This window comes from Pseudomonas sp. zjy_15 (genome assembly GCF_043101865.1).
Lineage (GTDB): Bacteria > Pseudomonadota > Gammaproteobacteria > Pseudomonadales > Pseudomonadaceae > Aquipseudomonas > Aquipseudomonas putida_Y.
On record NZ_JBICII010000113.1, the window covers coordinates 1 to 54438 of the forward strand.

At 61.6% G+C, this 54438-nt stretch carries 53 protein-coding genes, 1 tRNA gene, 4 pseudogenes and 1 riboswitch (1 of these 59 only partly in view); of the genes and pseudogenes, 28 read left to right on the forward strand and 30 right to left on the reverse strand.

From position 1 onward, the window contains the following. Positions 1-150: 150 nt before the first annotated feature. The 3 genes from ACF8EF_RS22300 to ACF8EF_RS22310 form a co-directional block, all read right to left on the reverse strand. Positions 151-1581, reverse strand: coding sequence for an aldehyde dehydrogenase family protein (locus tag ACF8EF_RS22300; RefSeq protein ID WP_176684948.1), 1431 nt, complete (start codon positions 1579-1581; stop codon positions 151-153). Positions 1582-1594: 13 nt separating this feature from the next. After that, positions 1595-3094 (reverse strand): cytosine permease, encoded by a 1500-nt coding sequence (locus ACF8EF_RS22305; protein WP_010951957.1) that lies wholly within the window; start codon positions 3092-3094, stop codon positions 1595-1597. A gap of 92 nt (positions 3095-3186) precedes the next feature. After that, positions 3187-3576 (reverse strand): nuclear transport factor 2 family protein, encoded by a 390-nt coding sequence (locus tag ACF8EF_RS22310; protein WP_176684949.1) that lies wholly within the window; start codon positions 3574-3576, stop codon positions 3187-3189. Positions 3577-3771: 195 nt separating this feature from the next. Here ACF8EF_RS22310 and ppk2 point away from each other — a divergent pair, with 195 nt between their 5' ends. The 6 genes from ppk2 to ACF8EF_RS22340 are packed head-to-tail and all read left to right on the forward strand — an operon-like array spanning position 3772 to position 10585. Continuing rightward, positions 3772-4590: a polyphosphate kinase 2 gene (ppk2, locus tag ACF8EF_RS22315; protein WP_392460921.1), complete on the forward strand. Its 819-nt coding sequence runs from the start codon at positions 3772-3774 to the stop codon at positions 4588-4590. 36 nt (positions 4591-4626) lie between these two features. Continuing rightward, positions 4627-5823: a monovalent cation:proton antiporter-2 (CPA2) family protein gene (locus ACF8EF_RS22320; RefSeq protein WP_209968054.1), complete on the forward strand. Its 1197-nt coding sequence runs from the start codon at positions 4627-4629 to the stop codon at positions 5821-5823. Positions 5824-5863: 40 nt separating this feature from the next. Beyond that, positions 5864-6961: an AI-2E family transporter gene (locus tag ACF8EF_RS22325; protein WP_392460923.1), complete on the forward strand. Its 1098-nt coding sequence runs from the start codon at positions 5864-5866 to the stop codon at positions 6959-6961. Between the two features lie 3 nt (positions 6962-6964). Continuing rightward, on the forward strand, positions 6965-8479 hold the full coding sequence (locus tag ACF8EF_RS22330; RefSeq protein WP_392460925.1) for an efflux transporter outer membrane subunit: 1515 nt from the start codon (positions 6965-6967) through the stop codon (positions 8477-8479). Further along, positions 8476-9573: an HlyD family secretion protein gene (locus ACF8EF_RS22335; RefSeq protein ID WP_392460927.1), complete on the forward strand. Its 1098-nt coding sequence runs from the start codon at positions 8476-8478 to the stop codon at positions 9571-9573. The genes ACF8EF_RS22330 and ACF8EF_RS22335 overlap by 4 nt, the downstream gene beginning before the upstream one ends. Continuing rightward, positions 9563-10585 (forward strand): DUF2955 domain-containing protein, encoded by a 1023-nt coding sequence (locus ACF8EF_RS22340; protein ID WP_176684955.1) that lies wholly within the window; start codon positions 9563-9565, stop codon positions 10583-10585. Before ACF8EF_RS22335 ends, ACF8EF_RS22340 begins: the two co-directional genes overlap by 11 nt. Before the next feature lie 18 nt (positions 10586-10603). On the opposite strand, the gene ACF8EF_RS22345 is transcribed toward ACF8EF_RS22340, so the two are convergent. The 10 genes and pseudogenes from ACF8EF_RS22345 to ACF8EF_RS22390 form a co-directional block, all read right to left on the reverse strand. Next, positions 10604-12316 (reverse strand): SulP family inorganic anion transporter, encoded by a 1713-nt coding sequence (locus ACF8EF_RS22345; RefSeq protein ID WP_176684956.1) that lies wholly within the window; start codon positions 12314-12316, stop codon positions 10604-10606. A 176-nt stretch (positions 12317-12492) separates the two neighbouring features. Further along, complete coding sequence (gene ychF / locus ACF8EF_RS22350; protein WP_021784760.1) at positions 12493-13593, reverse strand: redox-regulated ATPase YchF; 1101 nt, start codon at positions 13591-13593, stop codon at positions 12493-12495. A gap of 24 nt (positions 13594-13617) precedes the next feature. Continuing rightward, on the reverse strand, positions 13618-14202 hold the full coding sequence (pth, locus tag ACF8EF_RS22355; protein ID WP_012270476.1) for an aminoacyl-tRNA hydrolase: 585 nt from the start codon (positions 14200-14202) through the stop codon (positions 13618-13620). A gap of 79 nt (positions 14203-14281) precedes the next feature. Continuing rightward, entirely contained in the window at positions 14282-14875 is a 594-nt protein-coding gene (locus ACF8EF_RS22360; protein WP_176684957.1) for a 50S ribosomal protein L25/general stress protein Ctc, read from the reverse strand. Positions 14876-14996: 121 nt separating this feature from the next. Continuing rightward, entirely contained in the window at positions 14997-15938 is a 942-nt protein-coding gene (locus ACF8EF_RS22365) for a ribose-phosphate pyrophosphokinase (RefSeq protein ID WP_003247410.1), read from the reverse strand. A gap of 48 nt (positions 15939-15986) precedes the next feature. Further along, positions 15987-16061, reverse strand: a tRNA-Gln gene (locus tag ACF8EF_RS22370). A gap of 20 nt (positions 16062-16081) precedes the next feature. Further along, positions 16082-16942, reverse strand: a complete 861-nt coding sequence (gene ispE, locus ACF8EF_RS22375) for a 4-(cytidine 5'-diphospho)-2-C-methyl-D-erythritol kinase (protein ID WP_176684958.1) — start codon at positions 16940-16942, stop codon at positions 16082-16084. Positions 16943-16946: 4 nt separating this feature from the next. Further along, complete coding sequence (lolB, locus tag ACF8EF_RS22380; RefSeq protein ID WP_176684959.1) at positions 16947-17564, reverse strand: lipoprotein insertase outer membrane protein LolB; 618 nt, start codon at positions 17562-17564, stop codon at positions 16947-16949. 4 nt (positions 17565-17568) lie between these two features. Continuing rightward, a complete protein-coding gene (locus ACF8EF_RS22385; protein WP_176684960.1) occupies positions 17569-19290 on the reverse strand; it encodes a tetratricopeptide repeat protein in 1722 nt (573 codons plus the stop codon). Positions 19291-19546: 256 nt separating this feature from the next. Further along, positions 19547-19636: pseudogene (locus ACF8EF_RS22390) on the reverse strand (IS5/IS1182 family transposase); the annotation flags it as partial. 90 nt (positions 19637-19726) lie between these two features. Here ACF8EF_RS22390 and ACF8EF_RS22395 point away from each other — a divergent pair. The 3 pseudogenes from ACF8EF_RS22395 to ACF8EF_RS22405 all read left to right on the forward strand — a co-directional run. Continuing rightward, positions 19727-20242 (forward strand): annotated as a pseudogene (locus ACF8EF_RS22395) (IS5-like element IS2000 family transposase); the annotation flags it as partial. 521 nt (positions 20243-20763) lie between these two features. Continuing rightward, a pseudogene (gene ltrA, locus ACF8EF_RS22400) lies at positions 20764-22031 on the forward strand (group II intron reverse transcriptase/maturase). 59 nt (positions 22032-22090) lie between these two features. Next, positions 22091-22561 (forward strand): annotated as a pseudogene (locus ACF8EF_RS22405) (IS5-like element IS2000 family transposase); the annotation flags it as partial. A gap of 311 nt (positions 22562-22872) precedes the next feature. On the opposite strand, the gene ACF8EF_RS22410 reads toward ACF8EF_RS22405, so the two are convergent. Genes ACF8EF_RS22410 through ACF8EF_RS22420 form a run of 3 tightly spaced genes read right to left on the reverse strand, consistent with a single transcriptional unit; the run spans position 22873 to position 24689 of the window. Continuing rightward, positions 22873-23232, reverse strand: a complete 360-nt coding sequence (locus tag ACF8EF_RS22410; RefSeq protein WP_103463252.1) for a hypothetical protein — start codon at positions 23230-23232, stop codon at positions 22873-22875. Then, positions 23229-24206 (reverse strand): hypothetical protein, encoded by a 978-nt coding sequence (locus ACF8EF_RS22415; RefSeq protein WP_176684962.1) that lies wholly within the window; start codon positions 24204-24206, stop codon positions 23229-23231. The genes ACF8EF_RS22410 and ACF8EF_RS22415 overlap by 4 nt, the downstream gene beginning before the upstream one ends. Before the next feature lie 9 nt (positions 24207-24215). Continuing rightward, positions 24216-24689 carry a type VI secretion system tube protein Hcp gene (locus ACF8EF_RS22420; protein WP_176684963.1) on the reverse strand — a complete coding sequence of 158 codons (474 nt, stop codon included), beginning with the start codon at positions 24687-24689 and terminating at the stop codon, positions 24216-24218. Positions 24690-25792: 1103 nt separating this feature from the next. Between ACF8EF_RS22420 and hemA the strand changes: the two genes are divergently transcribed. From hemA to ACF8EF_RS22450, 6 genes are all read left to right on the forward strand, one after another. Next, entirely contained in the window at positions 25793-27070 is a 1278-nt protein-coding gene (gene hemA / locus ACF8EF_RS22425; RefSeq protein ID WP_176684964.1) for a glutamyl-tRNA reductase, read from the forward strand. After that, positions 27067-28149: a peptide chain release factor 1 gene (gene prfA, locus ACF8EF_RS22430; RefSeq protein WP_003247392.1), complete on the forward strand. Its 1083-nt coding sequence runs from the start codon at positions 27067-27069 to the stop codon at positions 28147-28149. The genes hemA and prfA overlap by 4 nt, the downstream gene beginning before the upstream one ends. Continuing rightward, on the forward strand, positions 28149-28979 hold the full coding sequence (gene prmC, locus ACF8EF_RS22435; protein WP_176684965.1) for a peptide chain release factor N(5)-glutamine methyltransferase: 831 nt from the start codon (positions 28149-28151) through the stop codon (positions 28977-28979). The genes prfA and prmC overlap by 1 nt, the downstream gene beginning before the upstream one ends. Then, positions 28973-29728: a molybdopterin-synthase adenylyltransferase MoeB gene (locus tag ACF8EF_RS22440; protein ID WP_176684966.1), complete on the forward strand. Its 756-nt coding sequence runs from the start codon at positions 28973-28975 to the stop codon at positions 29726-29728. The genes prmC and ACF8EF_RS22440 overlap by 7 nt, the downstream gene beginning before the upstream one ends. Next, positions 29721-30518 carry a glutamate racemase gene (gene murI / locus ACF8EF_RS22445; protein WP_176684967.1) on the forward strand — a complete coding sequence of 266 codons (798 nt, stop codon included), beginning with the start codon at positions 29721-29723 and terminating at the stop codon, positions 30516-30518. The genes ACF8EF_RS22440 and murI overlap by 8 nt, the downstream gene beginning before the upstream one ends. A gap of 103 nt (positions 30519-30621) precedes the next feature. Then, positions 30622-31140, forward strand: coding sequence for an acyloxyacyl hydrolase (locus tag ACF8EF_RS22450; RefSeq protein ID WP_176684968.1), 519 nt, complete (start codon positions 30622-30624; stop codon positions 31138-31140). 63 nt (positions 31141-31203) lie between these two features. Here ACF8EF_RS22450 and ACF8EF_RS22455 read toward each other — a convergent pair whose 3' ends face one another. The 5 genes from ACF8EF_RS22455 to ACF8EF_RS22475 all read right to left on the reverse strand — a co-directional run bounded on the left by ACF8EF_RS22455 (position 31204) and on the right by ACF8EF_RS22475 (position 36279). After that, positions 31204-31902: an SDR family NAD(P)-dependent oxidoreductase gene (locus ACF8EF_RS22455; protein ID WP_392461370.1), complete on the reverse strand. Its 699-nt coding sequence runs from the start codon at positions 31900-31902 to the stop codon at positions 31204-31206. After that, positions 31899-33341 carry a deoxyribodipyrimidine photo-lyase gene (gene phrB, locus ACF8EF_RS22460; RefSeq protein WP_176684970.1) on the reverse strand — a complete coding sequence of 481 codons (1443 nt, stop codon included), beginning with the start codon at positions 33339-33341 and terminating at the stop codon, positions 31899-31901. The genes ACF8EF_RS22455 and phrB overlap by 4 nt, the downstream gene beginning before the upstream one ends. After that, on the reverse strand, positions 33332-34231 hold the full coding sequence (locus tag ACF8EF_RS22465) for a MerR family transcriptional regulator (RefSeq protein ID WP_392461372.1): 900 nt from the start codon (positions 34229-34231) through the stop codon (positions 33332-33334). The genes phrB and ACF8EF_RS22465 overlap by 10 nt, the downstream gene beginning before the upstream one ends. Continuing rightward, a complete protein-coding gene (locus ACF8EF_RS22470; RefSeq protein ID WP_392461374.1) occupies positions 34221-35189 on the reverse strand; it encodes a YbgA family protein in 969 nt (322 codons plus the stop codon). The genes ACF8EF_RS22465 and ACF8EF_RS22470 overlap by 11 nt, the downstream gene beginning before the upstream one ends. 103 nt (positions 35190-35292) lie before the next feature. Continuing rightward, entirely contained in the window at positions 35293-36279 is a 987-nt protein-coding gene (locus tag ACF8EF_RS22475) for an NAD(P)/FAD-dependent oxidoreductase (RefSeq protein WP_176684973.1), read from the reverse strand. A gap of 187 nt (positions 36280-36466) precedes the next feature. Here ACF8EF_RS22475 and ACF8EF_RS22480 point away from each other — a divergent pair, with 187 nt between their 5' ends. After that, positions 36467-37372: a TIGR01777 family oxidoreductase gene (locus ACF8EF_RS22480; protein WP_176684974.1), complete on the forward strand. Its 906-nt coding sequence runs from the start codon at positions 36467-36469 to the stop codon at positions 37370-37372. 13 nt (positions 37373-37385) lie between these two features. Next, positions 37386-38402 carry a ferrochelatase gene (hemH, locus tag ACF8EF_RS22485; protein WP_392461377.1) on the forward strand — a complete coding sequence of 339 codons (1017 nt, stop codon included), beginning with the start codon at positions 37386-37388 and terminating at the stop codon, positions 38400-38402. Between the two features lie 35 nt (positions 38403-38437). On the opposite strand, the gene ACF8EF_RS22490 is transcribed toward hemH, so the two are convergent. Then, entirely contained in the window at positions 38438-39703 is a 1266-nt protein-coding gene (locus ACF8EF_RS22490; protein ID WP_103443485.1) for a uracil-xanthine permease family protein, read from the reverse strand. Positions 39704-39705: 2 nt separating this feature from the next. Continuing rightward, positions 39706-40344, reverse strand: coding sequence for a uracil phosphoribosyltransferase (upp, locus tag ACF8EF_RS22495; RefSeq protein ID WP_003247366.1), 639 nt, complete (start codon positions 40342-40344; stop codon positions 39706-39708). Between the two features lie 161 nt (positions 40345-40505). Between upp and ACF8EF_RS22500 the strand changes: the two genes are divergently transcribed. The 4 genes from ACF8EF_RS22500 (at position 40506) to ACF8EF_RS22515 (ending at position 42420) form a co-directional block, all read left to right on the forward strand. Then, entirely contained in the window at positions 40506-41063 is a 558-nt protein-coding gene (locus ACF8EF_RS22500) for a hypoxanthine-guanine phosphoribosyltransferase (RefSeq protein ID WP_003247364.1), read from the forward strand. Positions 41064-41065: 2 nt separating this feature from the next. Beyond that, positions 41066-41539 (forward strand): WbuC family cupin fold metalloprotein, encoded by a 474-nt coding sequence (locus tag ACF8EF_RS22505; RefSeq protein ID WP_176684976.1) that lies wholly within the window; start codon positions 41066-41068, stop codon positions 41537-41539. A 51-nt stretch (positions 41540-41590) separates the two neighbouring features. Continuing rightward, positions 41591-42061, forward strand: a complete 471-nt coding sequence (locus tag ACF8EF_RS22510) for a hypothetical protein (protein WP_176684977.1) — start codon at positions 41591-41593, stop codon at positions 42059-42061. A gap of 68 nt (positions 42062-42129) precedes the next feature. Beyond that, positions 42130-42420 carry a PA4642 family protein gene (locus tag ACF8EF_RS22515; protein WP_003247360.1) on the forward strand — a complete coding sequence of 97 codons (291 nt, stop codon included), beginning with the start codon at positions 42130-42132 and terminating at the stop codon, positions 42418-42420. A 159-nt stretch (positions 42421-42579) separates the two neighbouring features. Here ACF8EF_RS22515 and mqo read toward each other — a convergent pair whose 3' ends face one another. Together mqo and ACF8EF_RS22525 are read right to left on the reverse strand one after the other, a co-directional pair. Further along, entirely contained in the window at positions 42580-44088 is a 1509-nt protein-coding gene (mqo, locus tag ACF8EF_RS22520) for a malate dehydrogenase (quinone) (RefSeq protein ID WP_003247357.1), read from the reverse strand. A gap of 600 nt (positions 44089-44688) precedes the next feature. Beyond that, on the reverse strand, positions 44689-44922 hold the full coding sequence (locus tag ACF8EF_RS22525; RefSeq protein ID WP_176684978.1) for a hypothetical protein: 234 nt from the start codon (positions 44920-44922) through the stop codon (positions 44689-44691). Between the two features lie 145 nt (positions 44923-45067). Here ACF8EF_RS22525 and ACF8EF_RS22530 point away from each other — a divergent pair, with 145 nt between their 5' ends. Next, entirely contained in the window at positions 45068-45652 is a 585-nt protein-coding gene (locus ACF8EF_RS22530) for a YajG family lipoprotein (protein WP_021783486.1), read from the forward strand. 72 nt (positions 45653-45724) lie between these two features. On the opposite strand, the gene ACF8EF_RS22535 is transcribed toward ACF8EF_RS22530, so the two are convergent. Next, positions 45725-45931, reverse strand: coding sequence for a hypothetical protein (locus ACF8EF_RS22535; protein ID WP_392461379.1), 207 nt, complete (start codon positions 45929-45931; stop codon positions 45725-45727). A 160-nt stretch (positions 45932-46091) separates the two neighbouring features. Here ACF8EF_RS22535 and ACF8EF_RS22540 point away from each other — a divergent pair, with 160 nt between their 5' ends. Beyond that, complete coding sequence (locus tag ACF8EF_RS22540; RefSeq protein WP_176684980.1) at positions 46092-46352, forward strand: hypothetical protein; 261 nt, start codon at positions 46092-46094, stop codon at positions 46350-46352. 35 nt (positions 46353-46387) lie between these two features. Here ACF8EF_RS22540 and ACF8EF_RS22545 read toward each other — a convergent pair whose 3' ends face one another. After that, positions 46388-47557 carry a 1-acyl-sn-glycerol-3-phosphate acyltransferase gene (locus tag ACF8EF_RS22545; RefSeq protein ID WP_176684981.1) on the reverse strand — a complete coding sequence of 390 codons (1170 nt, stop codon included), beginning with the start codon at positions 47555-47557 and terminating at the stop codon, positions 46388-46390. Between the two features lie 122 nt (positions 47558-47679). Here ACF8EF_RS22545 and ACF8EF_RS22550 point away from each other — a divergent pair, with 122 nt between their 5' ends. The 4 genes from ACF8EF_RS22550 to ACF8EF_RS22565 all read left to right on the forward strand — a co-directional run bounded on the left by ACF8EF_RS22550 (position 47680) and on the right by ACF8EF_RS22565 (position 49920). Next, entirely contained in the window at positions 47680-47865 is a 186-nt protein-coding gene (locus ACF8EF_RS22550; protein ID WP_010951999.1) for a CPXCG motif-containing cysteine-rich protein, read from the forward strand. Beyond that, positions 47865-48125 carry a putative signal transducing protein gene (locus tag ACF8EF_RS22555; protein ID WP_176684982.1) on the forward strand — a complete coding sequence of 87 codons (261 nt, stop codon included), beginning with the start codon at positions 47865-47867 and terminating at the stop codon, positions 48123-48125. The genes ACF8EF_RS22550 and ACF8EF_RS22555 overlap by 1 nt, the downstream gene beginning before the upstream one ends. 15 nt (positions 48126-48140) lie before the next feature. Continuing rightward, complete coding sequence (locus tag ACF8EF_RS22560) at positions 48141-48761, forward strand: SOS response-associated peptidase (RefSeq protein WP_176684983.1); 621 nt, start codon at positions 48141-48143, stop codon at positions 48759-48761. 340 nt (positions 48762-49101) lie between these two features. Next, positions 49102-49920, forward strand: coding sequence for a M48 family metallopeptidase (locus tag ACF8EF_RS22565; RefSeq protein ID WP_176684984.1), 819 nt, complete (start codon positions 49102-49104; stop codon positions 49918-49920). A gap of 42 nt (positions 49921-49962) precedes the next feature. On the opposite strand, the gene ACF8EF_RS22570 is transcribed toward ACF8EF_RS22565, so the two are convergent. From ACF8EF_RS22570 to ACF8EF_RS22580, 3 genes are all read right to left on the reverse strand, one after another. Beyond that, positions 49963-50547, reverse strand: coding sequence for a TMEM165/GDT1 family protein (locus tag ACF8EF_RS22570; RefSeq protein ID WP_003247342.1), 585 nt, complete (start codon positions 50545-50547; stop codon positions 49963-49965). A gap of 88 nt (positions 50548-50635) precedes the next feature. Next, positions 50636-50775: riboswitch (yybP-ykoY riboswitch) on the reverse strand. A gap of 40 nt (positions 50776-50815) precedes the next feature. Beyond that, positions 50816-51814 carry a class I SAM-dependent methyltransferase gene (locus ACF8EF_RS22575; protein ID WP_176684985.1) on the reverse strand — a complete coding sequence of 333 codons (999 nt, stop codon included), beginning with the start codon at positions 51812-51814 and terminating at the stop codon, positions 50816-50818. 54 nt (positions 51815-51868) lie between these two features. Beyond that, entirely contained in the window at positions 51869-52834 is a 966-nt protein-coding gene (locus tag ACF8EF_RS22580) for a 2-hydroxyacid dehydrogenase (protein ID WP_176684986.1), read from the reverse strand. A 293-nt stretch (positions 52835-53127) separates the two neighbouring features. On the opposite strand from ACF8EF_RS22580, the gene ACF8EF_RS22585 reads away from it, so the two are divergent. Then, positions 53128-54438, forward strand: partial view of a fatty acid--CoA ligase gene (locus ACF8EF_RS22585; protein ID WP_176684987.1) — the 5' portion only. The gene runs 372 nt beyond the window's last position; only the first 1311 of its 1683 coding nucleotides appear in the window; the start codon lies at positions 53128-53130; the stop codon falls past the right edge of the window.

A 54438-nucleotide genomic window follows, 5' to 3' on the forward strand; every position in this document is an offset into this window, starting at 1 on the left:
GTTGCCGCCGCCACCGTATTCGCGGGTAAACCCGCTCCTACCATCGATTGGTGGTGGACACACACCGGGGGTTGGACACAGGCCGCTGTAGGAGCGGGTTTACCCGCGAACACCGGCAGAGCCGGTGCCATAACGCGGTCCCTTGCGATATCAGCCCAGGCAGCGCGTCACATGCTTGACCGACTGATAGGCTGACAACCCCCAAGGCCCCAGCTCACGGCCGATCCCGCTGCCCTTGGTGCCACCCCATGACGTTTCGACGAACACCGCCTGCACCGAGTTGATCCACACATGGCCAACCTCCAGCGCATCGGCCACGCGCTCGGCGCGCTCCAGGTCGGCGGAGCACACCGTGGCGACCAGCCCAAAGCGGCTGTCATTGGCTTCGGCAATGGCCTGCTCCTCGGTGGTAAAGCGCCGTGCGCAGAGCACTGGGCCAAAGATTTCCTCGGTCCACAGGCGGCTGTCTTTCGGCACATCGGTATACAGCGTCGGGCTGACGAACCAGCCTTCACGGTCCAGTGCATGGCCGCCAGCCAGGCACTGCAAACCTTCTTCGCGCGCCGTGGCAAAGTAACTGGCCACCTTCAGCCACTGCGCCTGGCTGGTCAGCGGGCCCATGTCGACCTCTTCGGTCAAAGGATTACCCACCCGCAAGTTTTCCAGTGCCGCCTGCAAGCGCGGCAGCAGAGCATCGGCAATGCCGTCCTGTACCAGCAGCCGCGATGTGGCCGAACACATCTGGCCGGCGTTCCAGCTGATGCCGGCAACAATCCATTCCACCGCTTGGTCGACATCGCAATCCTCGAACACAACGATGGCCGACTTGCCGCCCAGTTCCAGCGTCACTGGTCGGCACTGCGCCGAAGCACTGCGCATCACCTGGCTGCCGACGCTGTTGCTACCTGTGAACGACAGCTTGTCCAGGCCGTTGTGGTTGCTTAGCGCGGCGCCGGTCTCGGCCTTGCCGTTGATGATGTTCAGTACCCCGGCCGGCAGGCCCAAGGCGTCGGCGATCTGGCCGTAGGCCTGCTCGATCAGCGGCGTGACCTCTGAAGGCTTGAGCACCACGGTGCACCCGGCGGCCAGGGCCGGGGCAAGCTTCCAGGCGCTGGTCACCAACGGGAAGTTCCACGGCACGATCAGGCCGACCACGCCCACCGGTTCAAGGCGGGTGCGGGCGGTGAAACCCGGCGCAGCCAGCGGCACGGAGCGGTTTTTCGATGGCAGCTGCTCGGCCAGCTCGGCGTAATAGCCAAAGGTGGCGATGGCGTCATCCAGGTCGATTTCCGCTTCGTGACGCGGTTTGCCGTTATTGCGCATCTGCACGCTGACAAGCGCTTCACGGCGCTGCCCGAGCTGCTCGGCAAAACCACGCAGGAAGGCGGCACGTTCGCTGGCGCTGGTGCTTTTCCAGGCGGGCAGGGCGTTGCGGGCAGCGGCCACGGCCTGGTCGACCTGGCTCACGCTGGCGGCCATCAGCTCGGCGAACGGTTGCCCCAGCGCAGGGTCGTTGACGCTGATGCAGTCGCTGCCTTGGCCTTCGACCCAATGGCCGGCGATATAGTGGGAAGTGGTCATGGTCGGTTTCCAGTCAGGCCATTTCGGCAGTGGTCACAGGCGTATGCGCGGTGCTTTTGCAACGCACCCATCGCGGGCCCAGGGGGCCATACACGCCAGCAGGTTCAGGGAACAGGTTGAGCAACAGCAGGTACAGCACGCCAGCCAGCCCCAGCGTGACCGGCAGGCTCAGGTCGATGCCGCCAGCCAGGTCACCCAGTGGGCCGACGAACTGCCCCGGCAGGTTGACGAAGCACAGGCCAACCGCCGCGCTGGGGATCCACGCCCCCATGCCGCGCCAGTTCCAGCCGTGCAGGAACCAGTAGTGGCCACCACGCTGGCCACGGGTGAATACCTGCAGGTCGTCAGCGTGGTAGAAGCCGCGGCGGGTAATCAGGCCAAGGATCATGATCACCATCCACGGGCTGGTGCAGGTAATGATCAGTACGGCAAAGGTCGATACGCTCTGCACGAGGTTGAAGGTGAAGCGGCCAATGAAGATGAAGCCGATCGCCAGCACGCCAATCAGCAGCGTGGCGCCGGCACGGCTGAGCAAGCGGGGGAACACGCTGGACATGTCCAGGCCGGTGCCATACAGCGCAGTGGTGCCGGTGGACATGCCGCCAATCACCGCAATCAGGCACACCGGCAGGAAGAACCAGCTAGGTGCAACTGCCAGCAGGCCGCCGACATAGTTGTTGGCGGCAATGTAGTCCGGTGCCTGGGTGGCTACCAGGGTGGCCGTACACAGACCGAACAGGAACGGAATCAGCGTCGCCCCCTGTGCCGCGATCACGGCCAGCATGATGCGCGCCTTGGGTGTTTCACGCGGGATATAGCGTGACCAGTCACCCAAAAACGCACCGAACGACACAGGGTTGCTCATGGCCAGGATCGCCGCGCCCACGAACGCAGCCCAGAAACCCGCCTGGCCAAGGTTGACGCTGCCTGCGTAGCCCGCATCGAAGGGCCCGGCAAACGCGACGATGCCCAGCAGGAACAGCAGGCTCGAGGCCCAAACGGCAATCTTGTTGACCCACAGCATGAAGCGGAAGCCAAAGATGCATACCACCAATACCAGCACCGCGAACAAGCCGTAGGCCAGGCCCAGGGTCAGGTCGGTCTCTGGCAGGCCGGCCAGGCGCTTGGCACCACCGACCAATGCATCGCCCGAGCTCCACACCGAGAGCGAGAAAAACGCCACCGCCGTGAGCAGCGACAGGAACGAGCCGACGATGCGCCCGTGTACACCAAAGTGCGCACCCGATGAAACGGCGTTGTTGGTGCCGTTAAGCGCGCCGAACAGCCCCATCGGTGCAAGGATCAGCGCGCCGATGCCAACGCCGAGCAGAATCGCCCACACACCGGCCTGGAATGACAACCCGAAAAGCACCGGGAAGCTGCCCAGTACGGCGGTAGCGAAGGTATTGGCACCGCCGAAGATCAGGCGGAACAGGTCTAGCGGGGAGGCGTCGCGTTGATCGGCGGGGATCTGTTCGACGCCGTTGGTCTCGATACCGGTCGAATGGCTCATGGTGATGCTCCAGCGCGGTTGTTGTAGCCAGCGCAGTGCGCGGGCCTTTTTGTGGGTGCGATGGCAGGGCGGCAGCGCCGCGTAAAGTGTGATCAGGCCGGTGTTACGACCGACAGGTGCTCGTGGCAGGCCAGCCACTGGTCACCATGGCGACGGAAGACAATGGTCTCGCGCTCGCTCAACGGATGCTCTTCACCGCTGATGCGGATACGCGTGGCCACATCGTGCATGAAAATAGCCACGTCGCCGTGCAGGCTTACGTGGGCGTTCCCCGACTCGCAGGCAAGCACGGCAAAGTCCTCGGCCTGCCACTGGGCCCAGAGCTCTTCATAGGCGCGACGCGACAGCAGCGGATGCGCCAAGGTGTGGAATAGAAAGGTGGCGTCTTCGCTGAAGCAGGCGAAATAGCGGGCGGTGTCGTTGCTGGCGAACGCCGCGACGAGGTCGGCGGCGGCTTGCCGCACTTGAAGTGTCTGGTCCACGGGAGTGGCCTCACGGTTTATTGTGATTGTGGTGAAGCGATTCTGGTGGCGGTTGGCGAGGGGAAAAATCGCTGGCGGCAAATAATCAGTTCAGAAATTTGTGAAGTGATGGCAGCCCCCATCAATCTGCAAGCGAAGCGGCAAACTGGCATTAATCGACCATACTGACTCTTCATTCGCCTTCAGGAGAGTGTCATGTCGAAGCCGTCCAGGAAGAAGCGCTCCCAGGAGCAACCAGAAAAGTTGGGCGGCAAGGCCTACGAAAAAGCGCTCAAGAACCTGCATGTAGAGCTGGTGAAGCTGCAGGAGTGGGTGGTGGCCAAGGGCCTGAAGGTATGCATTGTCTTCGAAGGCCGCGATGGCGCCGGCAAGGGCGGTACCATCAAGGCCATTACCGATCGTGTCAGCCCGCGGGTGTTTCGTGTAGTGGCGCTGCCCGCACCGACCGAGCGGGAAAAGACCCAAATGTACTTGCAGCGCTACCTGGGCCATCTGCCAGCGGCAGGTGAAGTGGTGATCTTCGACCGCAGTTGGTACAACCGTGCGGGCGTTGAGCGGGTAATGGGCTTCTGCTCTGGCGAGCAAGTGGACAAGTTTCTGACCGGTGTACCTGTGTTCGAGAGGGTCATGGTCGATTCGGGGATCATCCTCATCAAGTACTGGCTTGAAGTCAGCGCCGATGAGCAGACCCGGCGCCTGCAGGATCGCATCAACGACGGCCGCAAGCTGTGGAAGTTATCGCCGATGGACCTCAAGTCGTATACCCGCTGGGATGACTACACCCAAGCGCGTGACGATATGTTCCAGGCCTCGGATACCGCTTGGGCACCATGGTTCGTGGCCAATTCCAACGACAAGCGTCGCGCCCGGTTGAATATCATCAGCCATCTGCTCAGCCGTATTCCCTACAAGGACATAACCCGCGACCAGCACGTGAAGCTGCCCAAACGCGGCAAGATCGGCAAGTACAAGGCTGTCGCCTACCCGTTCAAGTTCGTCGAAGAACGCTTCTGAACCCCTCCCTGCCGGGAGCTGCGAAGGTACGAGTTCATGCCACATGACGGCAGCCTGCTGCAGGCGACGGTGGTATTCCTTTTGGCTGTGGTGCTTCTGGTACCGCTGGCGCAGCGTCTGAAAATGGGCGCAGTACCGGGATACCTGTTGGCGGGTATCCTGATTGGTCCGTCGGTGTTTGGCCTGCTTGGCAATCCGGACAACGTGGCGCGGCTGTCGGAAATGGGCGTGGTCATGCTGTTGTTCGTGATTGGCCTGGAGCTGTCCCCAAAGCGTCTGTGGACCATGCGCCGGGCGCTATTTGGCGTCGGCAGTCTGCAAGTGGGGCTGACCGCCGTACTGCTTGGGCTACTGGCATTCTGGCTGTTCGACCAATCGAAACCTGCCGCCATCGTCCTGGGCCTGGGCCTGGCGCTGTCGTCCACCGCCTTTGGCTTGCAGGTACTGGCCGAGCGCAAGGACCTGGGCAAACCTCATGGCCGCCTGGCCGTGGCCATCCTGCTGTTCCAGGACATTGCCGCCATTCCCTTGATTGCAGTGGTGCCGTTGCTCGGTGGCGATGTCAGCACCGCTGACGAAGGTGCCTGGCCCTTGTTGGCTGTGGTTGTCGGCATTGGTGTGCTGATTGTTTTTGGCCGCTATCTGCTGACCCCGATATTCAAGTGGACGGTGGGTTCGGGCCTGCCTGAACTGTCGACCGCCACGGCCTTGCTGGTCGTGCTCGGCACCGCTTGGTTGATGGAGCATGTGGGTGTGTCAATGGCGCTGGGGGCCTTCCTGGCCGGCGTACTGATGGCTGAGTCGCCGTTTCGCCACGAACTGGAAACCCAGATCGAGCCTATCAAAGGCCTGCTGCTGGGATTGTTCTTCGTTGGCGTAGGTATGAGTGCCGACCTGCGCTTGCTGTTCGGCATGCCGCTGATGGTGTTGGGCCTGACGTTGCTGCTGGTCGCTATCAAGCTGCCCTTGTTGTATGGCCTGGGGCGCACGATGGGTGGGCTCAACAAGGCCCAGGCGCTCTGCCTGGGCGTGGTGCTGGCTTCGGGGGGCGAGTTCGCCTTCGTGGTGTTCAAGCTGGCGCTGGAGCACCAGGTACTCACCCCGCAGGTACACGACCTGCTGGTGCTGGCCATCACCCTGTCGATGGCGGTGGTGCCCTTGGTCATGATGGCCCTGGCGCGGCAGATGCGCGATGACAGCCCTGCTCAGGCATCCCCTGAAACGGGCCAGTGAATTGCGCCTTGCTGGCGCATTGAATATCGGGAGGTGAATCATGCAGTCGAGTTCCAGGCTGGACAGCGCCCTTTCGCGGGGCTTGCTCGATGTGCTCATCAAGGCAGGCCTGGTGGCAGTCTTGGTGACCTTCGCCTTTCAGGTGTTCCAGCCGTTCCTGGAGTTGATGCTGTGGGCGGTGATTCTGGCGGTCACCTTGTACCCATTGCATTGCCGCATCCAACGCCGCACCGGGTTCAGGCAAGGTTATGCGGCGACGCTGTTGGTGCTATTGGTTCTGGTAGTGCTGCTGGTGCCTATCTACCTGGTGGTGATGTCCATCGGCGAATCGGTGGACAGCCTGGTGACGCTACTCAAGAGCGGCGCCTGGAGCGTGCCGGTCCCGCCTGATCCGGTGGCGACCTGGCCACTGATCGGGCCGAAGGTGCATGCGCTGTGGTTGGCGGCCTCCGAAAACATGGCCAGTGTGCTGAACCAGTGGATGCCCCAGATCAAGGGGGCCGGGCTAACGGTGCTGGGCGCTGCTGCCAGCGCCGGTGGGGCCTTCCTGCTGTTCATCGGCGCAATCATTATTTCCGGGGTCATCATGGCCTTCGGTGATCGCGGTGAAATCGCTGCGCAGCGTATCGCCATGCGGGTATCAGGCGAAGAGCGCGGTAAACCCTTGGCCAAGCTGTGCACCGCCACCATTCGCGCGGTGGCGCAAGGGGTGATCGGCATTGCCTTCATCCAGATGTTGCTGATCGGTGTCGGTTTTGTCGTCAAAGGAGTTCCCGGTGCCGGGATGCTGGCCATCGCCATCCTCATGCTGGGCATTGCACAGGCCCCGGCGACGCTGGTTACCGTGCCGGTGATCATCTATATGTTCAACGTCGAAGGTTTTACCGTGGCGACCATCATTTTTGCCATCTACACCTTCGTCGCCGGCCTTGCCGACAATGTGCTCAAGCCGCTGCTGCTGGGGCGCGGGGTTGATGTACCGATGCCGGTGGTACTGATCGGGGCATTGGGCGGCATGGTGGTCAAAGGCATCATCGGCTTGTTCATAGGCCCGGTAATCCTCGGCGTGGCGTACGTGCTGTTCTGGCAATGGGTTGCGCTGCAGGTGCCGGAGCAACCGGCACCACCCGCCGCTTGAGCCATGCCCAACCGCTGCTATGGCCTGGGGCTGCTGATGGTGCTGGCTGGTTGCACTCAGGTTGGTCCGGATTTCGAGAAGCCCCAAGCGCCGTGGCTGGACGGCTGGAGCACGCCAATGCTGGAGCAGGCAGGGCACAGCGCGGCGGCCCCCGACCTGCGCCAGTGGTGGGCGGTGTTTGCCGACCCGACGCTGGATGCGCTGATAGCCGAAGCCGATACCAACAACACCAACCTGCGCGTGGCTGGCCTGCGTATCGCTGAAGCCCGTGCCCAGTTGGCCATCGTGCAGACCGGGCGTTATCCGCAGCTGCAGCAACTGAGTGCGCAGAGCCTGTACCTGAAGCAGAATCAGTCTGGTACGCCTTCGGCCCGTGATTCAGTGTTCTGGCAATCCAGCGTGGGCTTCGACATCGGCTGGGAAATTGACTTCTGGGGCCGCTTCAGTCGCGCCATCGAAAGCGCCGACGCCGCCTACTTCGCCTCCCAGGCCAACTACGCCGACGCCATGCTGCTGCTGCGTGCGCAAGTGGCCGACACCTACTTTGCCCTGCGTACCGCCGAAGCGCGGCTGGCTATCGCGCAAGAGAACGCCAAGCGTCAGGCGCGTAGCCTGGAGATCACTGAGCGGTTGTTCCGCCACGGCGAAAATGACGAGCTCGACTGGCAGCAGGCGCGTACTCAATATCTGGCGACCCTGGCCACCATTCCCGAGTTCGAGAACCAGCTCAATGCCCTGCGCAATGTGCTGTGCTCGCTGCTCGGCCGCCCGCCCGGGCCGCTGCCGCAGCTGGCGGTCGGCCATGGCCAGCTGCCCTTGCCTGACCGGGCAGTGTTGCAGGATGTACCTGCCAGCCTGCTGCAGCGCCGCCCGGACATCCGCGCCGCCGAGCAGGCAGTGGCAGCGCAGTCGGCACTGGTCGGGGTGGCCGAGGCCGATCTTTATCCACAGCTGAGCTTGCTCGGCAGTATCGGCTGGACCTTTTTATCGGCCAATCATCTGCCCGACACCTTCGACCTGGCTGCTGGCCCAAGCCTGATCTGGAACCCGTTCGACTATGGCCGGCGCAAGAACACCGTACGCGTGGAGGATGCCCGCTTGCAGCAACTGATCGAGCTGTACCAGCAGGGCGTGCGCGAAGCCGCCCGTGAGGCCGACGATGCTGCCAGCGGGCTGGTGCGCTCGCTGCAGAGTGCAACCATTCGCGACCAGGCCTCTCAGGCTGCGCAACGCTCGCTGAATCTGGCCAGCTCGCAATACCGCGAAGGCTTCGCCGATTTTCAGCGGGTGCTCGATGCTCAGCAACTGCTGTTGCAGCAACAGGACGGTTACCTGGTCAGCCGTGGCAACGCGGTCAGCAGCCTGGTGACCTTGTACAAGGCTCTGGGTGGTGGTTGGGATGCCAGCCGCGCGCCGATCGACCCAGCCACCCGCCAACAAATGCAACAACGCACCGACTGGGGCGAGTTGCTCGACGAGCCAGCCCCCACCGCGCATGCACAAGGTGAAACCGAATGAGCGACGCCACGCCAACGCCGCCCCCGTCAGCCCCGGATCGCGGCATGCGCTGGGTGCTGCTGCTGATTGCCGTCAGCCTGCTCTGGTACTTGCTGGCTGACCGATTTACGCCATACACCCAGCAAGCCCGCCTGCAGGCTTACGTGGTCCCGGTGGCCGCCGAAGTGGCCGGGCAGATCAAGCGTGTGGCCGTGGGCAACAACCAGGAGGTGCGCCAGGGCGATGTGCTGTTCGAACTCGATCAGGAGCAATACCGCATTGCCCTGGCCCGCGCCGAAGCCGACCTCGATACCGTGCGCCGGCAGATTGGGGCCAGTACCGCCGGCATCGATTCGGCGCAGGCAGCGCTGGTGGCTGCCCAGGCCAACGCGCGCAAGGCGCGGCAGGACGCCGAGCGCCTCAAACGGCTGATTGACGAAGACCCCGGTACGGTGTCGGTGCGCCGCCTGGAAGGCGCCCAGGCCAACCGCGACCAGGCCATCAGCCAAGTGGCGGCGGCCCGTGCTGAGGTGGAGCGCGCCCGTGAGCAGCAGGGCGGGGCACAGGATGACAACGCCCAACTGCGCAGCGCTGCGGCCAATGTGGAAAAGGCTCGCCTGGATCTTGCCCGTACCGTGGTGCGTGCCGACGCGAACGGGCTGATCACCGACCTGCGCACAGACGTTGGCCATTATGTCGGGGCGGGCAGCCCGATGATGACCCTGATCAGTATCCATGACGTGTGGATAAGTGCCGACATGACCGAGAACAACCTCGGGCGCTTGCGCCCTGATACCCCGGTGCTGGTAGTGCTCGATGCGCTACCTGGCACCGTGTTGAAGGGGCGCATACGCAGCATTGGCTACGGCGTTAGCGTGGGCCAGAGCACGCCGCCGGGTACGCTGCCGACCGTGAAGAACAGCCGCGAGTGGCTGCGTTCGGCGCAGCGTTTCCCGGTTATTGTGGAGCTGGAGCGCGACCAGCTTCAGGACAAGACCGTGCTGCGGGTCGGTGGTCAGGCCGAGGTCATGGCCCTGCCTAGCGAAGGTAACCCAATGAACCTGCTGGGCCGGTTGTTCATGTGGCTGATGAGCTGGCTGTCGTATGCCTATTGAATTGCGCCGCCTGCGCGCACTGCGCCTGGCCTGGGGCGTGGCGCTGTGCCTGGCGGTGAGCTTTGGTATCGGCTTGCCGGTGCCGATCCTGGCGCCGGTGTTTGCGGTGCTGTTGCTGGCCATGCGCAGTCAGCCATTGCCCCTGCGTGCAGCACCGGCCCTGGCGTTACTGGTGCTGCTCGCATGCGGCAGCGGTTTGCTGCTGATTCCGCTGTTGCGCCATGCTCCGTTGGCCGGGGTGTTACTGGTCGGGGTGGGTGTTTTCCTGACCTTGCGCTATGCGCTGAAGGGCGGCAACGGCTTGCTGGCCAACCTGCTGGTGATCGGCCTGACCATGATCGCCGCTGCCGGTACCAGTGACTTCACCCTGGCACTGTCGGTGGTCGAAGCGCTGGCCAAAGGCATGCTGCTGGCAGTGCTGGGCACGTCAGTGGCGCATTCGTTGTTCCCCGAACCTGCCAATGCGCCAGCACAGCCGGTGCCGCCGCTGCTGGGCAGCGAGCATGTCAGTTGGGTGGCGCTGCGTGCCACGTTGATCGTGATGCCAGCCTTTCTGCTGGCATTGATCGCCCCTGACCAGTACATGCCGTTGATCATGAAGGCCGTGAGTGTGGGGCAACAAGCAGGCGAAACCCGCGCGCGGCACGCGAGCCGAGAGCTGATCGGTTCAACCTTGCTTGCCGGGGTGTTGGCAATAGCGCTATGGGTAGCGCTGAGCCTGTTCGTTCACCTGTGGATGTTCTTCTTGTGGGTACTGCTGTTCGCCCTCTGGCAGGCGCGGCGCCTGTACCAGGCGGTGCTGAGCCGGCAGAGCCCGGCATACTGGGTCAGTTGCCTGACGACCATGCTGATCTTGCTGGGGCAGTCGGTGCAGGACAGTGCTGCTGGGCAGGATGTGTACAAGGCGTTTGCGGTGCGTATGGCGCTGTTTCTGGCGGTATCGGTGTACGCCAGCGGCATGTTGATCTGGATTGACCGGCTTCGGAGTCGGCGCGGGCTTCTTAGCGGTTAAGCCCGGCTCCCAGGAAACTCAGGGTTGCCAATCAACCCCACTCTCTTCCAGATAGGCATCCACCGCTGCGCCCACCGTCGGATGAAAGGCCTTCTCCCCTATAGGCTCGAACAACTCGAACTGCCGCATCTTGTCCTTCACCGGGTCCTTCATTTCGGCAAACTGCAGCTCCACCCCTCGCGCTTCCAGTGCCCGGTCCAGCTCGGCCAGCATGTCCGCTGAAGTGATATCGATGCTGGTCACGGGCTCAGCGGCAATCACTACCCGCTGCACAGGCGTTGGCGACGCGTCCACCGCCGCCATCACCGTGTTCTGGAATTGTTCGGCGTTGGCAAAGAACAACGGCGCGTCCCAGCGCAGCAGCACCAGCCCTGGAATACGCCGGGCTTGTGGATAACGCTGTATGTCATGGTATCCGCGCAGCCCATCGGCCCGGCCGAGCACCGCGTAGTGCGGCCGCCAGCCGTCCCACAGGAACTCGATTACCGACACCGCCACAGCAATGCCGATACCGGGAATGGCGCCGAACACCGCCACGCCGACAAAGCAGGTGAACGACAGCCAGAACTCCCACTGCTGCATGCGGAAGATACGCTTGAGGTCAGCAAACTCGAACAGCCCCAGTGCTGCGGCAATGACCACCGCAGCCAAAGCACTGTTGGGCAGGTGTTGCATCAGATCGGGGGCTACCAGCAGCAACAGGGTCACCGCCAGCGCGCCGATGATGCCGGTGAGCTGGGTTTGCGAGCCGGCGGCTTCAGCCACGGGGGTGCGCGATGAACTGCTGCTGATCGGGATTCCCTGAAACAGCCCCGAGGCCAGGTTGGCGACGCCCAGGCCGAACATTTCCTGGTTGGGGTTTACCCGCATCTTGAGGCGTGCAGCATAGGAGCGTGACAGCACACTGGTGTCGGCGAACGACACCAGCGCTACTGCAATCCCGCCCAGTAACACTTCTATCAGGTCGATGTCGCTTACCCAGGGGAAGACGAAGCTGGGCAGGCCCTGGGGCAATTGCCCGAGTACCTTGACGCCCACCTGATCAAGGTTGAACAGGCTCACTGCCAGCGTCGCCAGTACCACGGCGATCAGGATGCCCGGCAGGCGCTTGAACGGTTTGAGCAGCAGAATCAGCCCCAGGCTACCGGCACCCACGATGAAGCTTGGCCAGTGCCCTTGGCCGGCGAACAGCGCCTGGCCCAAGTACCAAAGGTCGCGCAAGGGCCCTTCGCTGTCGACTTTGATGCCGAACAGCTTGGGCAACTGGCTGATCAATACGGTCAGGGCGATGCCGTTCATGTATCCATAGCGGATGGGCTTGGACAGCAACTCGGTGATAAAGCCCAGGCGCAGCAGCCCGGCAATCACACAGAACGCCCCGGCGACCAGGGCCATCATGCTGGCGATGGCGATCGCCTGCTGCGGGTCGCTGGCCGCGTATTGCACCACCACAGCCAGGATAGGCGCGGCCAGCGCCGAGTCCGGGCCCAGCACCAGGATGCGGCTGGGGCCGAACAGGGCATAGGCCAACAGGGGGATGATGGTGGCGTACAGGCCATAGATGCCGGGGACGCCGGAAGCCTCGGCGTAGGCGATGCCCACAGGTACCAGCATGGTGGTGAGCACCAGGCCGGCGGCGATGTCCTTGGGTAGCCAGGCTGCCTTGTAGTGGAGCAGGGTGGCCAGGCCGGGTAACCAGCGTTGCCAGTCGAAACGAGTGGGTTGGGGCATGGTGTCGGCTCTGGGCGAGAAGGGCGCTGAACCTCAGCTTAGATGCTGGGGGCGGGGGCCGCTTTGCGGCACAGCGCGACACAAGGCCGCCCCTGCAAGGGGCGCGCATGCCTGGGCAAAACAAAACCCCTTGAAGCGCAAGCCTCAAGGGGTTTGTGTGTGCTGCAGGTTACCGCTTAGACGTTGAAGCGGAAGTGCATCACGTCGCCATCTTTGACGATGTAATCCTTGCCTTCCAGACGCCACTTACCGGCTTCCTTGGCACCGGCTTCACCCTTGAACTGGATGAAGTCGTCATAGGCCACCACTTCAGCGCGGATGAAGCCTTTTTCGAAGTCGGTGTGGATAACGCCGGCTGCCTGCGGGGCAGTGGCACCGACGCGTACGGTCCAGGCGCGTACTTCCTGCACGCCGGCAGTGAAGTAGGTCTGCAGGTTCAGCAGCTCGTAACCGGCGCGGATCACGCGGTTCAGGCCAGGCTCTTCCAGGCCCAGGGCCTCGAGGAACATGTCTTTCTCTTCACCGTCTTCCAGCTCGGCGATTTCCGCTTCGATCTTGTTGCACACCGGCACCACTACCGCGCCTTCTTCCTCGGCAATGGCCTTGACCACGTCCAGGTGCGGGTTGTTGTCGAAGCCGTCTTCGGCCACGTTGGCGATGTACATCACTGGCTTGCTGGTCAGTAGGTGGAAGCCACGGATGACGGCCTTTTCGTCGTCAGCCATGTGCTTCATCAGGCTGCGCGCAGGCTTGCCTTCGGTGAAGTGCGGGATCAGCTTTTCCAGAATGGCCTTTTGCGCCAAGGCTTCCTTGTCGCCGCCCTTGGCGTTGCGGGCTACCTTCTGCAGTTGCTTTTCGCAGCTGTCGAGGTCGGCGAAGATCAGTTCGAGGTCGATGATCTCGATGTCACGCTTGGGGTCGACGCTGTTGGAAACGTGGATCACGTTCTCGTCTTCGAAGCAGCGCACCACATGGGCAATGGCATCGGTCTCGCGGATGTTGGCGAGGAACTTGTTGCCAAGGCCTTCGCCTTTCGAGGCACCGGCAACCAGGCCGGCGATGTCGACGAATTCCATGGTGGTCGGCAGGATGCGGTTTGGCTTGACGATTTCAGCCAGTGCAGCCAGGCGCGCGTCGGGCATAGGCACGATGCCGCTGTTTGGCTCGATGGTGCAGAAGGGGAAATTCTCCGCCGCGATGCCAGACTTGGTCAGGGCGTTGAACAGGGTGGACTTGCCGACGTTGGGCAGGCCGACGATGCCGCAATTGAAACCCATGGGTATTCCCCTCTCTAAAGGAAATCAGGCCTTCTGGCTGTGCAGCTCGCGCATCGCCTTGGCGAAATCGCCGGCAAGCACGTCCGGCAGCACGCCGAGGGCAAAATCGATGCTGGCGTCGAGCTTCTCCTGCTCGGCGCGCGGCGCGCGGCCCAGGACGAAGTTGGAGACCAGTTTGGCGTCACCCGGGTGGCCGATGCCAAGCCGCAGGCGGTGGAAATCGTTCTGGTTGCCGAGCTGCGCGATGATGTCGCGCAGGCCGTTGTGCCCACCATGGCCGCCGCCGCGCTTGAGCTTGGCAACGCCCGGGGGCAGATCGAGTTCGTCGTGTGCCACCAGTATCGCTTCCGGCTTGATGCGGAAGAAATTGGCCAAGGCCGCTACGGACTGGCCGCTGCGGTTCATGTAGGTGGTGGGGATCAACAAACGAACGTCGTTGCCCTGATGGCTGAATTTAGCCGTCAGGCCGAAATATTTTTTGTCAGCGGTCAGCGAAACACGCTGGGCGCTGGCAATGCGTTCAACGAAAAGAGCCCCTGCGTTATGCCGGGTCTGTTCGTATTCGGGGCCGGGGTTACCCAGGCCGACGATCAACTGGATGGCGGTCACGTCAGGGGCTCTTCCTTGGAGTTGGTGGGTTACAGTGCGCGCGGCACTGTAACCCGATCAACGCCGGCGTGCGAGTGGATTACTCGGCAGCGCCTTCTGCTTCTGGAGCAACGCGTGGAGCGTGAACGTTGGCAACAGCTTTGTCATCACCGTGGGCCAGAGCGACGAACTCTACGCCTTTCGGAGCTTTCAGGTCCGACAGGTGGATGATGGTGCCGACTTCGGCGTTGGCCAGGTCAACTTCGATGAACTCAGGCAGGTCTTTGGCTTCGCAGGAAACTTCGATCTCGGACTCAACGTGGGAGATCTCGCCGCCTTTCTTGGCCGGGGCTTCTTCGTTGATGAAGTGAACCGGAACCTTGGCGGTCAGTTTCTGGCCAGCAACGACGCGAACGAAGTCGGCGTGCATGATGAAGCCTTTGGCCGGGTGGCGCTGCAGGGCCTTGACGATGACGTTTTGCTTGGCGCCGTCGACGTTCAGTTCCAGAACGTGGCTGAAGGCAGCCTCGTTGTCGAACAGCTTGGTGATTTCCTTGGCCAGGATGGTCAGGGACTGAGCGTCCTTGTTACCACCGTAGACAACGGCTGGGATGTTGGCGGAGTGACGCAGGCGGCGGCTCGCACCTTTCCCCAGGTCAGTACGCGCTTGAGCGTTCAGGGTGAATTCGGTCATTTTGTTTCTCCAAAATAGCCCCCCGAGGGCGTTTGCGACCAGCGCCAGCGGGGATGGCAAAAAAGCCCCGCCCCAACAACCAGTGTTGGGGCGGGGCGCTTTTCGTCAGCGTGTGTTCCGCTTAGCGGAACATCGCGCTGATCGATTCTTCGTTGCTGATGCGGCGTACCGCTTCAGCGACAACCGGTGCGATATCCAGCTGGCGGATACGATCACAGGCTTGAGCAGCGGCGGACAGCGGAACGGTGTTGGTCACCACCAGCTCGTCCAGTACCGACTTCTCGATGTTCTCGATCGCGCGGCCCGACAAAACAGGGTGCGTGCAGTAGGCGTAAACCTTGGCAGCGCCGTGCTCTTTCAGGGCTTTGGCCGCGTGGCACAGGGTGCCGGCGGTGTCGACCATGTCGTCTACCAGGATGCAGGTGCGCCCTTCGACGTCGCCGATGATGTGCATAACCTCGGAGTGGTTAGCCTTCTCGCGGCGTTTGTCGATGATACCCAGATCGACGCCCAGGGACTTGGCGACAGCGCGTGCGCGCACGACACCACCGATGTCCGGGGAAACGATCATCAGGTTCTCGAAACGCTGGTCTTCGATGTCGTCAACCAGTACGGGCGAGCCGTAGATGTTGTCGACGGGGATATCGAAGAAGCCTTGGATCTGGTCAGCGTGCAGGTCAACGGTGAGTACACGGTCGATACCTACGACAGTGAGCATGTCAGCAACGACTTTGGCGCTGATGGCTACACGTGCCGAACGCGGACGGCGGTCCTGGCGGGCATATCCGAAGTAGGGAATCACGGCGGTGATTCGGGATGCTGAGGAGCGGCGGAAGGCGTCGGCCATCACTACCAGTTCCATCAGGTTATCGTTGGTCGGGGCGCAGGTCGGCTGAATAATGAAAACGTCTTTACCGCGAACATTTTCATTGATCTCAGTACTGATCTCGCCGTCGGAGAATTTACCGACAGAGACGTCACCGAGAGGGATATGCAGCTGACGTACGACACGCCGAGCCAGATCGGGGTTAGCGTTCCCCGTAAAGACCATCATCTTGGACACGCGCAGTACCTGAAGGCTGAGGGTATACCTGGATGAGTATAAGGAAAATGGCAGGGGCGGCTGGATTCGAACCAACGCATGGCAGGATCAAAACCTGCTGCCTTACCGCTTGGCGACGCCCCTGTATCTGTTGCTGCGAACGCTCATGCGCTCGACTTCTTGACCAGACTTTGCAGCTTGCGATGCAACATCGAAACATTGCTTCCTTTCGCCACAAACCCTGTTTGGGTCGCTGAAAGAAGGGCCAGAACTTTATCAGCTTCGGCTTTGCTTGGGAAGGCCCCAAACACACAACTTCCAGTGCCGGTTAGTCGAGCCTCAGTGAATTTTCCCAGTGAATTCAACGCATTGCGAACTTCCGGGTAATTCTGCTCTACCACCGGTTGGCAGTCATTTCGACTGTTTCCCTCGGGAACGGGGCGCATCTTAAGGGGGAGTGAATCACGTGTCAACTGCGGATGTGAAAAAATTTCTACTGTACTGACAGACACTTGCGGCACCAGCACGACATACCAGGGTTCGATCGGGTCGACCGGGGTCAGTTGCTCCCCTACACCTTGCGCGAACGCCGCGTGGCCGCGTACGAACACCGGCACATCGGCGCCCAGGCTCAGACCCAGTGCGGCCAAGCGGTCTTCGTCCCAGTCCAGTTGCCACAGGTGGGCGAGGGCCAGCAGGGTGGTCGCGGCGTCCGAGCTGCCGCCGCCGATACCTCCGCCCATGGGCAGTACCTTGTTCAGCCAGATGTCGGCGCCGAGTGTGGTGCCCGATTGTGCTTGCAGCATGCGCGCGGCCCGCACGATCAGGTTGCTGTCGTGGGGGACTGCCTCGATCTCGGAGTGCAAGTGGATCACGCCATCGTCACGCAGGGCGAAGCTCAGTTCGTCGCCGTGGTCGAGAAACTGGAACACCGTTTCCAGCTCGTGGTAGCCATCCGCGCGGCGGCCGATGATGTGCAGCCACAGGTTGAGCTTGGCCGGGGCGGGCAGGGTGAGCTTGTGCATGAGATCAGTGCCCCAGCTGGCGTGGCTGCCAGTCCTTGACCACCAGGGTCACGTCCAGGTCCTTGCCGTGCAGCTTCAGGCGCTCGGGCAACCAGTAGCCGTTCTGTTCGGTATAGCTCAGGTACTTCACCTGCCAGCCATCCTGGTCCAGGCTGGCCAGACGGCTGTCGCCGTCCAGGGTCAGCTTGCTCTTGCTGTCGGGGGCGGGCAGGCCGCGGACCCACCAGACCAGGTGCGAAACCGGCAGTTGCCAGCCCAGTTGCTCTTCCAGCAATGCTTCAGGGCTGGCGGCTTCGTAGCGGCCCTGATTGGCCACTTCCAGTACGACGCCACCCGGGCGGCCGGTCAGGCGTGCGGCGCCCCGCCCCAGCGGGCCGGCCAGGCGAATGTCGTAGTAGTCCTGACGTTGCAGCCAGAACAGCGTACCGCTGCCGGAATCGCGCGGGGCGCGGATGCCGACCTTGCCGTTGATCTGCCAGCCATCGAGGCTGCTCAACTGCTCTTTGTGGGCGCGCCACTGCTGCGGGTCGCCGTGGCCTTGCAGGGCCTCGCGGCTACCGAAGCCGGCACAGCCGGCCAGCAGGGCGATCAAGGAAAAGGTGATGCAATGGCGCAGGAACATGGCGTTAAAGAGTCTCGGATCCGGTCAGGCGCAAGAGGGTCTTGCGCAGGATAGGGCTATCGGCCTGGGCTTCGAAGCCTTTGGCCCATACATGGCGAGCTTCGCGGCGCTTGCCGTTGGCCCACAGCACTTCGCCCAGGTGGGCGGCCACTTCGTGGTCGGGGAAGTTGGCAAAGGCCTGGCGCAGGTAGGTTTCAGCTACCTCGAGGTTGCCCAGGCGATAGTTGACCCAACCCAGGCTGTCGAGCACTGCCGGGTCATCGGGGGTCAGTTGGTGGGCCTTGTCGATCAGCGCTTTGGCTTCGGCATAGCGGGTGGTGCGGTCGGCCAGGGTGTAGCCCAAGGCGTTCAGGGCCATTGCGTTTTCTGGCTCGCGGGCGATGATGGCGCGCAGGTCTTTTTCCATTTGCGTCAGATCGTTGCGCTTCTCGGCCAGCATGGCGCGGGTGTAAAGCAGGTTAAGGTCGTCCGGGTAGCGTTTGATGGCTTGCTGCAGCACCTGGTTGGCCTGGGCGTCCTTGTTGTTGTTGCTGTAGCTTTCCGATTCGATCAGGAATAGCTGAATGGCGTAGTCTGGCTGGGCTTCGCGCGCTTCGGCGAGCAGGCGCGAGGCATCGCTGCCGCGGCCGTTGGCGATCAGGATGTCGGCCTGGCGCAGCTGTGCCGGCAGGTAGTCCGGGCCTGGGCCGACCAGGGCGTATTCACGCAGAGCGCCAACCGGGTCGTGGCGCTCCTCGTGGATGCGGCCCAGGTTCAGGTGCGCGGCGTCAACGTAGCTGTCGCGCTCGACCAGCTCCTGCAAGTAGCCTTCGGCTTCATCCCAGTCTTTGTTCTCCAGGCACACCAGCGCCAGCGAGTAGCGCAATTCGTCATCATCGGGGTATTGCTGGACCAGGCTGATGAACTCGCCTTTGGCATCGGCGATACGGTCCTGTTCGACCAGGGTGCGAGCGTAGGTCAGGCGCAGGCGTTTGTCGTCCGGGTTGTCGCGAATTGCACCGCGCAGCAGTGGCAGTGCCTCCGGACCACGGTCCAAGGCCTGCAGCAGACGGGCGCGCAGCAGGATCGGGGCGACTTCGCCGTTTTGTGGCGGGTGCGACTCGAGCAGTTCCAAGGCTTCTTCGGTCTTGCCGTCCTGGTTCAGCAGCAGGGCCTTGCCGAATATCAGCTGGCTGTTGTCGGGGTATTTCACCAGCAGGCGTTCGAAACTTTGTAGCAGGCCGTCGCGGGTGCCCGAGTCAGTTTCCGCTGCGGACAGGGCGAGGAAGTCGAAGTGGGTGTCGCCCTGGCCCTGCAGTACCTTTTCCATGTAGGTCATGGACTCGTCATAGCGACCGGCGCGGGCCAGCTGAATGGCGGCGGCGCGCTGGGCGTCGAGGTTCTGCGGATCGTTGCGCGCCCAGACCAGCGCATTCTCCAGTGACGGCTCGTCGGCGCCGAGGTACTCGGCAATGCGGTAGGCGCGCTCGGAAACCCCGGGGTCCTGGGTTTTTGCCGCCTGATCGGTGTAGTTGGCCAGGGCAATGTCGAAACGGTTGCGCTGGCCGGCCAGCTCTGCCACCAACAGGCTATAGAGTGTGTCCTGCTTGAACGAGCCATACACGACGGGCTTTTCCGCCTCGCCCTTGCCAGCTTCGGCGACGGGAGGCTCGGCCTTTTGCGGGGCCAGGCTCTGGCAGCCCTGGAGCAGGGCGAAGGCAAGCAGCAATGCGTATGGTTTGTTCATAGAAAAGGCTTATAGGAGGACTCACCGGCGGTCGGAGCATGATGACACAAGCGCGGGGGCAAACCCACCTGCGAAGGTCGTGGTTTACAGGCTGGGTGGTGCTAAGTAGGACAGCGGGGTGGGGGAGAGGTTCGAGGGGGCTTCTGACGCAATGACCCAACCCCTGCCTGTATATTTTACGTCCCTGGAAGCAGGAAATGGGAGAGCACAAGCGCCATGAGAAGCGTAATGTGCGGAGTTAGGGGCTGTTCCCGTTTCACATGGGTAGCCAAAGAAAGGCGCAGGCCATGGCCACTGCGCTTTCATAATTCCGCTTGAGCTTGTCGAAGCGCGATGCGGCCGCCCGCTAGGGATTCTCCGATCAAGTCAGCACAGGCCATCTGACCTGTGCTGAAATAGCCCTCCGTCCAACTGCCTTCTACAAGTCCGCCATCCCATGAGTCAGATGAGTTTTTCCGATTTCGAGTACGCCGGCAAGCGCAAGCAAACCCGTCGCGAGCGTTTCCTGGCCGAGATGGAACAGGTGGTTCCGTGGAGTGGACTGGTGGCGTTGATCGAGCCTCACTACCCAAAGGCTGGCGGTGGCCGCAAGCCTTATCCTCTGGAAACCATGCTGCGCATTCACCTGCTGCAGAATTGGTTCTCTTTGAGCGATCCCGCCATGGAAGAGGCGCTGTACGAGATCACTTCGATGCGCCAGTTCGCTCGTCTGACGCTCAGCGCTCCGATCCCCGAAGACACGACGATCATGAACTTCCGGCACCTGCTGGAGAAGCATCAGTTGGCAGCCGGCATTCTGGAAACCATCAACAATTACCTGCAAGACAAGGGCCTGTCGTTGCGCCAGGGCACCATTGTCGATGCGACCATCATCCACGCGCCCAGTTCGACCAAGAACAAGGAAGGCAAGCGCGATCCTGAAATGCATCAAACGAAGAAGGGCAACCAGTACTGTGTGTCACGAACACAGGTCGTATGACCTGTGATGCTGTACCGAAGATGGAAGTAGGCCTTCCGAAGTCGGCTTGCAGGAGCAGGCTTCAAACCACCCGGTGCTGCTGCATCCAAAAGGTGCGGTGGTGAGCGACCGAGGAAAAGTCATCCCATGATGATGGCAGGTGAGTATGGAGAAGATGAGCGAGAGCAAACCGTCCGATGACGCATCGTTATTCCCTAAAGTGCTGTCGAAACTGAGGTTGAGTATTGGCTTCAGGACGAGTTGGGGCGTTACCTGCTTACGGCCCCAGTGGCAGCCGGTGTAAAGGCGGCATGATCTTCATACAGGCTTGGGTACGGAACGTGAGAACCTTGTTCCAGATGCAAAGGAAAATGACAAATGGCTAAAACCATGAGGAAGAATACCAATGCTGGAATAAGGGGCGGAGCCTCCTGTAGTAGTGATGAAGGCTTTGTAATGAAGCTGGAGCGAAGGGGAGGCGTTATCCTGTCAACGAACGCCGCCAACCTCAGGGGATGAGCGGTGTGAGTTCGAACAAACCTTACAACATAGCGAAGCGCGTGATATGGGAGGCCTATCAGCAGGTCAGAACCAACCGGGGAACTGCTGGAATCGACGATGAGACCATTGCCGATTTTGAGCGGAACCTGCCGAAGAATCTTTACAAGCTATGGAATCGAATGTCGTCGGGGTCTTATTTCCCGCCGCCGGTCAAGGCTGTTGAGATACCGAAGGCATCGGGGGGTATACGCAGGTTGGGAGTGCCGACGGTCAGCGACCGTATCGCACAAACTGTAGTCAAACTCCTCATCGAGCCAAAGCTGGATGCGCTTTTCCATCCGGACTCATATGGATACCGACCAGGACGTTCAGCCAAACAGGCCATAGCGATCACACGCGAACGCTGCTGGCGATACGACTGGGTGGTGGAGTTTGATATCAAGGCGGCTTTCGATCACATTGATCATGAACTGCTGATGAAAGCGGTGCGAACCCATATCAAAGAGGATTGGATACTGCTGTACATCGAACGATGGCTGGTTGCTCCATTCGAGGCAGCAGATGGCGTTCGCATTCAACGCGAACGTGGCACCCCGCAAGGCGGCGTGATCAGTCCCATGTTGATGAATCTGTTCATGCATTACGCCTTTGACGCATGGATGCAACGAAATAGCCCAAACTGTCCTTTTGCCCGGTATGCCGATGATGCGGTAGTGCATTGTCGTAGCCAGAGGCAAGCAGAACACGTGATGCGTTCAATCGCTTCACGTCTAGCGGTTTGTGGCCTCACGATGCATCCCGAGAAATCGAAAATCGTGTACTGCAAGGACAGCAATCGACGCGCAGGGTATCCGCATGTGAGCTTTACCTTCCTTGGTTTCACTTTTAGACCTAGGAAGGCAATCGGCCAGCAGAACAAGCTTTTCACCAGCTTCCTTCCGGGAGTCAGTGCGCAAGCGTTGAAGCGGATGCGGCGAGCAGTGCGCGAGTGGCGGGTCAGCCGCCAAACTCATGTGACGCTGGCTGCTGTGGCTCGGCTTTACAACCCAGTGATACAAGGTTGGTGGCAGTACTATGGCGCGTTCTATCGGACGGCCATGCTTGGTATCTTTCGACATATCGATAGCGCGCTCAAGCGTTGGGCCGGTCGTAAGTACAAAATACTTCACGGGCGCAAGCGGCGTATATCTAAATGGTTGGACACGGTGCATAAGGCTGCCCCTCGACTGTTTTATCACTGGCAAGTAACCGAGCAACAGGTTGGATAACGGGAGCCGTATGACGCGAGAGTGTCACGTACGGTTCTGCGAGCGGCTACGGGGGCAGTTCCTGTGGCCGACTCACCATTTCGGCATGAAGGCCCACATCGGCGCGGATGCTGAATCGGGTCTGGTGCATCACGTTCATGGCACTGCCGCGAACGTAGCTGACGTGACGGAGGTCGCTCAGCTATTGCATGGCGAAGAGAATGTCGTGTGTGCGGATGCGGGTTACACAGGCGTGGAAAAGCGGCCAGAACACGAGGGACGGCAGGTGATATGGCAGGTCGCTGCCCGCCGCAGCACCTACAAACACTTGAGCAAACGCAGCGTGCTCTACCAAGCCAAGCGCAAGATCGAAAAGGCCAAGGCGCAAGTGCGTGCGAAGGTGGAGCACCCGTTCCGGGTGATCAAACGCCAGTCCGGCTATGTAAAGACTCGTTTTCGCGGCTTGGCCAAGAACACGGCGCAACTGACCACGCTGTTTGCCCTGTCGAATCTGTGGATGGTGCGCCGGCAATTATTGCCTGCTGCGGGAGAGGTGCGCCCGTGAGTCCAGATAACCAAGGCTTTGCCTTGGTTATCCAATAATCAGCGACTGAAAAGCGGGCTTTTCGGCATCCCTAAGCCGCCCATTTCCGACTGATGAGCAACTTGTTCGGAGTTTCCCTAGTGGCAATAGTACCACCGTAGCTTGCTGCTATCCCTCCCCCGGCGACACGGCCTGTCAAGGAAGATCCATGGACGTATTTAGCTCTTCTACACTAATTATCGCGGCCAGCGGTACAGGCTTTTGTAGGAAATATCCCCTTGTTACGTTACCACGTCAGGTTTCGATTCGGGGCAAGTCGTATCGGCATGAAGTCATAGATAATGCGACAGCATCAGTGCAATGAACAAGGTGATGTGAATAACCCATAGGGTTAACAAAATGCGCTTTTCGCGGAGGGGGAAATTTTTTATTTCCTCAATATCAGCGTAACCCCTGTAAATGAAGATTTTGGGTAGGGCCAACAGTGTTGCAATCTGACCGGTTCTTATTGTTTTGCCCAAGAGTCCGGCGTGCTGGTAATTTTTGATGTTGTCAGATACGAGGCGAGAGGTGGGCAGGAAAGATTCAAAATGCTCGGTGTATTTGTGTGAAATAATAATTTGCGCGCTAGCGGCAATTAGCATTGCTGTAATCAGGATCAGCGCGATCAGTCCTGGCTCTATGTTAGTCATTTTGAGAGCTCGTGATACAAAAAGTCACCTAATACCTCGCCTTTTTCTCCTGCGAAATCACCGGCTAACTTCGCCCCGGCAGCGCCACCGATGACCGCGCAGGTGAGTGCCCCTAGTCCGGCAGTCCCTACTCCTAGTGCCGCACATACTGCGGGTGCAACAATACTCCCTCCTAGGTAACCGCCTACAGCGCTACCAGCCAGACCTCCAGCTAATGATGCAGAGTTTACATATGCAGCTCGCTGGCATTCGCTTTCTCTGCCCAGAATACAAGCCTGGCGAATCTCTAGCCCCGTCGCTGCTACGTCAAGCGCTATGCCAATATAGGTTCCTTTTTTGATCAGGTTGGCAGCCTTGCCCACCCCGGCAACCTTATCCGCATACCCCGCAATTTCACCCGTGTGCAAATAGCTTTTCGTAGAAATGGCCAGTGTCCTCTTGATCGATCCCTTGTTGCGCAATCCAGCGCCGAACCCCGCCAGCTGGCCCAACTGTTCGTCAAGTTTCGAGAACAGTGCCGCACGCTTGGCATAAAACTGGTCGCGGGCATTGAGCGTCCCTGAGCCCAGATGCTCCCTGTGCAATTTCTCGATTTCCAGCAATGTGCCCTCAATTGCTTTCAGATGCTTGCTCCAGCCATCGCTAACCACGCCTGCACCCATTGACGCGTGGGCGAGCAAGCTCTTCAACAGTTCGAAGTTCTCCAGAAAAAACTCATCGGCACCTTGCCCGCTGCGCATCAGCCCCATATGGGTCACGGCAGCTTTCGACATCAGATACGCCTCCTGACTGGTGCAGGAAGGCGTGGACCAGTCACCGACGATCACCAGTTCGCCGCCTCTGACCACGCTGTTGAAAATGTGCGAATTGAGGATGTCAAACTTGCTGGCCGAGTGCCGGGTCAGCGCGAGACCGGCCTTGAGCGTGTGGTAGTTTTGCATCCGGGGGTTGATGAACGCACGGGCTTCAGACATGGCGACCCCTCATGCGTACTTCTTGTTACCGATCCGGTCCCACCCGCCAGCAATGTTGCCGCCGCCGGAGCCGTCGGTGCGTTTTTGCTGGGTATAGGTGGTCTTGATTCGGCCGTAGTCGAGCTGAACCACCTCGATCGGCACGCCATCGGCGGCGCTCTGGGTGTAGTCGGCGATGATCACTTCTTCGAGAATGATTTCGTAATACTTGAGCTTGTCGCCGCCCGCGCGGCACAGCGCGAGTTTCACTTCCTTGAAATGCTGGCCTGCACAACTGGCCTCCATCAGTTTGCAACTGGCGCTGTCGAGAAACTTAGTGAAGGTGAAGTTGCTGGCTGCGGTGCGGCCAGAGCTGGCGCCGCCGGCGGAGGTGCTTTGGCTTACACCGAAGTCATAACCGGTCACTTCAATCCACTTGCTGTACTTTTCGTCCAAGGCTTCGCCTGGGATATCGCTGATTTGCAAATACGCGTCAAAAGCCATGTTTACCGCTCCTTGGCAAGAATGTGGGTACGGAATATTGATGTGACGACGGGACTTACCCCGTCAGTGATTGGCAAGGCTAGGCGCGGAAAGGGGGGAGGGCAACAGCTGGGCATATATTTGGGAAATGGACTACAAGCTAGTGGATAAGTCCTCTGGAAATATTTAGGAGTTTTCTCGCTTTGGTCGGCTTAGTTGGCCTGGGCGATATTGAAACTGGCCGGCCAATTTCGCGACCAGCAGGCTATCGATCGTGTCTTTATTGAATGAACCATGCATTACGGTTTTTCCAACTTGCTCTTGCTCTTGCTCTTGCTCTTGCTCTTGCTCTTGCTCTTGCTCTTGCTCTTGCTCTTGCTCTTGCTCTTGCTCTTGCTCTTGCTTTTGCTTCTAAGCGCGCGATAGTTCAGGCGACGCAGATTGCGACTTCAGGAGGCCGAGCGCAGGGCTTGCGGAGGGAGGTGACGGGCATGGATGCCCGTCAAGCGCTGGGCCCCAGGATGGGGCCTGCAGCGCGGTCCTCCCGTGAGCAAGTCCGGAGCGAGGGGACCCCGGAGCGCAGCGTAGGGGCCGGATGATGGGAGCCGACGGTTTTGGTTACTTTGGCCACGACCAAAGTAACCCGCCGGAAGGGCGGAAAGGTGACTACGCGCCACCTTCGCGAATGAATACCTACTTGATGTGGATGCTCACATCCAAGAAGCAAGAAGCAAGAAGCAAGAAGCAAGAAGCAAGAAGCGAAGTGGTCTGTTTTGACTCGGCGAACCGTCATTTGCGATGGCGACGCTGACTCACCTTTTCGCAAAAGGCTTAAGGCAGTTAGCTCTGTAGCCAGCTTCTTGGCGTCCGTTGTCACGGGGCAAGCCCACCAAAAAACGCTGCGCTCCCATCATCCGCCCCCTGCGCTGCGCTCCGGGGTCCCCTCTCTCCGGCCTCCTGAAGTCGCGAAGATCAAAAGCGGGAGTGAAACCTGAAATCGACGCTGATGCTCGGCCGCGAGCGGCGATAGCCGCAGGACTATCAGCACAATAGCGAACGGTGGTTGTCCTGAAACCTGCGAAAGAGGACAATTATCGGCTTCCCGTCACAACCAGCGACCTTGCATGGCCTTTCTTGCACTTGGTATCAACCATAAGACTGCCTCGGTAGACGTACGCGAGCGCGTGGCGTTTACCCCAGAGCAGCTGGTAGACGCCCTGCAGCAGCTCTGCCGACTGACGTCCAGCCGCGAGGCGGCGATCCTGTCGACCTGCAACCGCAGTGAGCTTTATATAGAGCAGGACCACCTGTCCGCCGACGCCGTGCTGCAGTGGCTGGCCGACTATCACCGCCTCAGCCTCGACGAGCTGCGCGCCAGCGCCTACGTGCATGAAGAGCACGACGCCGTGAAGCACATGATGCGTGTGGCTTCGGGCCTGGACTCGCTGGTTCTGGGCGAGCCTCAGATCCTGGGCCAGATGAAGTCCGCCTACGCCGTGGCCCGCGAAGCCGGTACCGTCGGGCCGTTGCTTGGGCGCCTGTTCCAGGCCACCTTCAGCGCCGCCAAGCAGGTGCGTACCGATACGGCCATCGGTGAAAACCCGGTTTCGGTTGCGTTCGCCGCGGTCAGCCTGGCCAAGCAGATTTTCGCCGACCTGGGCCGCAGCCAGGCCCTGCTGATCGGTGCCGGCGAAACCATCACCCTGGTCGCCCGCCACCTGCACGAGCAGGGCGTACGCCGTATCGTGGTGGCCAACCGCACCCTGGAGCGCGCCAGCATCCTGGCCGAGCAGTTCGGTGCGCATGCCGTGCTGCTGGCAGACATTCCACAGGAACTGGCCAACAGTGACATCGTGATCAGTTCCACCGCCAGTCAGTTGCCGATTCTGGGCAAGGGCGCGGTCGAGAGTGCACTGAAACAGCGCCGACACAAGCCGATTTTCATGGTCGACATCGCTGTACCTCGCGATATCGAAACCGAAGTCGGCGAGCTGGATGATGTCTACCTGTACACCGTCGACGACCTGCACGATGTAGTGGCAGAAAACCTCAAGAGCCGCCAGGGTGCAGCTCAGGCGGCCGAAGAGCTGGTATCCGTGGGCGCCGAAGACTTCATGCTGCGCCTGCGCGAACTGGCTGCAGTGGACGTGCTCAGGGCCTATCGCCAGCAAAGTGAGCGCCTTCGCGACGAAGAACTGCAAAAGGCCCTGCGCCTGCTGGCCAATGGCGGCAACCCCGAAGACGTGCTGGCCCAACTGGCCCGGGGCCTGACCAACAAACTCCTGCATGCGCCCAGCGTGCAGCTGAAAAAGCTCTCGGCCGAGGGCCGCCTCGATGCGCTGGCCATGGCCCAGGAACTCTTTGCCCTCAACGAGGGCTCCACGGACAAATCCCCGCAATGAAAGCGTCGCTGCTGAACAAACTGGAAATCCTCCAGGACCGTTTTGAAGAACTCACCGCCCTGCTCGGTGACGCCGAGGTTATTTCCGACCAGACGCGTTTTCGCGCCTACTCACGTGAGTATGCCGAGGTCGAGCCGGTTTACGCTGCCTATAAAGAGTGGCGTAAAGTCCAGGACGACCTCGAAGGCGCCCAGGCGCTGCTCAAGGACAGTGACCCGGACCTGCGCGAAATGGCCGTGGAAGAGGTGCGTGAAGCCAAGGAGCAACTGCTGACGCTGGAGGCGCAACTGCAGCGCATGCTGCTGCCCAAAGACCCCAACGACGGCCGCAACGTGTTTCTCGAAATCCGCGCCGGTACGGGTGGCGACGAGGCAGCCATCTTCTCTGGTGACCTGTTCCGCATGTACTCGCGCTACGCCGAAAAGCGCGGCTGGCGCCTGGAGATCTTGTCCGAGAACGAAGGCGAGCACGGCGGCTACAAGGAAATCATTGCCCGCGTCGAGGGCGAGAACGTCTACGGCAAGCTCAAGTTCGAGTCCGGTGCGCACCGGGTTCAGCGTGTGCCCGAGACCGAGTCCCAAGGCCGTGTCCACACTTCCGCATGCACGGTGGCGGTGCTACCCGAGCCGGACGAGCAGGCTGCCATCGAAATCAACCCGGCCGACCTGCGCGTGGATACCTACCGTGCCTCCGGTGCCGGCGGCCAGCACGTCAACAAGACCGACTCGGCGATCCGCATCACCCACTTGCCCACCGGTATCGTGGTCGAATGCCAGGAGGAGCGCTCGCAGCACAAGAACCGCGCCCGTGCCATGTCCTGGCTGTCGGCCAAGCTGAACGACATGCAGACCAGTGCCGCGCAGAACGCCATTGCCAGTGAGCGCAAGCTGTTGGTGGGTTCCGGTGACCGCTCCGAGCGCATCCGCACCTACAATTACCCACAGGGCCGGGTGACCGATCACCGCATCAACCTGACCTTGTATTCGCTGGACGACATCCTCAGCGGTGGCGTAGACGCGGTGATCGAACCGCTGCTGGCCGAATACCAGGCCGATCAACTGGCCGCCTTGGGGGACTGATGACTGTCATCGCCAGCCTGTTGCGCAACGCGCAGTTGCCCGAATCGCCCACTGAGCGCCTGGATGCCGAACTGCTGCTGGCTGCGGCCATCGGTAAATCGCGCAGCTACCTGCATACCTGGCCCGAGCGTATTGTCAGCAGCGAAGATGCCGAGACCTATGCCGGCTACCTGAAGCGCCGCCGGGGCGGCGAGCCAGTGGCCTATATCCTTGGGCTGCAGGGCTTCTGGAAGATCGACCTGGAGGTTGCCCCGCATACCCTGATCCCGCGGCCGGATACCGAGCTGCTGGTCGAGACGGCCCTTGAGCTGCAACCCGCTTCGCCAGCCAAGGTTCTCGACCTGGGTACCGGTACGGGTGCCATCGCTCTGGCGCTGGCCAGCGAGCGCCCGGCCTGGCAGGTGACAGCGGTTGACCGGGTGGAGGAGGCTGCCGCCCTCGCCGAGCGCAACCGCCAGCGGTTAGGCCTGGCCAACGCTCGGGTAAGGCTAAGCCACTGGTTCGACAGCCTGGCCGGGGAGCGTTTTGACCTCATTGTCAGCAACCCGCCCTACATCGCCGCTGAAGACCCGCACCTTGTGGCCGGCGACGTGCGCTTCGAACCCAGCAGTGCCCTGGTGGCCGGTGCCGATGGCCTGGACGACCTTCGTGTGATCGCCACCCAGGCCCCAGCGCACCTGTTGCCAGGTGGCTGGCTACTGCTGGAACATGGCTACGATCAGGCGGCAGCGGTACGCGCTCTGCTGGCTGAACATGGCTTTATCGAGGTGGCCAGCCGCACGGACCTGGGCGGCCATGAACGCATTACCCTGGGGCGACTGCCATGCTGAGTGATCAGGAACTGCTGCGTTACAGCCGCCAGGTGCTGCTGGCTCAGATCGACATCGATGGCCAACTGCGGCTCAAGCAGAGCAAAGCGCTGATTGTCGGGCTGGGTGGCTTGGGCTCGCCAGTGGCCCTTTACCTGGCCGCGGCCGGAGTGGGTGAGCTGCACCTGGCCGACTTCGACACCGTCGACCTGACCAACCTGCAACGCCAGGTAATCCACGACAGTGCCAGCGTCGGCATGAGCAAGGTCGACTCGGCCTTGCAGCGCTTGCAGGCAATCAACCCGGAAGTCAGCCTGGTTGCTCACCGCCAGGCACTGGACGAGGACTCGCTGGCGGCTGCGGTGGCGGCGGTCGACCTGGTGCTGGACTGCTCCGACAATTTCTCAACCCGCGAGGCGGTCAACGCTGCCTGTTTCGCCGCTGGCAAGCCGCTGGTCAGCGGTGCGGCCATCCGTCTGGAAGGTCAACTGTCGGTGTTCGACCCGCGGCGCGACTACAGCCCGTGCTACCACTGCCTGTACGGGCATGGTAGCGAAGCTGAACTGACGTGCAGCGAAGCTGGCGTCATTGGCCCTCTGGTGGGGCTGGTGGGTAGCCTGCAGGCGCTGGAGGCGATGAAGCTGCTGGCTGGCTTCGGTGAGCCGTTGGTCGGCCGCTTGCTGTTGATCGATGCCCTCGGCACCCGTATCCGCGAGCTTCGTGTCAAGCGCGACCCGGCTTGCACGGTCTGTGGCAAGCGCGATGGCTGAGCGCTCGGCGCCGGTCGGCGTCATGGACTCGGGGGTTGGCGGTTTGTCGGTGCTGGCCGAGATCCAGCGCCTGCTGCCCAACGAGACGTTGCTGTATGTGGCCGACTGCGGGCATATACCCTACGGTGAGAAGTCGGCGGACTATATCCGCGAGCGCTGCCGGCACATTGCCGGGTTCTTCCATGAACAAGGCGCAAAGGCCATGGTGTTGGCCTGCAACACCGCCACGGTGGCGGCAGTGGCCGACCTGCGTGAGCTGTATCCGACCTGGCCGTTGGTGGGCATGGAGCCGGCCGTGAAGCCTGCTGCGGCCGCCACCCGCTCGGGCGTGGTCGGTGTGCTGGCCACTACCGGTACTCTGCAGAGTGCCAAGTTCGCAGCCTTGCTCGACCGCTTCGCCAACGACGTACAGGTTATTACCCAGCCTTGCCCGGGGCTGGTCGAGCTGATCGAAACCGGTGACCTTGCAAGTCCGGCGTTGCGCCAGATGCTGCAAGGTTACGTGCAGCCGCTGCTGGCAGCAGGGTGCGATACGCTGATCCTCGGCTGCACCCATTACCCTTTCCTTCGCCCATTGCTGTCCGGCATGGTGCCGGACGACGTGGCGATTATCGACACCGGTGCGGCCGTGGCGCGTCAATTGCGACGACTGCTGGGTGGCAATGATCTGTTGGCCGAAGGCCCAGCCGGCGCTGCACGCTTCTGGACAAGCGCTGATCCCGAAACCTTAAGAAAAATCCTACCTGTGCTGTGGCATAAGTCCGACGATGTGCAAAGCTTTGCGTTGTGAAAAAAACGTGAAGAACGGCTGAACTATCGTTCCACTTCTGCTTTCTACCGCTTTGCCTGAGATGAGGCGGACACTAACAACAGCATCAGGAAGGATGTTTCTTATGAGGAAACTGCTCGGCTTGGCAGCGGCTGCTGCCTTTGTTATGGGTCAAGCGATGTCGGCACAAGCTGCCGACGCTTCGTTTTCGGTGGGGCAGACCGGTGATTCGACCATGGTATATCGTCTGGGGTTGCAATCGAACTGGGACGCGAGCTGGTGGCAGACCAGCGTTGGCCGGCTGACCGGCTATTGGGATGGGGCCTACACCTACTGGGATGGCGACGAGACCGCGAGCAATCACAGCCTGTCCTTCGCACCAGTGTTCGTCTATGAGTTTGCCGGGGAGTCGGTGAAGCCTTACATCGAAGCGGGGATCGGGGTGGCGGCATTCTCCAGCACCGAGCTGGAAAGCAACGAGCTGGGTTCGGCTTTCCAGTTCGAGGACCGCATCGGCTTTGGTTTGCGCTTTGCCGGCGGGCATGAGATTGGGGTGCGGGCGATTCACTACTCGAACGCCGGCATCAAAGAGCCCAATGATGGCGTAGAAAGCTACAGCCTGCATTACCGAATGGCGCTCTGAGTTCACCAGCATTCACCCCTTCGCGGGCAATGCCCGCGAAGACGGTAGTGCTGATTTCAGGTGTTAGCGCGTCAGCGGCCACAGGCTACTGACGTCCAGAGTCTCCAGAATCAGTTCCGGCTCTCGCTGAGGCCACCGCCGCAATAACTCCTCAGCGGCACTGCCGGGCGTCCACGCCTCCGGTATCGCCTGTGCCGACGTTACCGTTACCTTCAGCGATTGTGGCCCAACAATGGTCAGTGCTACCCCTTGCTCCTCAAGGGCCTTGCGCTGCTCACGCAGCCATTGCGGCAAGTTGTTCCAGCCCGCAGTCACCTGTGTCGGTGCAAACAGTTGCAATGCCGAATAGCGATTGAAAAGCGCCATCACCTGGGGCGACTGCCCCTTTGCCAGCAACGGCAGCGCTTTGCTCAGGCAATGCTCTGCGGCCAGCTGGTTGGTGGTGATGATCGCTTCGATCAGCTCACTGTCACTGACATTGTCTGGCAGGTAATCGGTGGTGCCGGTGTTGAGGATCAGCCCGTCCAGCGAACACCAGGCATGGCAAATCTGTTGGCACGCATCGGTGACGTGTTGTTCTTCATGCAACTGCCACGGCAAACGCAACAATTGGCTGCCGTAGCGTGACCCCAAATCATCCAGTGCATCGCTATCCTTGCCACTCGCGGCAACGCGATGTCCTTCATCGAGCATCCGCTCCACCAAAGCCAAGCCAAGTCCGTTGCTTGCGCCTGTAACCCAAAAACTACGCGAGTTAATCAAGACGTTATCCCCTGATTCTGCCGGCGTGGCAGCCCTTTGAATGCTTCCAGGGCCCGCTGGCGACTGCTGCTGAGATCTACGATTGGACTTAGGTACGAAGTATTACCGAAAAGGTCCGTCGATTTAATGGGGTGATGGATGGCTTTTTCATCGAGCTCCCGTAGTTCCGGTACCCAGTGCCGAATGAACTGCCCCTGTGGATCGAAGCGCTGCGACTGTGAAACCGGATTGAAGATGCGGAAATAGGGCACCGCGTCGGTGCCGGTGGACGCACTCCACTGCCAACCCCCGTTGTTGGCGGCCAGGTCGCCGTCTATCAGGTGGCGCATGAAGTGCCGCTCGCCTTTGCGCCAGTCAATCAGCAGGTTCTTGCTGAGGAACATGGCCACGACCATGCGCAAGCGGTTGTGCATCCACCCGGTGTGCAGCAGTTGGCGCATGGCGGCATCGATGATCGGGAAGCCGGTGCGGCCCTGCTCCCAGGCCTCCAGGTCTGCCGGAGCGTCACGCCAGGGCAGGGCTTCGGTCTGGGCGCGGAAGGCACGATGGCGCGAGACCTGTGGATAACCGCTGAGGATGTGCTTGTAGAACTCGCGCCAGAGTAGCTCGTTGATCCAGGTCTGCACGCCCGTGCTACCACTGTCGAACTCGCCCCGGTTGCCGGCCAGTGCACCGTGCAAGCATTGGCGGGGCGAAATCACGCCGGCGGCCAGGTAGGGGGAAAGCTGGCTGGTGCCGGGCTTGGCAGGTATGTCGCGCAAGTGGTGGTAGTCGTCGATGGTTTCGTCGAGGAAGCGTGACAGACGGGACTGTGCCTCAGCTTCACCGGCTGGCCAGTGGTCGCGCAGTGCGTGCGTGGTTTTTCCGAAGCCCTCTACATATTGCGGGACCGGGTCGCTGTCGATGTTCAACGGTGCCTGGCGCTTCACCCGTCGTGCCAGGGCCGGCAGGCTGCGGTGCAGATGCTCCAGGCAGGTTCTCTTGAACTGGCTGAACACCTGGAAGTAATCGCCACTGCGAGTCAGTAGGGTGCCCGGACGGAAGAACAGCTGGTCGAGGTAACTGTGCGCCTGGATGCCCGACTTTTCCAGCAGTGCCCGGGTGGCATCATCCCGGCGCTGCTCATTGATGCCGTACTCCTCGTTCCAGTGCACGCTTTGCACCTGATGTTGGCGGCAGACATCGAGCACCGCCTGTGGCGCCTGGTCCCAAGTCTCAATTCTACGGATCAGCAGGGGTATGTTCAGCTTTTCCAGTGATTGGCGCAGGTCATGCAGGTTACGCAGCCAGAAGTCGACTTTGCAGTCGGCATCATCATGGGCTTGCCATTGTCCGGGGCTGACCAGCCACAGGGCGATGGTCGGGCCGCGCTCGGTGGAGGCGCTGAGTGCAGTGTTGTCATCGATACGCAGGTCGCTGCGCAGCCAGGTCAGGTGCATGGGGGATTTATCTCTACAGGCTGTCGATCAAGGGCTTGAAGCGCGCGCAATGCCGCCTGCGGGGTGTCGAACAGGAAAAGGTCGGGCAGCTCAAAAGCCTTCAAGCGGGCTTCATGCAGCGCTAGCGTGGTACCGCCCAGTAGTTTGGGGACCGGCAAGCCTTGCAGGGTGCGCTGCAACGCCTTGTCGTCGATGCGTGGCCCCAGGTGCAGGAGCAAGGCGCGTGGTTTCAGCGCGTTGACGGCGCTTAGCAACTGCGAGCCTGCGACGGGCTGCTCGAGCACTTCCACCGGGAAGCCGTTGCTGGTAAGCAGCCAGGCGCACAACCATAGGCCTGGGCTGAAGGTGCGTTCGCTGTCTTCGGCCAGCAATACTGCAGGACCTTGCAGCAGCTGGTTGTCGTGGTACACGCGGGCACCGAGCTTGCTGCGCAGCCAACTGTGAAAAAACACCTGCTCCAGCCGAGCGTTGAAGTAATTGCGCCAGCGCAGGTCGAGCATGTCGAGTAGCGGCAGCAGCAATTGCTCGCACAGGGTGACTGCCGGGTACAGCGCCATGGCCTGGTTGAGTTGCTGGTCGAGGGCGCGCTGTGAAAGGCTGGCGATGGCTTCGATCAGCTGGAATTGCCGGGCTTGCCAGTCACCCTTCGGTGGGGTGCTGGTGGGTTTGTCGAGCAACTCGCGGACTTGGCCGACCGACGCGCCACGCTGCAGCCAGGCCAGGACGGCCTCGACGCGTTCGACCTGCTCAAGTGGGTACAGGCGATGCCCCTTGGCAGTGCGCTGTGGTTTGAGCAACCCATAACGGCGTTCCCAGGCGCGCAGGGTGACCGGGTTCACGCCAGTGCGACGGGCCAGTTCGCCGATGGGCAGCAAGTCCTCAGACCGCATTGCGCAAGCCCAGGCTCTCGGGGTGAGGCTGCAGGTAGGCTTGTTGCTGCAGGTAGGGGTCTGGGTGCTTGCGCAAATGGTGTTTGAGCAAGGTCAGTGGCACTACCAGTGGTACCACGCCTTGTTGGTATTGGCCGATGACTGCCTGCAACTCGGCCTTGTCCTGCTGCGTCAGGGCATCCTTGAAGTAACCGCTCAGGTGCTGCAGCACGTTGCTGTGGGTGCCGCGGCTGGCGCAGCGGCGCAGGGCCTGCATCAGCTGGCTGAAATAGCGCTGGCCGATGCTCTGTGGTTCGTCATCCTTGCTCATGCTGCCAAGCAGGCGGCCGAGGGTGCGATAGGCCTGAGGGTTGTTGGCCATCAGCAAATACTTGTAGCGCGAATGGAAGCGCACCAGAGCGCCACGGTTCAGGCCCTCGGCCAGCAGGCGCTGCCAGTCGGCGTAGGCGTAAACGCGGCTTATGAAATTCTCGCGCAGCACAGGGTCATGCAGGCGGCCTTCTTCTTCAACTGGCAGGTCCGGGCGCAATGCGCAGAAAGCCTGGGCATAGACGCCACGGCCGCCATGCACGGCCGGGTGGCCATTGTCCTGATAAACCTTTACCCGTTCCAGGCCGCAAGAAGGAGACTTCTGCATGAAGATGTAGCCACAGATGTCGTCAAGTTCGTCGGCCATCTGCTCGCCATAGGTGCGCAGCGGGTCGGTCAGGTCTTTGCCGGGGTCACGGGTGCCGAGCACTTCGGGCTGCTCGGGGTTGCCGACCAGCCGAATCGGGTCGCGCGGAACGCCCAGGCCGATTGCCACTTCCGGACACACGGGTAACCAGTCGAAGTGATGCTCCAGCTGTTTACGGCACAGGTCGGAGGCCTTGTGGCCGCCGTTATAGCGCACGCTGTGCCCGGTCAGGCAGGCGCTGATGGCGATACGCGGCTTGCTGTGGGCTGAAGGGTCGTGCATGGCTGCCTCCGAAAATAAACCTGTACGCGACTAAAAACTTGTACAGGTTTATTTCAGCACAGCGCTGAAGTTATGCAAACTAGTATTTTTGTACAGTTCTGCATCACTCAAGGTGTTCGAGCAAGCGCCGCGCTGCTTCCTGGCCACTGAGCCATGCGCCCTCGACACGCCCGGACAGGCACCAGTCCCCACAGGCGTACAAGCCCTGGTCAGCATCGGCCAGTGCCCCCCACTCATGGTTGCTGCTGGGGCGGGCATAGAGCCAGCGGTGGGCGAGGGCGAAGGTAGGCGGCGGTACCACGCAGCCGACCAGTTCGGCGAATTCGCCCCACAACTGCTCGATGACTTCTTCCTTCGGCAGGTCGATGTGCTGCCGGCTCCAGTCTGACGTGGCGTGGAGTACCCAGGTGTCCAGGTGCTCGTCGCGGCCAGGCTTGCTGCGATTGCGGGCCAGCCAGCCCAGCGGGCTGTCCTGCACGAAGCAGCCTTGCATCGGTGTATCCAGTGGTGCCTCGAAGGCGAGGGCGACGGCCCAGGTAGGTTCCATTTGCACCCCAGCGGCCACCGCAGCCAGCTTTGGTGTAGCGGCCAGAAGTGGCGTGGCCTGCGGTGCCGGGACGGCGATGACCACACGGCTGTAGGGGCCGTGGCTGCAACCTTCGGTGTCCTGCAGGTGCCAGTACTGCTTGCCGCGAAACACTTCCGCTATGCGGCAGCCGAAGTTGACGGTGACGTCCTTGAGCAAGCCTCGGGTGATGGCGCTCATGCGTGGCACGCCTACCCAGCGCGTTTGCTCATCGGGGGAGGGCGTGAGTTCGTCATCACGGTAGTTGTACAGTTGAGGCTTCCACTGCTCGGCCCAGCCGGCAGCCACCCATTGCTGCACCTGATCGACAAAACGTCGGTCACGGGCAGTAAAGTACTGTGCGCCCAGGTCGAGCGCGCCGGCCTCGCTGCGCTTGCTGGCCATGCGCCCGCCACTGCCGTGGCCTTTGTCGAACAAGTGCACGGATTGCCCGGCCTTCTGCAAGGCCTGGGCGGCTGACAAACCGGCAATGCCGGCCCCGATGATGGCGATAGGTACTGTCATGATGGCCTCTTCAAACCTTGCTGTGAGCAGACTACGCTGTCAGGCAAACCTGTACAATGCAAGAATTCTGTATAAGGTTATTCCGTGTTGGCGGGCAGGTTGGCCTATGTTTATACGAGAGCGTCGGGTCAAAAAAGTGCCTTGATGTTAAAAATAGACCACCGCCGCATTCTGCGAGGACACAGCCATGCATATATTGCTGACAGGTGGCACCGGTTTGATTGGCAAGCATCTGTGCCAGTACTGGCTGGGCCAAGGGCATCGGCTTACGGTTTGGAGCAGGCGTCCTGAACAGGTGGCGAAAATCTGCGGTAGCGGCGTACGTGGTATCGCGCGCCTGGAGCAGCTGGAGGCCAACGATCATCTTGATGCGGTGGTCAACCTTGCGGGTGCGCCAATTGCCGACAGGCCCTGGACAGCCGCCCGGCGCAATTTGTTGTGGGCCAGCCGTGTCACCCTTACCGAGCAATTACTGGCTTGGCTGGGCACCCGTGAGCAGCGCCCGCACGTGTTGATCTCCGGCTCTGCGGTAGGTTGGTACGGAGACGGTGGCGAGCGTGAACTGACCGAGGCTTCACCCCCAGTGCGCGCAGATTTCGCCAGCCAGTTGTGTATTGCCTGGGAAGAGACCGCCCAGCGTTCGCAAGCACAGGGGATCCGCGTGGTACTGGTACGTACCGGCCTGGTGCTGGCCAGCGACGGCGGCTTTTTGTCGCGCCTGCGCATGCCTTTCAAGCTGGGGCTGGGCGGACCTTTGGGCAACGGGCGGCAGTGGATGCCCTGGGTTCATATAGATGACCAGGTCGCCCTGATTGATTTTCTCTTGCAGCACAAGGATGCCAGCGGTCCTTATAATGCCTGTGCCCCGGAGCCTGTGCGCAACCGTGAGTTTGCCAGGCGACTGGGCCGCGCCCTGCATCGGCCGGCGCTGTTGCCAGTGCCGGCATTGTTGCTCAAGGCGGGCCTTGGCGAGATGTCGACCTTGCTGCTGGGAGGCCAGCGGGCGCGCCCGGTACGCTTGCTGGAAGCCGGCTTCACCTTCCGCTTCAACGATCTGCAATCGGCGCTGGACAACCTGTCCAGTCGCCTCTGACATAGGACGCTGCATGACCGATCACGCCCTGCTGCTGGTCAACCTGGGTTCCCCGGCCTCCACCTCGGTGGCCGATGTGCGCCGCTACCTCAACCAGTTCCTCATGGACCCATACGTGGTCGACCTGCCGTGGCCGGTGCGGCGCTTGCTGGTGTCACTGATCCTGGTCAAGCGCCCGGAGCAGTCGGCACACGCCTACGCTTCGATCTGGTGGGAGGAGGGCTCGCCTCTGGTTGTGCTGACCCGTCGCCTGCAGGCAGCGATGGTCGAGCACTGGCCCCATGGCCCGGTGGAAATTGCCATGCGCTACGGCCAGCCGGCCTTGCCTGAGGTGTTGGCGCGGCTGGCCGCCCAAGGTGTGCGCAAGGTGACTTTGGCACCGCTTTATCCGCAGTTCGCCGACAGTACGGTAACCACTGTGGTCGAGCAGGCGAAACAGGCGGTCAGCGAGCGCCAGTTACCGTTGCAGATGCACGTGCTGCAGCCGTTCTACGAGCACCCGGCGTACATCGAGGCGCTGGCAGCCAGCGCCCGGCCGTACCTGGAGCAGGGTTACGACCACCTGCTACTGAGCTTCCATGGCTTGCCGGAACGGCACCTGAAGAAGCTGTTTCCGAAGGGGGTCAAGCACGACCTGCGTGCTGCCGATTGCTGCCATGGTGCACCCGCCGAAGTACGTTCGGTTTGCTATCGCGGGCAATGCCTGGCTACGGCCAAGGCCTTTGCGCAGAGCATGGGCATTCCTGATGGCAAATGGTCGGTATCGTTCCAGTCGCGGCTGGGGCGGGACAAGTGGATCGAACCCTACACCGAGACGCGGTTGGATGAGCTGGCCAAGGCCGGTGTGAAGAAGCTGCTGGTGATGTGCCCGGCGTTTGTGGCGGATTGCATCGAGACACTGGAAGAGATTGGCATGCGTGGCAGCGAGCAGTTTGTCGAGGCTGGTGGCCAGGAACTGGTGCTGGTGCCGTGCCTGAATGATCACCCGGAGTGGGTCAGGGTGTTGGCTGATATGTGTGAAAAGGCCTGAATCGAAGGGGCCGTGTTGCGGCCCCTTCCGACCGGTTATACATCCAGCTTCTTGTGCTTCCAGCCATCATTGCCCGGCAGAATCAGGTTCAGGGCAATAGCTACAATGGCGCACAGGGCGATGCCCTTCAGGCCCCAGTCATCCGGGCCGTCACCGCTGCCGATCAGCACGCCGCCGATACCGAACACCAGTGTCACCGAGACGATCACCAGGTTGCGTGCTTCGGCCAGGTCGATCTGGTGGCGGATCATGGTGTTCATGCCCACCGCTGCAATCGAGCCGAACAGCAGGCACAAGATGCCGCCCATCACCGGCACCGGGATGCTTTGCAGCAGCGCGCCGAACTTGCCGATGAACGCCAGGGTAATGGCGAAGACCGCCGCCCAGGTCATGATCTTCGGGTTGTAGTTCTTGGTCAGCATCACCGCGCCGGTCACTTCGGCGTAGGTGGTGTTGGGCGGGCCGCCGAACAGGCCGGCTGCAGTGGTAGCCAGGCCGTCGCCCAGCAACGTCCGATGCAGGCCAGGCTTTTTCAGGTAGTCACGGCCGGTCACGCTGCCCACTGCGATCACCCCGCCGATATGCTCGATCGCCGGCGCCAGCGCAACCGGGACGATGAACAGAATGGCCTGCCAGTTGAACGCAGGGGCGGTGAAATTGGGGATTTCCAGCCACGGTGCGGCAGCGATCCTGGCGGTGTCGACCACGCCAAAGGCGAACGACAGGGCAAAGCCCACCAACACACCGGAAATGATGGGAACCAGGCGGAAAATGCCCTTGCCAAATACGGCAACGATCAGGGTTGTCAGCAGCGCAGGCATCGAGATCAGCATGGCCGTCTTGTACGGCATCAGCGCTGTACCGTCCCCACCTTTGCCCATCGCCATGTTGGCGGCGATCGGTGCCATGGCCAGGCCGATGGAGATGATCACCGGGCCGATCACCACCGGCGGCAGCATGCGGTCGATGAAACCGGTGCCTTTGACTTTGACCATCAGCCCCATGAAGGTGTACACGAAGCCGGCAGCCATTACGCCACCCATCGTCTCGGCAAGGCCGAACTGGCCTTTGGCGAGGATGATCGGCGTGATGAAGGCAAAGCTCGAGGCCAGGAACACCGGTACCTGACGACCGGTGACCAGCTGGAATAGCAGCGTGCCGATGCCGGCGGTGAACAGCGCGACGTTCGGGTCGAGGCCGGTGATCAGGGGCATCAGCACCAGCGCGCCGAATGCCACGAAGAGCATCTGCGCGCCCGAAACGACCTGGCGCCAGAGCGGGTCGTTGAAGCCGTCCTGCATGGTCAGGCGTCCTTTTGCTTGGTGCCGAAGATCTTGTCACCGGCATCGCCCAGGCCAGGCACGATGTAGCCGTGTTCGTTCAGGCGCTGGTCGATCGAGGCGGTGTAGATCTTCACGTCCGGGTGGGCTTTTTCCACCACCTCGATGCCTTCTGGCGCGGCGACCAGGACCATGGCGCGAATCTCTTTACAGCCGGCCTTTTTCAGCAGGTCGATGGTGGCAACCATCGAGCCGCCGGTGGCCAGCATCGGATCGATGATCAGGGCCAGGCGCTGGTTGATGTCCGGCGCGAGCTTTTCCAGGTAGGTGTGGGCTTCGAGGGTTTCTTCGTTACGGGCAACGCCGACGGCGCTGACCTTGGCACCCGGGATCAGGCTGAGCACGCCGTCGAGCATGCCGATGCCGGCGCGCAGGATCGGTACTACAGTGATCTTCTTGCCGGCGATTTTTTCAACCGAGACCTTGCCACACCAGCCGTCGATCTCGTAGGTTTCGAGGGGCAGGTCCTGGGTGGCTTCATACGTCAGGAGCGCGCCGACTTCCTGGGCGAGTTCGCGAAAATTTTTGGTGCTGATATCGGCACGGCGCATCAGGCCGAGCTTGTGGCGGATCAGCGGATGGCGGATCTCACGAGTGGGCATAGGGGGGCTCCGAAAGGCGGGCAAAAAAACCGCGCTAGATTAATCTATTCAGCCTGTGCTGTCGTCTGGTCATTCTGGACGTTAGTCCATAAATGCTTGATCTGTGACGAGCGGATGCGTACCTTTGCCCGCTTTTCCAAAATGCCCCCCCGGAGAGCGCCATGTCCGCCGATCTCGAGCATATCCGTCAAGTCATGCGTGAAGCTGACTGCCTGTACACCGAAGCCGAAGTCGAAGCGGCCATCGCCAAAGTCGGCGAGCAGATCTGCAAGGACCTGCATGACAAGAACCCGGTTGTGTTCTGCGTGATGAACGGCGGCCTGATCTTCTCCGGCAAACTGCTGACCCACCTGCAGTTCCCGCTGGAAGCCTCGTACCTGCACGCTACCCGCTACCGCAATCAGACCAGCGGCGGCGAGCTTTTCTGGAAGGCCAAGCCGGAAGTGTCGTTCATCGACCGTGACGTGTTGATCGTCGACGATATCCTCGACGAAGGGCACACCCTCAGCGCCATCATCGAGTTTTGCAAGCATGCCGGCGCCCGCTCGGTGTACACCGCTGTGCTGATCGACAAGGACCACGACCGCAAGGCAAGCCCTGATCTCAAGGCCAACTACGTGGGCCTGCCTTGTGTTGATCGCTATATCTTCGGTTACGGCATGGACTACAAAGGTTACTGGCGCAACGCTAACGGCATCTTCGCCGTAAAGGGGCTGTAACCGTGCGCCAGCCTGCGTTCATCGACCAATCGCTGTTCGCCGGGCTGGCCGAAAAGGCTGCTGGCAACCCGCGTGGGCGGCAGCACCATAACTTTCACGAAATGGAAGAGCCCTGCCACCGCATGGCGGTCGGGCTGCAACCGAGCACCTACATTCCGCCGCATCGCCATTTGAGCGCCGACAAGGCTGAAACCTTGATAGCGCTCAAGGGGCGCTTTGGCCTGTTGATTTTCGATGAACAAGGCGCGGTGACTGACAAGCGGGTGCTGCAGGCCGGGGGCGACTGTCTGGGTGTGGATCTGGCGCCTGGTACCTACCATGGTTTGGTGGTGCTGGAGCCGGACAGTATGCTGTTCGAGTGCAAGGCTGGGCCATACCGACCGGTGGGCGAGGGCGAACACGCACACTGGGCGCCGCGCGAGGGTGAAGCTGGTGTGGCCGATTACCAGGCCTGGATGCGCGCGCAGTTCGATTGATATCGGCTGTACCCGGCGTGCTAGAGTGCTCCTTCATACAAGGAGCCTCACATGCGTGCGATTCTTCCCCTCCTGCTGGCGGTCAGCCTGCCGCTCGCTGCCGCACCGCTGCACAGCCAGTTCCTGCCTCCTGATGACCAGTCCCTGCGCCAGGAAGCGCCGACCAGCCAGCAATTGCTGCAAGTGACTGACTATTCCGTGGTCGTAGGGGCTCAGCGCCAGTCCGATCAGCAGCCGATCCCGATCACATCGTCGTTGCAGGTGCGCCTGAAGGGCAAGCCGCTGAGCAAGGGGGCGACCATTGCCCAGGTGCTGCTGACGTTCGATGGTGAAGCGGCCAAAAGCCTGAAAAAGCCTGTGTATGACGCTAAAACCCGCACCTTGAGCCTGAATTACCCGATCAGCAACTACCGGGTGGTCATGGACCTGCTGCGTAACGAAACCTTGTACGTGCAGTTTCTGACTTACGGCAACGGCCACATCTGGGCCGACCTGCACACCGGGACGGTACGTACGCGTTGAGGCACGCAGCCTGCGGGGGGTAAACTGCCGGCCTTCGAAATTCCGTGATGGTCCAGTTGGAGTCGGCAATGCGTAAAGACAAGAAACAGGTAATCGGTGACGAAATCAGCGACGACTACATCAAGTCGTTCCTTCAGTTCGAGCCGGCCGATGGTGTGACTTCGCCGTCGCTGCACAAGCTGGTCAAGGCCTACCGCGGCCTGCGCGTGGACGACTTCGAGCGCTTTGTAGGCTTCTTCGTCGAAGCTGGCCTGGACCTGGACGGCAAGGACGAGCACGGCAAGACCTTCGTCGAGCAGATTGCCGACCAGCGCAATGCCCCTGAGTACATCGAGATCATCGATAAAGCCCGTGGCTGATTGGTAACCTGTGCCGGCCCTTGCGCGGGTAAACCCGCTCCTACAAAGGATATGCGGTCTTTGTAGGAGCGGGTTTACCCGCGAAAGGGCCGGCACAGGCTGACAAACGCCCAGGCACAAAAAAACGCCCCGAGGGGCGTTTTTGCGTTTCAGGCCGGCTTAGGCGTAGTGCTTGGCCGCCGGGCTGCTTTCTGCCAGGTCCAGGGCCGCGTCGTTATCGGCACTGATCTTGTGGTACAGCGCAGCATCGGTTGCCAGGGTCTTCTCGCGAGCCGGGAAGATTTCCTTGAGCTTGGCAGCCCAGGCACCCTTGGCCTGCTCGGGGAAGCAGCGCTCGATCAGTTCCAGCATGATCGACACGGTCACCGAGGCACCCGGCGATGCGCCGAGCAGTGCTGCCAGGCTGCCGTCCTGGGCCGAGACCAGCTCGGTACCGAACTGCAGTACGCCGCCTTTTTTCGGGTCTTTCTTGATGATCTGCACGCGCTGACCCGCCACTTCCAGGCGCCAGTCTTCGGCCTTGGCCTGCGGATAGAAACGACGCAGGGCTTCCAGACGCTGCTCCATCGACTGCATCACTTCGCTGACCAGATACTTGGTCAGGTCCATGTTGTCGCGGGCCACAGCCAGCATCGGGCCGATGTTGCCCATGCGCACCGACAGCGGCAGGTCCATCAGCGAGCCGTGCTTGAGGAACTTGGTAGTGAAACCGGCATACGGGCCGAACAGCAGCGAAGTCTTGCCGTCCACGACGCGGGTGTCCAGGTGCGGTACCGACATCGGCGGGGCGCCGACAGCGGCCTGGCTGTAGACCTTGGCCTGGTGCTGCTTGACGATTTCCGGGTTGTCGCAACGCAGCCACTGGCCGCTGACAGGGAAGCCGCCGAAACCTTTGCTTTCCGGGATGCCGGACAACTGCAGCAGCGGCAGGGCCGCGCCGCCGGCGCCGAGGAAGACGAAGCGGGCGTCGACTTCACGGCTGCCGCCGCTGTTGACGTCCTTGATGCTCACGGTCCAGCCGCTGCCGTTACGGCGCAGGCCGACAACCTTCTTGCTGTACTTGACTTGCGCGTCCGGCGAGTCGCCCAGCAGCTTGAGCAGCTTGTTGGTCAGTGCGCCGAAGTTCACGTCGGTGCCTTTGGCCACGCGGGTAGCAGCGATGTGCTGGTCGGCCGGGCGGCCAGGCATCATCAGCGGCATCCAGTCGTTCATCACGGCCTTGTCTTCGGTGTATTCCATCTCGGCGAAGGCGTGGTGCTGCTTGAGCAGCTCGAAGCGCTTCTTGAGGAAGGAAACACCCTTGTCACCCTCGACATAACTCAGGTGTGGGACAGGGTTGATGAAGGCACGCGCCGAGCCGAAGTTGCCCTTCTTGCTCAGGTAGGCCCAGAACTGGCGCGAAACCTCGAACTGGGTGTTGATGTGCACGGCCTTCTTGATGTCGATGCTGCCATCGGCGGCCTGCGGCGTGTAGTTCAGCTCGCACAGGCCGGCGTGGCCGGTGCCTGCGTTGTTCCAGGGGTTGGAGCTTTCCGCGGCCCCGGAGTCCATCGCCTCGACGACCTCAAGCTTCAGGGTCGGGTCAAGCTCCTTGAGCAGTACGGCCAGGGTGGCACTCATGATGCCCGCGCCTACCAGTACCACATCAACCGATTCGTTCTGCGCCATTTAACGCGTCTCCACAATCTACAGCTACCTAATTGACAGCATAGGACCTGGGGTTGCCAGGGTCGCCATGTCCGACTTTTCGCAGTTCTTGCAACTTCCGCGGACACCGCCAATCAGTCTTCGGGTTCGTGTATTGAACGCCGTTTGCCACAGATGCGGCAATTCGACTTATGGTCAAGGTGTCGTGCGTGCGTTATGGAACGGTTCAGACACTCATACGGGATGAGCGCATCTGCCGCCTGTTCAGGGCTGTTCGGGACACATCTGCCGCTTTTGCACATGCCAGACTGTTCATTTGCTCGCCACACTCTTGTGAAGTTGTGAAAACCGTTTTTTCACGCTCTTTTGGAGACGTGAACCTCAAAAGGGGACTGCGCGATGGCAACCCGCAGGTTCATGCAGTGTGAAGGGCCGGAAAAACAGGCACGACAGCCGATGCAAGACCTGAGTGGAAGGCTCTCTGTGGGCGAAGCGGTGAAGTTGCCGGGGTCAATCGGCGAGTGCGGGGCCCGATCAGGAGACGTCCTTATAATCGGGGGGAGATTATAGCGATGTCGCGGGCAGAAATGTCGCCATTCGTGGTTTTTATTGCAGCGTTTGTCAGGCAGCGAGGAGGCGCTGGTGCCAACGGCGGTTTGCGCGGGCGCAAACCCGGGCTTCGATGGGCAGCTCGCGGCCCAGCCAGGCCAGCTGAATTTCGCGGATCTGCACCCAGTCGAGGCCGCTTGGTGCCTGGCTGCATTGCTTGAACGCCAGGCATTTGCCATCAGCGTCAAGGCGGGCATAAGCGTTGTGGCGCGGCCGTTGGAAGAGCTGAGTCCAGAGCGAGGTCATGGCGGCGAGTCCTTTGCATTAGGGCTTGGCGCAAGGATAAGGGGGTGGCCATGAAACGATTGTGACAACCGGGCCGGGCCGATGACTGGTCTGTGCCTGGCTAGGTATACTGTGGGCCTTTGCCGCATTTTCTGGAGAAACGCGCATGTTGCAACGTCTGTTGTTCGGTTTGATCGCCGTGGCCAGCCTTAGCCTTGTCGGTTGTGCCCACAGCCCGCAACAACTCAACCCGCAACCCACGCTCAAGGCCCAACTGGCCCCGGTCGGCCATGGCCAGCCGGTGGTGGTCCGGGTAGTCGATGGCCGGCCTTCGCAGTCTCTGGGTACCCGCGGTGGCATGTACCCCGAGACCAGCACCATCAGCGTCAGCGGTAATGACGTGGTACCCAAGCTGCAGGCCCAGGCTGAAGCCGCTGTGCGCCTGCTCGGCTTCACCCCGACCCCGAACGCCGGCAATGCACCGCAGCTGACCGTGACCCTGGCCGAGCTGAAGTACCAGTCGCCGAAAGACAACCTTTACGTGACCGAGGCCACCATCGGCGCCACTTTCCGTGCTGATGTGACCAATGGTGGCCGCCGTTACAGCGGCCGTTATGGCGCTTCGCTGGACCAGCGTTTCGGCATGGCGCCGAATCAGGACACCAATAACCAGCTGGTGGGGGATGTGCTGAGCGATGCCCTGACCCGCCTGTTCAAGGACCCGAGTATCGGGCAGGTGCTGGGTCAGTAAGCTTCAGGTTATGCCAGAAACCCGCTGCCTGAGTGACAGGCAGCGGGTTTTTGCTGTCTGGCCAGCACAGATTCACGCAGCTTCTATGTGGAAATCCAGCAAGCTGAACCCTGTGCATGCATCCACTTCGGGCAAGTCCTCATGTACATGCCCGCCAAGCGCGCAGTAGACCAGCCACTGGCGGTCCTGCACATTGATCGCAAAACCATCGATCAGCGCCTGTTGCTCATCACTCTGGGCAACGAGGTAAAGGCGGTCCTGGTTTTCGGCGTGCAACATGAAAAAGCTCCGGGTCATCAAAAGGCCGACAGGGTCGCCTGTATTGATGACGAGCGGATGACAGATGAAATTTAATGACAGTTTGTCGCCAAGACCGGGCGCCAAGGTGCGACTTGGGTAGAATGCTGGCCTTTGCCATTGCTCACATCGAGGTTGCGTGATGTCCTTGCAAGTGCTCTGGGGGTTCCTGGCCGCCCATCCCACCAAGCTGATCAACCTGCTGGCGCTGCTGCTGACCTGCCCGGGCGGTTTGCTGCTGCACAGCGCGCGACGGCGCGAGGCCGAAACCCGCGAGTACATGGCGGCAGACGAGGGGGTAGTGAACGCTTTCGACCTTCGTGTGCCGAAATACTTCTACATTCTTGGCTTTTCGTGCCTGGCGATGGCACTGCTGCTTTCCTGGTTCAGCACCTGGATCTGAGAAGCATCGGGGCTGCAACGCAGCCCCAAACCTGATCAGGCTACAGGTGCCTGCTGCCTGACCTGATACTGGTTGCGCACTGGCGTCGCATACTGCAACACCAGGTACGGCCGCTGCTCTTGCGGGCAGGCATCCAGACGCCGTTGCCATTCTTCCTTGGCCTTGGCCAGTTCATCCGCGGGGAACACCTTCTCGGCGCTTGGCACCTGCAGGGCTTCGTCCTTGCCCTCCCACATCGCATACGCCAGGTAATGCACCGGAAACAGTCGGTAGCCCCCCAGGATCTGCCGGTCGATCTCCGCCGCCAGCTGCTTGGTGTCTTCGTGGTACTCGGTTACCGGCGGCGCAAAGTTGATGTGCACGCGGCCCTTGTAGCCGGTGATGCCTTTGGCGATGCTGTTGTCATCTTCGCCGGGCGCCTTCTGGTAGGTGCCGGTGGTGGCGCGGATGTACAGCTCGCGGGCCTTGGCCTGGTCGCACGGGTCGTATTCGTAGCTGATCGATACCGGGGTCAGGTTCAGGCTCTGGATCACTGCACCGAACGGTTCGTCCTTGCGGCTCATGTGGAACATCTTGAGAATCGCCGAGTCGGTACGGTCGTCACCGTCCTTGGCCCGACCTTCGGCCTGGGCGATCCAGATCGAGGTGGCATCGTTGCGGATCGAGTGGTTGATGTAGGCCGACAGCAGTTGGTAAGCAGCCAGTTTTTCACGCCGCCCGCTGATCGAACGGTGCACGATGAAGCTCTTGTTCAGGCGCATCATGTCGCTGACAAAGGGCTTCTGCAGCAGGTTGTCGCCAATGGCGATACGCGGCGTGGGCAGGCCGGCGTGGTACACCGCGTAGTTGACGAAGGCCGGGTCCATGACGATGTCACGGTGGTTGGCCAGGAACAGGTAGGCGGTGCCGGCCTTAAGCTGTTCCACACCCGAGTAGGTGACGCCGTCGGTGGCGCGATCGATGGTCTGGTCGACGTAGTACTCGACTTTGTCCTGCAAGGTCGAGACACAGGTAACGCCGGCGAATTCCTTGCGCAGGCGGCGTGCGATCAAGGGCTTGAGCAACCAGCCGAGAGCACCGGCCGCACGCGGAAAGCGGAAGTGGGTGAGGATATCGAGGAATGCCGGGTCGCTGAGCAGGCGTGCCAGAACGGCAGGGACCTCAGCGTCGTCATACGGTCGGATGGCATCGAATTCGCCCATCATGCTCTCTTGTTGGAAACGGCTAGGGTAATAAGGTAGGGACGGGCTCCGAAAAACGGCTCGGACGCACACAGACCCTGTAAACAGACCGGCAATTATACGCATAAGTCACTGCGGAGGCCGCGATGCTGGAAACCGACTTCTATGATTGCCCTTATTGTGGCGAACGTGTGGAAACTACCGTCGATCTGTCTGCTGGTGATCAGGTTTATACCGAGGATTGCCAGGTGTGCTGCCAGCCTGTGGTGTGCATTCTGCAGGTGCACGGTGACGAATGGATGCTCGAAGTCCGACGCGAGGACGATACCTGATGCAGCGCATCTACGAACCGGAAGGCCTGCTCGAAGCGGAAATGCTGGCAGGCATGCTTGCCAGCGAGGGGATCGAGGTACATGTGGTCGGCCGTGACCTGGTCGGTGCCGCCGGCGAGCTGCCCTTGCAGGGACTGCTGGGGCTCGTCGTGTCTGATGAGCAGGCCGAATGCGCACGACAGCTGATCGATGCGTACAATGACGCCCAGCCACTGGTTGGCGACGAACCGGAGAATGTCCCCGGTACCTTGATCTGCTAGGTTCTGAATTCGCCCATGTGTGGACGTTATGCCCTGTTTCGCTGGCCCCAGGCCCTTGCCAGTCTGCCAGGTTTTCCCGTCGGCCAGCCGGCCCAATGGAATATATCGCCTGGGGCGTCGGTGCTGATCCAGCGTCAGCTTGACGGCCAGCAGCAACTGGCCAAGGCGCGCTGGGGGTTGACCCCGGCCTGGCTCACCGACCTGTCCCGTACCCCTGCCCATGCCCGCGCCGAAACGCTGGCCGAACAGCCGATGTTTCGCGATGCATTTCGCCAGCGCCGCTGCCTGATGCCGGCCAACGGCTTTTACGAATGGCGTGGCAGCGTGCGCAAACGCCCGTACTGGTTGACCCCGGGGGAGGGCGCGGCGCTCTACTTTGCGGCGGTGTGGGAGGCCTATCCGGTGCAGGATCAGGTTTGGCTGAGTTGCGCGGTGGTGACCCAGGCCGCCATGAACCAGCGTCGGCCGCTCATCCTCGACGAGGCGGGGCAGGCGGCCTGGCTTGACCCGGACACGCCGGTAACCCGCTTGCACGAGCTGCTGGCCAGCCCGCCGGCGACGTTGCGTGAGCGGGCCTTGGCCAATTTCGTCAATGACCCGAAGCTGGATGCGCCGGAGTGCCTGACCCCGGCTTGATGGGTTGTCTGCGCCGGCCCTTTCGCGGGCAAGCCCGCTCCTACAACGGTCGTGTTCCCCTGTACGGGCGGGCTTGCCCGCGAAGGGAGCGGTACAGGCGACGAAAATCTTCCCAGCGGCCAAGGCGGCCATTTTCGGCAATGAGCCGAAGCGGGATTGATGGGGTGCCTGCGCCGGCCCTTTCGCGGGCAAGCCCGCTCCTACCAACGGTCGTGTTACCCGTGTAGGAGCGGGCTTGCCCGCGAAGAGGCCGTTACAGCGACGAAAATCTTCCCTGCGGCTATGGCAGCCACTGGCGACTCGGCCTAGGATACGGCGCATGTAAAAAGGGAGTGTTTTCATGCGTAAGTCTTTTGTCGTCAGCCTGCTGAGCGCTGGCATTCTGCTGGCCGGCTGCCAGGCGGTGAATACCACCAGCGGTGGTGCTGTTGGCGTCGAGCGCCAGCAATACATGTTCAGCATGCTCTCGACCGATGAGGTCAACAAGATGTACGCCCAGTCGTATCAGCAGACCCTGGGTGAAGCATCGAGCAAGGGTGTGCTCGACAAGTCCAGTGCCGATGCCAAGCGTGTGCAGGCAATTGCCAGCCGCCTGATCGCCCAGGCGCCCAAATTCCGCCCGGATGCCGCGCAGTGGGACTGGCAAGTCAACGTGATCAAGAGTGACGAACTGAACGCCAACTGCGGTCCGGGCGGCAAGATCATCGTCTACACCGGGCTGATCGATCAGCTCAAGCTCACCGATGCGGAAATTGCCGCAGTGGTGGGGCACGAGATTGCCCACGCCTTGCGCGAGCACAGCCGCGAGGCCATGTCCAAGGCATACGGTGTGGAAATGGCCCGCCAGGGTGCCGGTGCCATCTTCGGCCTCGGCCAGGGCAGCATGGCCATGGCCGACACGGTGGTGAACTACGCCATGACCTTGCCCAACAGCCGGGCCAACGAGAACGAGGCCGACCTGATTGGCCTGGAGCTGTCGGCCCGTGCAGGCTACGACCCGAATGCCGCGATCACCTTGTGGAACAAGATGAGCAAGGCTTCCGAAGGTGCACCGCCTGAGTTCATGAGTACTCACCCGGCGTCCGAGAGCCGCATTGCTTCGCTGCAGGCGGCGATTCCGAAGGTGATGCCGCTGTATCAGGCTGCAGCCAAGCCGTGAATGCCTGAATCCTGGGGCTGCATGGCAGCCCCGCTTTTCCCTTTACCCAATCCAGCCACTGGCCTTCATCGCCGAATAGACGGCCACGATCGCCAGCACGAAGAACGCCGTTGCCGCCAGGCGACGAATCAGCGTCAACGGCAGTTTGTCAGCCGCGAAGTTACCCGCCAGTACCACCGGCACGTTGGCAATCAGCATGCCCAGGGTAGTGCCGATAATGACCATGATCAGGTGCGGATACTGTGCAGCCAGCATCACGGTGGCGACCTGGGTCTTGTCACCGATTTCGGCCAGGAAGAACGCAATCAGCGTCGTCAGGAACGGCCCGAAACGGCGAGCCGGGTTCTCGTCGTCATCCATCTTGTCCGGTACCAGCGTCCACAGTGCGGTGGCGGTAAAGCTCGCAGCCAGGATCCAGTGCAGGGCCGAATCGCTGAAGAAGCTGCCGACCCACGCCCCCACGGCACCGGCTGCGGCATGGTTGGCCAGGGTGGCGGCGATGATGCCGGCGATGATCGGCCAGGGTTTGCGGAAGCGGGCAGCGAGAATGAGTGCGAGCAGTTGCGTCTTGTCACCGATCTCGGCCAGGGCAACGATAGCGGTGGGGACCAGCAGTGATTCCAGCATCAGGATTCCTACGGGGGCGGGTCGACACGGCTATGACACGTACAGCCTCCCCGCCCCGGGTAAGGTGTGCGTGTCATAGGTCTTGTCAAACCCTCGATCCGTCTATGCGGATCTCGCCATGCAGGCGTGCATGGTGGGTCGCACGCGCCATGGTCTGTGGACCAAGTATGTTGACGCGTACCGGGCGAGCTGGGTGCTCGCGGGAGACTACTCCCCTAGGACGGTGCGGATTCTGCCTAGGCAAAACGTTTTCGGCAAGCGCTGTTTTTTATCCGCGAGTTGCCTGGTAGATGCGGAAACCATCGGCCTCGTCACGTACCTGGCAGTTGCCCAATGCCCCTTCGATGAGTGGCTGGTAGCGCAGGAAACTGTTGGCGACCAAGCGCATTTCGCCACCTTTTCGCAGATGAATGGCGGATTTTTTCAGCAAGTTTTCCGAAGCCTGGTAGTTGGTATGTACGCCGGTGTGGAACGGTGGGTTGCTCAGGATAAGGCTCAGTTCAGTAGGGGCTGCGTCGATGCCATCGCCGCTGATCACTTCGCCTTCCAGGCCGTTGGCCGCCAGCGTCAGGCGGCTGGCGGCCACGGCGAAGGCATCCACGTCCAGCAAGGTCACCCGGCTTTGTGGGTAACGGCGTTTGAGCGTGGCACCCAGTACCCCGGCACCGCAGCCAAAGTCCAGCATGTGGCCACCGGGCAGGCCGTCAAGATGCTTCAGGAGCAGGGCGGTACCTCGGTCGAGTCGGCCATGGCTGAATACCCCAGGCAGGCTGACCACCTGCAGCGGGCCGTCTTCCAGGGCCAGCTCGAAGCGCTCGGCCAGGCTTTCCAGCGGTTTTGCCTGCGGCGCCTGGTCGATGGTCACTTGCCACAGCTGGCAGTGCCGGGCGCTGTCGAGTTTGCGTGGCTTGCCAAAGGCCTGCAGCTGCTTGGCCGCGCCCTCGATGCCACCGCGCTTCTCGCCGACCAGGTACAGCTCGCGGCCAGCCAGTCGCGACGCCAGGGCGTTGAGCAGGTAGGCGGCCAGCTCGCGGGATTTGGGCAGGAACAGCACGGCGCTGTCGAATGCTGCTTCAGGGGCCTCGACGCCGTAATGGCTGCGGCCTGCGAAGCGGCTTTCGAGCATGGCCTGATCACCGGCATGCCAGGTCCAGGCCTGGGCCTGAGGCAACTGGCCGAGCAGGTCGTCGGCGGGGGCGCCGGCGACCAGCAGCGGCCCCTGAAACAGCTCAGCCTGACGGAGCAACACTTCACTGCGCGGGTCCATGGACGACGTCTCCTGGAAAAAAGTGGCGCAGTGTAGCAGAGGCGGGCGCCAGGCTCAGCTGACCACACGGCGTGGCTGCCCGGCGAAGAAAGCCTGGGCGTTCTCGCTGAGCTGGCCGACGATGCGCTGGCGCGACTCCACGGCACCCCAGGCGCTGTGCGGGGTGATGATCAGGCGCGGGATGCCGGGCTCCAGCAGCGGGTTGCCGTTGACCGGCGGCTCCACGCTCAGCACGTCGGTGGCCGCGCCGCCCAGGTGACCACCGCGCAGGGCATCGGCCAACGCCTGTTCGTCGATCAGGCCACCACGGGCGGTGTTGACCACCAGCGCGTTGGGCTTGAGCAGGGCCAGTTCGCGGGCACCGAGCATATGCCGGGTGTGCTCGTTCAGCGGGCAGTGCAGGGTCAGGGCGTCGACTTGCGGCAGCAACTCGTCCAGCGGCAACCGGTCGGCGCGCTCCGGTCGGCCAGGGATCTGCCCGCTCAGTACCCGCATACCGAAGGCTTCGGCCAGCCTCGCCACTGCGCCGCCCAGTTCGCCGTGGCCGAGCAGGCCGAGGGTTTTGCCCTCCAGTTCGACGATAGGAAAGTCCAGCAGGCAGAACTGGCTGGCCTTGGCCCACTGGCCATCGGCCACCGCCTGGTTGTAGTCGCACAGCCGGGTGGCCAGGGCCAACAGCAGGGCCAGGGTATGCTGGGCGACAGACGGCGTGCCGTAGCCCTGGCAGTTGCACACCGTGATGCCCTGGGCGCGGGCGGCAGCCAGGTCGACATTGTTGGTGCCGGTGGCGGCCACCAGGATCAGCTTCAGTTGCGGGTTGGCGGCCAGGGTTGCGGCGTCGAGCATGACCTTGTTGCTAACCACTGCCATGGCGCCCTGCAGGCGTTCCGCAACCTGTTCCGGGCGGGTGGCGGCGAACAGTTCGAACGCGTCGAACTGCTGCTTCAGGGGCGAAAGGTCGAGGTCGCCAAGGTCCAGGGACTGGTGATCGAGAAACACGGCGCGACGCGGGCTGGACATGAAGATCTCCGGTGGCAGGGAGGGATAAGGGCGTTGTGGCCATTCGCGGGCACGCCCGCGCCCACAAGGTCACCACAACCCTTGCAGGAGCGGGCTTACCCGCGAAGAGGCCCTCAGCTTCGGCGCAAACCTGAAGCCGCCGCCGCAGTGTCTAGCTCAACCTTGCCGCCCGTCAACGCCCGCCACTCATACCTCTGCCACGCAAATCATTCCTTCGGCTGATTTGGCCGTCACATTGGCGAACTACAGTAAACCCAGACTTGTCCGGCCCGCTTTTCAGAAAAGGGATCCCCATGTTGCAGACACGCATCATCAAGCCCGCCGAGGGCGCCTATGCCTATCCATTGCTGATCAAGCGCCTGTTGATGTCCGGCAGCCGCTATGAAAAGACCCGCGAAATCGTCTACCGCGATCAGTTGCGGCTGACATATCCACAGCTCAACGAGCGCATTGCCCGCCTGGCCAATGTGCTGACCGAGGCTGGGGTGAAGGCCGGTGACACCGTGGCGGTGATGGACTGGGACAGCCATCGCTACCTGGAATGCATGTTCGCCATTCCGATGATCGGCGCTGTGGTGCACACCATCAACGTGCGCCTGTCGCCCGAGCAGATCCTCTACACCATGAACCATGCCGAAGACCGCGTGGTGCTGGTCAACAGCGACTTCGTCGGCCTGTACCAGGCCATCGCCGGGCAGCTGACCACTGTCGACAAGACCTTGCTGCTGACCGATGGCCCGGACAAGACTGCCGAACTGCCCGACCTGGTCGGCGAGTATGAGCAACTGCTGGCTGCTGCCAGCCCGCGCTACGACTTCCCGGACTTCGACGAGAACTCGGTGGCCACTACCTTCTACACCACTGGCACCACCGGCAACCCGAAGGGCGTGTACTTCACCCACCGCCAGTTGGTACTGCACACACTGGCCGAGGCCTCGGTCACCGGCAGTATCGATAGCGTGCGCCTGCTGGGCAGCAACGATGTGTACATGCCCATCACCCCGATGTTCCACGTGCATGCCTGGGGCATCCCCTACGCTGCCACCATGCTCGGTATGAAGCAGGTGTACCCGGGGCGCTACGAGCCGGACATGCTGGTCAAGCTTTGGCATGAAGAGAAGGTCACCTTCTCCCACTGCGTACCGACCATCCTGCAGATGCTGCTCAACTGCCCGAACGCCCAGGGGCAGAACTTCGGCGGCTGGAAGATCATCATCGGCGGCAGCTCGCTCAACCGTTCGCTGTACCAGGCCGCCCTGGCGCGCGGCATCCAGCTGACCGCCGCGTATGGCATGTCGGAAACCTGCCCGCTGATCTCCGCCGCACACCTGAACGATGAACTGCAGGCCGGCAGCGAGGATGAGCGCGTCACCTACCGTATCAAGGCCGGTGTGCCGGTGCCGTTGGTCGAAGCGGCCATCGTCGACGGTGAAGGCAACTTCCTGCCCGCCGATGGTGAAACCCAGGGCGAGCTGGTACTGCGAGCGCCTTGGCTGACCATGGGCTACTTCAAGGAGCCGGAGAAGAGCGAGGAGCTGTGGCAGGGCGGCTGGCTGCACACCGGTGACGTCGCCACCCTAGACGGTATGGGTTACATCGACATC

What these genes read in the sequence shown, in the direction of transcription:
- ACF8EF_RS22420 (WP_176684963.1), bottom strand. Translation starts at nt 24,689, where the DNA reads ATGGCTTTTGACGCGTATTTGCAAATCAGCGATATCCCAGGCGAAGCC.
- ACF8EF_RS22450 (WP_176684968.1), top strand. Translation starts at nt 30,622, where the DNA reads ATGAGGAAACTGCTCGGCTTGGCAGCGGCTGCTGCCTTTGTTATGGGT.
- ACF8EF_RS22305 (WP_010951957.1), bottom strand. Translation starts at nt 3,094, where the DNA reads ATGAGCCATTCGACCGGTATCGAGACCAACGGCGTCGAACAGATCCCC.
- ACF8EF_RS22570 (WP_003247342.1), bottom strand. Translation starts at nt 50,547, where the DNA reads ATGCTGGAATCACTGCTGGTCCCCACCGCTATCGTTGCCCTGGCCGAG.
- ACF8EF_RS22560 (WP_176684983.1), top strand. Translation starts at nt 48,141, where the DNA reads ATGTGTGGACGTTATGCCCTGTTTCGCTGGCCCCAGGCCCTTGCCAGT.
- ACF8EF_RS22465 (WP_392461372.1), bottom strand. Translation starts at nt 34,231, where the DNA reads ATGCGGTCTGAGGACTTGCTGCCCATCGGCGAACTGGCCCGTCGCACT.
- ACF8EF_RS22385 (WP_176684960.1), bottom strand. Translation starts at nt 19,290, where the DNA reads ATGAACAAACCATACGCATTGCTGCTTGCCTTCGCCCTGCTCCAGGGC.
- phrB (WP_176684970.1), bottom strand. Translation starts at nt 33,341, where the DNA reads ATGCACCTGACCTGGCTGCGCAGCGACCTGCGTATCGATGACAACACT.
- ACF8EF_RS22555 (WP_176684982.1), top strand. Translation starts at nt 47,865, where the DNA reads ATGCAGCGCATCTACGAACCGGAAGGCCTGCTCGAAGCGGAAATGCTG.
- ACF8EF_RS22530 (WP_021783486.1), top strand. Translation starts at nt 45,068, where the DNA reads ATGTTGCAACGTCTGTTGTTCGGTTTGATCGCCGTGGCCAGCCTTAGC.
- ychF (WP_021784760.1), bottom strand. Translation starts at nt 13,593, where the DNA reads ATGGGTTTCAATTGCGGCATCGTCGGCCTGCCCAACGTCGGCAAGTCC.
- ACF8EF_RS22335 (WP_392460927.1), top strand. Translation starts at nt 8,476, where the DNA reads ATGAGCGACGCCACGCCAACGCCGCCCCCGTCAGCCCCGGATCGCGGC.
- ACF8EF_RS22410 (WP_103463252.1), bottom strand. Translation starts at nt 23,232, where the DNA reads ATGACTAACATAGAGCCAGGACTGATCGCGCTGATCCTGATTACAGCA.
- upp (WP_003247366.1), bottom strand. Translation starts at nt 40,344, where the DNA reads ATGCCCACTCGTGAGATCCGCCATCCGCTGATCCGCCACAAGCTCGGC.
- ACF8EF_RS22515 (WP_003247360.1), top strand. Translation starts at nt 42,130, where the DNA reads ATGCGTAAAGACAAGAAACAGGTAATCGGTGACGAAATCAGCGACGAC.
- ACF8EF_RS22545 (WP_176684981.1), bottom strand. Translation starts at nt 47,557, where the DNA reads ATGATGGGCGAATTCGATGCCATCCGACCGTATGACGACGCTGAGGTC.
- ACF8EF_RS22340 (WP_176684955.1), top strand. Translation starts at nt 9,563, where the DNA reads ATGCCTATTGAATTGCGCCGCCTGCGCGCACTGCGCCTGGCCTGGGGC.
- ACF8EF_RS22550 (WP_010951999.1), top strand. Translation starts at nt 47,680, where the DNA reads ATGCTGGAAACCGACTTCTATGATTGCCCTTATTGTGGCGAACGTGTG.
- mqo (WP_003247357.1), bottom strand. Translation starts at nt 44,088, where the DNA reads ATGGCGCAGAACGAATCGGTTGATGTGGTACTGGTAGGCGCGGGCATC.
- ACF8EF_RS22300 (WP_176684948.1), bottom strand. Translation starts at nt 1,581, where the DNA reads ATGACCACTTCCCACTATATCGCCGGCCATTGGGTCGAAGGCCAAGGC.
- ACF8EF_RS22500 (WP_003247364.1), top strand. Translation starts at nt 40,506, where the DNA reads ATGTCCGCCGATCTCGAGCATATCCGTCAAGTCATGCGTGAAGCTGAC.
- ACF8EF_RS22325 (WP_392460923.1), top strand. Translation starts at nt 5,864, where the DNA reads ATGCAGTCGAGTTCCAGGCTGGACAGCGCCCTTTCGCGGGGCTTGCTC.
- ACF8EF_RS22475 (WP_176684973.1), bottom strand. Translation starts at nt 36,279, where the DNA reads ATGACAGTACCTATCGCCATCATCGGGGCCGGCATTGCCGGTTTGTCA.
- ACF8EF_RS22345 (WP_176684956.1), bottom strand. Translation starts at nt 12,316, where the DNA reads ATGCCCCAACCCACTCGTTTCGACTGGCAACGCTGGTTACCCGGCCTG.
- ACF8EF_RS22360 (WP_176684957.1), bottom strand. Translation starts at nt 14,875, where the DNA reads ATGACCGAATTCACCCTGAACGCTCAAGCGCGTACTGACCTGGGGAAA.
- hemA (WP_176684964.1), top strand. Translation starts at nt 25,793, where the DNA reads ATGGCCTTTCTTGCACTTGGTATCAACCATAAGACTGCCTCGGTAGAC.
- ispE (WP_176684958.1), bottom strand. Translation starts at nt 16,942, where the DNA reads ATGCACAAGCTCACCCTGCCCGCCCCGGCCAAGCTCAACCTGTGGCTG.
- ACF8EF_RS22415 (WP_176684962.1), bottom strand. Translation starts at nt 24,206, where the DNA reads ATGTCTGAAGCCCGTGCGTTCATCAACCCCCGGATGCAAAACTACCAC.
- ACF8EF_RS22480 (WP_176684974.1), top strand. Translation starts at nt 36,467, where the DNA reads ATGCATATATTGCTGACAGGTGGCACCGGTTTGATTGGCAAGCATCTG.
- ACF8EF_RS22575 (WP_176684985.1), bottom strand. Translation starts at nt 51,814, where the DNA reads ATGGACCCGCGCAGTGAAGTGTTGCTCCGTCAGGCTGAGCTGTTTCAG.
- hemH (WP_392461377.1), top strand. Translation starts at nt 37,386, where the DNA reads ATGACCGATCACGCCCTGCTGCTGGTCAACCTGGGTTCCCCGGCCTCC.
- ACF8EF_RS22330 (WP_392460925.1), top strand. Translation starts at nt 6,965, where the DNA reads ATGCCCAACCGCTGCTATGGCCTGGGGCTGCTGATGGTGCTGGCTGGT.
- ACF8EF_RS22440 (WP_176684966.1), top strand. Translation starts at nt 28,973, where the DNA reads ATGCTGAGTGATCAGGAACTGCTGCGTTACAGCCGCCAGGTGCTGCTG.
- ACF8EF_RS22565 (WP_176684984.1), top strand. Translation starts at nt 49,102, where the DNA reads ATGCGTAAGTCTTTTGTCGTCAGCCTGCTGAGCGCTGGCATTCTGCTG.
- ACF8EF_RS22510 (WP_176684977.1), top strand. Translation starts at nt 41,591, where the DNA reads ATGCGTGCGATTCTTCCCCTCCTGCTGGCGGTCAGCCTGCCGCTCGCT.
- ACF8EF_RS22525 (WP_176684978.1), bottom strand. Translation starts at nt 44,922, where the DNA reads ATGACCTCGCTCTGGACTCAGCTCTTCCAACGGCCGCGCCACAACGCT.
- ACF8EF_RS22580 (WP_176684986.1), bottom strand. Translation starts at nt 52,834, where the DNA reads ATGTCCAGCCCGCGTCGCGCCGTGTTTCTCGATCACCAGTCCCTGGAC.
- ACF8EF_RS22535 (WP_392461379.1), bottom strand. Translation starts at nt 45,931, where the DNA reads ATGTTGCACGCCGAAAACCAGGACCGCCTTTACCTCGTTGCCCAGAGT.
- ACF8EF_RS22320 (WP_209968054.1), top strand. Translation starts at nt 4,627, where the DNA reads ATGCCACATGACGGCAGCCTGCTGCAGGCGACGGTGGTATTCCTTTTG.
- murI (WP_176684967.1), top strand. Translation starts at nt 29,721, where the DNA reads ATGGCTGAGCGCTCGGCGCCGGTCGGCGTCATGGACTCGGGGGTTGGC.
- ACF8EF_RS22470 (WP_392461374.1), bottom strand. Translation starts at nt 35,189, where the DNA reads ATGCACGACCCTTCAGCCCACAGCAAGCCGCGTATCGCCATCAGCGCC.
- lolB (WP_176684959.1), bottom strand. Translation starts at nt 17,564, where the DNA reads ATGTTCCTGCGCCATTGCATCACCTTTTCCTTGATCGCCCTGCTGGCC.
- prfA (WP_003247392.1), top strand. Translation starts at nt 27,067, where the DNA reads ATGAAAGCGTCGCTGCTGAACAAACTGGAAATCCTCCAGGACCGTTTT.
- ACF8EF_RS22540 (WP_176684980.1), top strand. Translation starts at nt 46,092, where the DNA reads ATGTCCTTGCAAGTGCTCTGGGGGTTCCTGGCCGCCCATCCCACCAAG.
- ACF8EF_RS22490 (WP_103443485.1), bottom strand. Translation starts at nt 39,703, where the DNA reads ATGCAGGACGGCTTCAACGACCCGCTCTGGCGCCAGGTCGTTTCGGGC.
- prmC (WP_176684965.1), top strand. Translation starts at nt 28,149, where the DNA reads ATGACTGTCATCGCCAGCCTGTTGCGCAACGCGCAGTTGCCCGAATCG.
- ppk2 (WP_392460921.1), top strand. Translation starts at nt 3,772, where the DNA reads ATGTCGAAGCCGTCCAGGAAGAAGCGCTCCCAGGAGCAACCAGAAAAG.